A 47,599-nucleotide genomic window follows, 5' to 3' on the forward strand; every position below is an offset into this window, starting at 1 on the left:
GAGGGGGCGTTTGCCGCCAGCGGCCTTACCGCGCCGAACTGCCTGCTGAACATCATGCCGATCAGCTCGGTCAGCACGCCGTCCTTGGTGCGGAAAATATTCTGGAACGACCCGGCAGAAACATCTGCTTCCTTTAAAATTTCTGCCACCTTGGTGTTCGTGTAGCCTTTTTCCAGAAAAAGCCGGACACAGGCGGTCAGTATCCGCCGTTTTGCTTCTTTGCTGTCGTATCTGCGCGCCATTGGAAATCATCCTTTTCTATAATTAGTTTCTAACCCAATTATATATTGATTTGAAAATTGTGTCAAGTAAACTTTTAAGGGCGTATTTTGGGCAATTTACCAGTTTTCAAAAAATTGACGCATCTCATGGGGATGCGTGACTGCAAGAGCAAGTCGGAAATAGAGAAAGAGAAATGCCCACTTGCTCGAGAACTTCTCAGGGGAGTGGCCATCTGCGCCGACCCGAAGCTGGCTTCCAGCGTAGCGTTGATCACCGACGGACGCTTCTCCGGCGCAAGCCGCGGCCCGGTCATCGGCCATGTCAGCCCGGAGGCTGCGGTGGGCGGCCCCATCGCACTGGTAGAGCAGGACGATCTGATCCAAATCGACGTGCATAACCGCAAGCTGGCCATTGTGGGCGTGAAGGGCGAGCCCAAGACCCCCGAAGAGATGGACGCCATCCTCGCCGAACGCCGCACCAACTGGAAGCCCAAAGCACCCAAGTATACCAAGGGTCTGCTGAAGCTCTACTCTCAGCACGCCGTCAGCCCCATGAAGGGTGCATACATGGAGTAAACCGCTCCACATAAATAACAAAATGTAAACTGCCCGGCGGGTTTTGCCGGACGGCTTGGATAAGTGTAACCAAAAATCACGAAACGGAGGAATTTTCTATGACAGCAGTTGCAACGCCCGATGCGGCACGGCTGGTTTTTGCGTCTGCGTGACCCGGTCACGGAAAAGCGGGCGGCGTATGGGGTATACTGATATTGTCAGTAAAACACAACACCCATTCAGGAGGGAAAAAATATGGCAGTCATCAACATTACCAAGGAAAACTTTGCACAGGAAGTGCTCCACAGCGAAAAGCCGGTTCTGCTGGACTTCTGGGCCAGCTGGTGCGGCCCCTGCCGGATGCTGAGCCCCGTGGTGGACGAAGTAGCCGAGGAGCGCACCGATGTAAAGGTGGGCAAGGTGAACGTGGACGAGCAGCCGGATCTGGCGGCGCAGTTCGGGGTGATGAGCATCCCCACCCTGCTGGTATTCGAGCAGGGCAAGCTGGTGCGTCAAGCCGTGGGCGCCCGCCCCAAGGCCGGTGTGCTGGAGCTGCTGGGCTAAATTATTGTTTTGAAAAAGGGTACAGCGGAGCGCCTGCGGGCGTTCTGCTGTACCCTTTTTTACGGAAATGGCGATATCAATTCAAAAAAATCATCCACGCTTCTACAAATGGAACCACAAAACCAAAGCAAAAGAAAAACAAAAGATCCAGCACGACCTTCATCCATCTGGCAGAGCGTGTACCGAAGGACATGGCATGGATGATGAAAAGGTTGATCTCACCCCAGCGGCGATAATAGCCTGTCTGTTCAAAGCTGTTCCAGATCTCCAGTGATAAAAATTCAATGCCAGCACACAACGGGAAAATGACGAGAGAATGCATCCAGCCGTCTGCCCGAAAAGAACCATCGCCAAGACCATACCAGTGCACCGCAATGGTACCGGGGCAAGCCAAAACACCCCACAAGGCAAGCGCAATGCTCAGCCCAAGCAGGGCGGTGCGCACGGAATGCCAATCTACGGCGTGCTGTCGGCGCAGCATGGTAAAGAAATCTTCCAATTGGACGGTCGGTGCGGCATCGGCTTCTTCTGGGGCGCGGCAGTGCATAAGGTCGGCAAGGGTCAGCCCCAGAGCATCTGCCAGCGGTTCCAGTGTGTTGATATCCGGCAGACCGATGCCCCGTTCCCAGCGGCTGACAGCCTTGTCGGTAACGTGCAGCTGTTCAGCCAGTTCTGCCTGTGTCATCCCCTGCGCTTTGCGCATCCGGCTCAGATAATTTCCGAAGGTTCTGGCATCCATTTTATCAACTCCCTTGGAAAAAGCATAGCATAAGGCCGCACAAAACGCAATCGACGCTCTGTTTACCCGGACAAAAAGTGTTTGGATAGCTTGAATGTAAACAGCAAAGCGCCCACCCTATGGTTCGAGCAGAACCACGGGGCGGGCGCTTATTTTATATGGAGTTCAGAAGAAAAATGCGGGATTCAGCTTACAGCTGGGGGCCTGCGGAGACCAGAGCCTTGCCGTGCTCGTTGCCCTCGTACTTAGCGAAGTTCTTCACGAAGCGGCCAGCCAGATCCTTTGCCTTCTCTTCCCACTGAGCGGCATCTGCGTAGGTGTCGCGGGGATCGAGGATGGCGGGATCGACACCGGGCAGAGCGGTGGGAACCTCAAAGTCGAAGTAGGGGATCTTCTTGGTGGGAGCCTCGTTGATGGCACCGCTCAGGATGGCGTCGATGATGCCGCGGGTATCCTTGATGGAGATGCGCTTGCCGGTGCCGTTCCAGCCGGTGTTGACCAGGTAAGCCTTTGCGCCGCTGGCCTTCATCTTCTTGACCAGCTCCTCAGCGTACTTGGTGGGGTGCAGCTCCAGGAAAGCCTGACCGAAGCAAGCGGAGAAGGTGGGGGTGGGCTCGGTGATGCCGCGCTCGGTGCCTGCCAGCTTTGCGGTAAAGCCGGACAGGAAGTAGTACTGGGTCTGCTCCGGGGTCAGGATGGAGACCGGGGGCAGAACGCCGAAGGCGTCAGCAGACAGGAAGATCACGTTCTTTGCTGCGGGAGCAGAAGAAACGGGACGCACGATGTTCTGGATGTGGTTGATGGGGTAGGACACACGGGTGTTCTCGGTGACAGACTTGTCAGCGAAGTCGATGTGACCCTCGGCATCCAGAGTGACGTTCTCCAGCAGAGCGTTGCGCTTGATGGCGTTGTAGATATCGGGCTCGGACTCCTTATCCAGGTTGATGACCTTAGCGTAGCAGCCGCCCTCGAAGTTGAACACGCCGTTGTCGTCCCAGCCGTGCTCGTCATCGCCGATCAGCAGACGCTTGGGATCGGTGGACAGGGTGGTCTTGCCGGTGCCGGACAGGCCGAAGAAGATGGCGGTGTTCTCGCCGTTCTTGTCGGTGTTGGCAGAGCAGTGCATGGAAGCAATGCCCTTCAGCGGCAGGAAGTAGTTCATCATGGAGAACATGCCCTTCTTCATCTCGCCGCCGTACCAAGTGTTGACGATGACCTGCTCCTTGCTGGTGATGTTGAACAGCACAGCAGTCTCGGAGTTCAGGCCCAGCTCCTTGTAGTTCTCGACCTTAGCCTTGGAAGCGTTGTAAACAACGAAATCAGGCTCGAAGTTCTCCAGTTCCTCAGCGGTGGGACGGATGAACATATTGGTAACGAAGTGTGCCTGCCAGGCCACTTCCACGATGAAACGCACTGCCATGCGGGTATCCTTGTTGGCGCCGCAGAAAGCATCCACGACGTACAGGCGCTTGTTGGACAGCTCCTTCTGAGCGATCTCCTTGACAGCCTTCCAAGCCTCCTGAGAAGCGGGGTGGTTGTCGTTCTTGTACTCATCGCTGGTCCACCACACGGTGTCCTTGGAGTTCTCGTCCATCACGATGAACTTGTCCTTGGGAGAACGGCCGGTGTAGATGCCGGTCATCACGTTCACAGCACCCAGCTCGCTGACCTGACCCTTCTCGTAGCCTTCCAGCTCGGGATTGGTCTCCTCTGCGAACAGCTGCTCGTAGGAGGGGTTGTGCACGACTTCAGTCGTGCCGGTAATGCCATACTTGGTAAGATCCAACTTTGCCATATTTGCGTACCTCTACTTTCGTTTGATCCTTACATAACTCTGTGTAGGAGATGCAGCGCCATTTATGGTACGGACACCGCATAAGGGGGAGACAGCACAGAACGATGCAGTGCAAATTCTCCTGTCTATCATTATACACAAAAGCTTTCCAAAAGCAATAAATGGAAGGTTCTGTTTGCAAAAAAGAAACAAATTTCATAAACAGGCTTTCCCACATTAAGTAATTTCACGAAGCCCGGCAGGGATGCAGACTGTGAAAAATAAGGCGGGAAGGGAGAAAACCGACATTTTGATAAAAGTTTGACAAACCGGGATGCAAGGTGGGACCCCCGACCCCGGTGGGGCAAAAAACACAGCAGACAACTCTTTGGTGCAAGACCGAGAAAATGTAAATGAGCACAAAAAAATAATATGATAGTTGAAAAAATAAAGCAGTGTGGTACAATAAATCTAGAGAGGACTCTCCGAGAAACAGAAACCAACATGCCGAAAGAGAGGAAGTGCTTTTCTATGAAAAAGATCGCCCCGATCCTGCTGGCCATGGTTTTGGCCCTGACCCTTCGCCTGGTAGGCTTTGCGGATGCAGAAAGCTATGACGATGATCCATTGGAAGAAACGGCGGCTTCCACGTCCGAGGAGGCCTTGGAGGAGGCAGAGCCGGTTCCTGCCAGGAGCAGTGAGTGCGACGCTTGTGGGAAAATGTCTCGCGTAACCCCAAAAAAAGACACGTTTGAGACCGGACCGGAGGAAGTAAAATGCATCCATTATCCCCACGGGACGGACGAAGTCTATTATCAGCATACTACGTATTACCAGGTCTGCGGTTCCTGCGGATACAAGTCCGGCACATGGACTGTGGACGAGGGAGAGTCGCTCCGGTACTGCCACGGGTGGTCGGCGACAAAGCACTGAGTTCCGGGGAGAGCGATTTTTGTACGGCTAAATGGAGAGGCCCCTGTAGCAGGGTGCCGCTGACCGTTTCAAGAACTTGTGAGAAACAGTAGCCCAGAGCCCTGAAAACAGCTTTGGGCTGCTGTTTTTGCCCTTTTTGGCAATATTTTGGCCAGAAGAAACGTTTTAGTGGTAAAGGGACCTTACTTATGCTATACTGGTTCTGTATATAGATGATACTTTTCCCCCTTTGCCGGGGGCTGACATAAGGGAAACTGCCATGAAAACCATCTACATTCTGCTCACCCGCTCCGGCACGCTGCTGTCCAAACTGGTCTATGCCGCCACCGGTTCCAGCTATACCCACGCCTCCATGGCCTTTGATGCAGAGCTGAGTTGCCTGTATAGCTCCACCCGCAAAAACGGCTACACCATGTTCCCTGCAGGCCCCAGCAAAGAATACCTGAACAAGGGCGTTTTCCGTCTGCGGGACGACGCCCCTTGTGCGCTGTATGCGCTGGAGGTGTCCGATGAGGCCTATTTCCGCGCCCTGCACCGCGCCGAGGAGTTCATGCGCCACAGCGAGGAGTACAGCTTCAACACGCTGGGGCTGATTTTGTGCGGGCTGCATATCCGCTGGCAGCGCCGCCACCATTATTTCTGCTCCCAGTTCGTCAGCGAGGTGCTGGAACAAAGCGGTGCACTGGCGCTGCCCAAGGACAGCACCTTGATGCACCCCAACGACTACGCCCTGCTGCCCCAGCTGAAGTGCCTGTACAAGGGGCGCTTAGCCGACCTGCCCCAGCGCAAAGCGATGGATCTGGGCGAGACACCCTCGATGGTCAGCATCTATACCGGCCTGCTGGTGGAGCTGCTGCAGCGCCGGGCGCAAAGTCTTTTTGAGTAAAGCTTTTGGGCATAAACCTGAAATTTCGGCTTTTTTGAGCACTGCTCTTGCATTTTGCAGCCAATTGTGGTAATATTATTCGGCGGTATTGTTTTGCCGCAGAATATGCGCTCGTAGCTCAGCCGGTAGAGCATCTGACTTTTAATCAGAGGGCCAGGGATTCGAGTTCCCTCGAGCGCACCAAAATCCCACGAAGAATCGCAAGATTCCTCGTGGGATTTTCCTTTTATACGCCATTTGCACGGTCTCTGCACGGTTTTTGCACGGTCCGCATTTTTCGTGTCAGATAGAGTAAGTCTGTGAATTGCTCTGCAATTCGTGCTATTTTTTGCAATTCAGGTCAGCAGAGCCAGGCGAAGCTGCGCTTTTACGGCGGGGTCTGCGTCCTTCAGAAGCTCCAACAGTGCCGACACGGAGATGGTCGGTTCTGCTTCAACCGGGGCAGCCTGCACAGGTGTTGCTCCCGGCTTGTAGAAGCCTTCCTCGAACTTTTTACCCAGCTTTTTACGGGAATCCTGCTGGATGTGTGCATAGGTGTTGACCAGAAGATTAGCGCTGGCATGGCCCGTTGTGCCCTGTACCGCTTTCACATCGCCGCCGGAGATCATCAGCTGGTAGGTGGCACTGGAATGCCGCAGACCGTGAAACACAATGCGAGTGAACTCCGGGTGCTCGTCCTGCCACTTGATGAACTTCTTGCGGATGAGGATCGGCTCCACCGCCAGACCATTGGGCAAGCGCAGGAGCATCCCGCTGTTGCGGTAGCGTTCCGGCTCAACGGCTTCGTCCATTTCCAAACGCTTTAGCCAGTGTTTCAGTTCTTCTTTCAACACTGTCGTCATGAAGATGGTTCGGTTGGAAGATGCTGTTTTGGTCTTTTTGAGCACCAGCGTTGTGGTACTGCCCTCACGCTTATCCTCAAATTCCTGCAAAATACAGTCCTTGCCCGTTTTTGCCAGCGATGCCTTTTGGACACGCTGCATACACTTGTTGATGCGGAACGTGCCTGTGCCGTCTGCTCCCTCAAAATCAAGATCTTCCGGAGTCAGGCCAGCGACTTCGCCCTCTCGCAATGCACCCACCAGCGTAAGATGGACTGCCAGATGCAGAATCGGGTCCTCCATGCTGGCAAGTGCGGCCCACATCTCGTCCGCGCCCCAGATGGCGCGCTCCTGAATCGATTTCTTGGGGCTGTCCACCGGAACGGGGCTTTTGACGAGGATGCCCCACTCCACCGCATACTGGAACGCTGTCCGCAGCAGGCGGTGTACCTCGTGGATGGTCGTGCCGGAGAGAAACCGCTGCTGTTGTTTTTCCGAAAGCACCTGCTTTTTGCCCTCATAATACTGGCCGCAGGGCGTTTTGCTGAGGGTAGAATACAGGTCTTCCAGATGGTAAGGCTTGAGCTTTTGCATCTGCATATCGCCGATGTACGGAATAATGAGGTTCTGGACGGTTCCCAGATTGGATTGATAGGTCTGCGGTGCCCACTTGTGCTTGTTGCACTGTTTGGGAAGCCACTCCATCAAAAACTCTTTGACGGTGATGGTGGACGGAATCAGAAACGTTCCGTTTGCAAGTTCGTGTTCGATTTGTTTTTTACGATTTGTTGCCTCCTCTTTCGTGGAAAAACTTTCCCATTTGTTGCAGTTTTTACCCTGCTCGTCTTGGTAAGTATAGCGGACACCATAGGAGCTGCCGCGTTTCGTAATATATGCCATACGTTATCTCCTTTTTCAAGCTGCCCGGAGCCACGCATCGAAGCTGTCTTTCGGGATGCGGATGCTTCCGCCGACCCGAAGAACACGGAATTCGGTGGTGCTGTTGCACAGATTGTAAGCAGAGCGCAGGCTGATGGACAGCATCTGCGCAATTTCCTCCACCGTGTACACCAGTGTTGTGGCTTTCAGGCTGTCAGTCGGAGACTTGACGGCATTGGTTTGAGTGACCACTTCCATTGTATCGTTATTCGTAATGGTCTGCAAGATATTTTTCGTATAATTTAAAGATTTCACAGTTTCGGTCATTGCTGTCCTCCTTTTGTTAGGTACATATTCATTTAGTGAATCAGCCGATCAACGATTTCATGGATTCCAACTTTTTCTGTGCGTTCTCTTTGCGAAGACTTGCCCCGATGCAGGAAATTGGAACGCACATTTCCAGAATGCGGTCATAAATGCGGGCGTGAGCAGTATCCTGTGGATGCCGTATCTCGTTCAGCGGCAGGTTGGTGGTGACGATCAGCGGTTTTTGGCTGCGGTATCGGCTAGGGCTTAATTGAGCGTCCAGCAAAAACTTTGGAAATGGCAGATACCGGGGCAGTGGAGTACAAACGGTCAAATCATCAAGCAAGCCAATCACCCTCCCTGTCTCTGCGATTCCAGCATTTTCAGGTGCTTCGAGCGGATAAATTCCAGATAGCGCTGCAGATTGTCAGAATACTTTTCAATTTGCTTCCAGTTTTCCGGCCCTGTCAGAAGATCTGGGTACTCTCGAAACGTGAGTTCCCAATTCTCGATAAAGGCGTCATAAGCACCTTCAATCGCAGCGATGTGGATGGAATGATCCGCAGATGCTTCAACAGATTTTTTCAGGGCTTTTGATCACTTTCGGTCAGTGCCCTTTTGTGCCCTTGCATTTTTTGGGAAATGCCGATCAGAAATCGACTTCCGTCATCATCAAAAGATTTGACCTTCACGGAAGGGCTTTTTGTAGAGGAAGCAAGCTGCTTATCTCGCTTACTTTTCGGCTTGCGAAGTTCTGCAACGATTTCCGACCGCTGTTCCTTCGGAGCCTTAGCGATAGCGCAGATCTCACGGTCAGCAGCTTTGATTTTCCCATTTAGAATTTCCTCCCGGGCACCGGGTGCCGCATCATCAGCAGCCTCCACGCCGTTCATGTACTTTTCGGCCCGCTGCACATAACCCTCGCTGGTGCCGGTCTCGTTTGCAATCCTCTGCCGGGTAATATGGCTACCGGATTTATTTTGGCAGGGATCATTTTGATCCGTGGCATCTTTCTTAGTAGATGTGTACTGATTGCCGCGGTTTTGCGAGATCTGCTTTTCCGCTTCGTATCGCTTTCCGATCAGATACTTTCTGCGCTCCGGTGTCAGGTTGCGCCGCCCAAACTGATGATTGCAAATCCAGATTAAAGCTTCCTGACGGCTGGAAAACTCCATTTCTTTGATCTCATATTCGATAAACGAATGCTTCCGCAGGATGTTGTAGCGGTTATGCCCGTCCAGAATGGTTTTGTTCCACACAATGATCGGGTCTGTGAGCTTTCCGTCTCGAATCATGTTCATTTCAAGCTGCTGGAGCTCCTCAAAACTCAGCGGCAAAATTTGAGCGGAAAACTCGGGGTCTATTTTGAGACTGCTTAGTTTCAGCATATTATTCGCCTCCTTTGACAACAGTGTACCGGTTTCCGCAGCAAAAGTTTATGGACTCGTAGTCCAAGTTACCCACCCTCTTAGTCCATGTGTTGTATACAATGATGCGAAATAAAAAATCCGAGCCAATTCTACGATGCCATGGCATCGTATGAATCAGATCGGAGACTTGAAAGCGTTCGCAGAAAGATGCGAGGGAGTATGGAGTCAAAAATATGAAGCGTTTTGCCCCAGTTAGTACTTCAATATTACTATTTTTGGGAAATCGGCACAACCATATAACCGTCTTTGATGAAACTATTTTTGTTTCATCGATGACATTGTACCCGCAAGCAGGGCAGACGTATATACATCTGCTATTTTTGCGTTGCAAAATGCTTGTTGGAAAATCCCAAACCCTTTCAAATCTGCACCGTCCCAGCGCAGGCTGCGCGATGGAATCGCTGAATAGCACAAAGGCATGTTGGAGTCCAGATGTAAAGAAAAAACGGCAAAGCAGATAAAATCCACTTTACCGTTTTAGAAGGTATTCTATTATGCTGCGATTGCATTGGCGTTGACCTGTTCAATGGTCTTGCGAATGCCAAGCCAGATGCTCAAATCTGTAAAGACCTCTACGATGCTTCCCTGGTCTGTAAAAGGTGGTTCCTGCAAAACAGAGAGGTCCTTCATCGTGCCATTGTGTACGATGTACTCGACAATCTGGTTGACAAAGTAAATCTGTCGGCTGTCGAGGTTAGCACCATCCAGATATTGCGAAAATGCAGCTTTCGCCGCAGCCATATCAAGACCAACGATTTCCCGCACGAATTCTCCCAAAGGCTTTGTGCCATATTCGGCTTCATAGTCCTCTTTTGTGCCAACCTCACTCCAAAGAATTTTTTCGAGTTCTTTGACATCTTCGGCAGTGAGCGGGATGTTGCCTTTCAGCTTGGCGATGGCTGCATTATCCTGATGCTGCCGTACATAGTACTCAGCTTTTGCCTTGTAATTTTTCAGATCATCGTTTTCCAGCTCGGCTTCTTTCCATTCCGTTGAAAGAATTTCATCGGAGAAATCCGTATCATACCGCACATGCTCGATGGGAATGTATTTGATGAGGTTGCGCAGTTCCTTTCGGATATGCTCAAACTCGTTCACATCGGCAGTTTTGATATAATCTGTCTGGATGAGTTTTTCGAGCAACGCGCGTTTTTGATCAATCTCTGGAATATTGGACACGCTCGCAACCGCTTTCGCTTTTTTCAGCAGCTCGTTGCGGCCATGAGTGTACGGCTTCCCGGCAAGATATGCCAACTCGATGCCATACAGCAATGCATCAAAACGAAGTGCTTTCGGGTCATCCGGCTCCGGTTCAATCAAGGGCGCAAGTTCCTCCCGGGCAATCAAGGTGTCTGCATACGTTAGAGCATTGTAACTGTTCTTGTCTGCGTACAACTCGACATACTTCAAATGCTGTTTGACTGCAAAATTGTCACGATTCAGCTTTTGCACCTGACTGACCATGTGCTCCACCAGTGAAGTCCGGAACGCTTTCAGTTCTTCCGTTTGGAACTGCATATCCTGCAATTTATACGCGATTTCAAACTGCAAACCGAAAATCGCACCCTGAACGGCAATCATATTCGGGGTAGCATTTCCTTTGTTCATGCGGAAAAATTCAAAATTCCCGCAGAAGTCAAAAATGTAGAACTTCTTTTTATCCTCACCATCCAGAAGCCCCGGACACAGGCGGGTGCCGCGTCCGATCATCTGCCAGAACTTTGCCTTGCTCAGAACCTTTTTGAAAAAGACCAGATTCAATACTTCCGGCACATCGATGCCGGTGTCCAGCATATCCACCGAGATAGCAATCTGCGGCAATTTCTTCGGGTCAGAAAATTCGTCAATGGCACTCTGCGCATAACTAAGCCGATTGTCGATCACCCTGGCATAGCCGTTCATGTGCGGATATTCCTGATTGAACACTTTGAGGATTTCTTCTGCGTGGTCGTGGCTCTTGGCAAAAATAATCGTTTTTCCGATTTTGCTGCCGTAGTCGATTTTCAAGGCGTTTTGCATAACGACATTCAAGACCTGCCGAATGGTGTCCTTGTTGAACAGCCAGCTGTTCAGAGCAGATGCATCAATGCTGGCCGGCAGGTTGCCGTTTTCATCCTCAAAAGTGTTTTCGTAGGCTTCCCGTTCTTCGTCCGAAAGTTCATCGTAGGTGATGCCGTTCTTCATAAACTTGACTTCGCTCTCTACCGAGAGGAAATCAACCAGAAATCCATCCTTGACGGCCTGCGCCAGCTCATAACCATAGGTGGGCACGCCGTTTTCGAGGTCAAAGATCTCGTAGGTGTTTTTGTCGATCTCATCCTTGGGTGTGGCGGTCAGGCCAACCAGCGGCGCATCAAAATAGTGGAAGATGTCGCGGTATTTATTGTAGATGGAGCGGTGCGCTTCATCGCAGATAATTAAATCGAAATGACCACAGGTGAACAACTTGCCCTCTGCATCGTGAACGGAATCAATGCAGTTCATCATGGTCTGATAGGTTGAGAACACGCAGTGTGCCGTAAAGTTGTCTTTGTCCTCGCAGAGATTCGTTACGGAAAGCTCCGGAAGGAGGTTGACAAAGCTGCGCTTTGCCTGCGTCACAAGACTGTTGCGGTCAGCCAGAAACAGCACGTTCTTGACCCAGCCATGCTGCAATAATACATCCACCAGTGCAATGACGGTACGGGTCTTGCCGGAGCCTGTTGCCATAACAAGCAGAGCCTTGCGGCGGTTCTTGCGGCCAAAGCTGTCACAAACCGCCTTGATGGCACCCTCCTGATAGTACCGTCCGGCAATGTTTTTGTTTACATCCACATTGGCAAGGCTGGTGCGCATTGCTTGCAGATTGAACCATTTTTCAAGGTCGCGCTTGGAGTAAATGGAAGCGACCTTGCGCTCGGGATAGATATTGTCCACAATGCGGGTATCGAAACCGTTGGTCAGGAATACCACCGGGCGGCGACCAAACTGCTTTTCGAGAATATCTGCATACAGCTTTGCCTGCTGACGGCCTACTGCAACATCCTTACAGGTGCGCTTTGCTTCGATCACAGCCAGCGCACGGCCATCATCGCCGTACAGGACATAATCTGCATAGCCGGTGCCGCTCTTGTTGGGCATCCCGGGCAGAGGGACCTCGTTGACCCAGTTTTTGCCCTCGACCCACCCGGCATCGGTGAGCATGGAGTCGATATATAGTTTTCGGGTCTTGTACTCCGAAAGTTCCAGCGGTTTGGGCACATAGGTGGGCTGCTGCGTTTCGCGGCGGGCGGTCAGCTGCGCTTTGAGCTCAGCGTTTTCTTTGATAAGTGCATCCAAGTCCACATCCGGCAGGGTGGGCTGTGCAACGGGTGCAGCAGGCTGCTGTGTGAGCAGGGAAGCGTCAAATTTCTTTCCCTGATAGCTTGTTCCATAGCAGTACGCTACGAAATCAAGGAACAGAAACAGGTTTTCGAGGCAAAGTTCCGCCTGTTCCCGGCTGATGCTGCGGCTTCCGTGGGCGGCATCATTGCCGCGCTTGCGGATAAAATCCATCCGCCGCCACAAATCATCGTCTACAATGTCGTGAAATTCTTCGGTGCTCATCAGGCTGATGAGCTTATCGTCCCACGGCTTGACGAGGGAGCTGTCTACCGAATACATCCATTTGACTGCAAACTCCATGGCACGGCGGCAGTCCAGCACAGCGGTGGCCGCATCAATGGGCAGAATCCTCTCCGCAGCGATCGCGGCATCCGCAAAGCCGGAAAATTGCGGGTCATCCTTCAGAAAGTCAAAGTTGGTCAATTCTCACACCTCCCGACTTCTATTTTGAACGATTTTCAGCTAAAATGCAAGTGCTTTGCGCAAAAAGTTCTGCGAACAATTTTGATTTGTCTACCTCGGCTACAAAGTCGGCAAACTGGTTTTGGCATTCGATTGACGGAAATGGAAATTTAATTGAAGAAAGTTGACTTTTACTCAAGATACCTTTAAGTGCCATGTTGATGGTTTTATGAATGGCAGGTTTTGATAGAATCATTAGCCAATAAAGATATAAAACATTATCGCAAGTTGGGGTAATCGCATTGATTTGCTGATTGAATGCAACTCTTCGATTAGTTACCGCAACATTTCCAATGCAGTTAAGACTTCCTGCAATGCACGTCATAAGTAAGCTGCCTGATTCGACAAAACGACATTTCCGGAAACCAACTTCTGATAAGTACTCTTGAGCCGGAGTAAGGAATGTTGATGGAGTGTTAATATTATCTGACTTTATCCATTCAATAAATGTCCCGTAATTTTCTGGCTCTGCGCGAGATGGCGTATTTCCAGTTATTATTTCACACCGTTGCCCAAGTTCAACAGCTGGCCAATTAAAAGGATTGGTTACGGGGTCCCCAAACATCTCCACAAATCGAGCTTTGATAAGCTCGTCCAACTTGGTGAGCTGCTCCTGACGATTTGAAATTATAGCCTCTATTCTTTTTAATGTGGAAACAATCTCTCGCTGTTCCGTTTTATCATGCAAATTAAATTCCTCGGTCTTGTAATCCCGGAAATAGATATGCGGAATGGTTGCACCTGAAAAATATTTTTCGAGGTGCATATATTTGACAACATAATATAGATATTCAGATTCAATGCAGTTCTTTGGTATAAGATACTGCATCGTGCCAATGACAGAGGATTTTTCGGGAAGAAGCATCGTTCTCCCAATGCCCGCGCCGTCCTTCACAACAGCAACAGTTTGATGTTCCTGCTGATAGGTTTCCATGCTTCCAATACGACCTGATGCACCGTATACCGGATACTTTCCATTTTTATCAACGATGTCCTTTTGCATCAAGCTGGATGTCCCACGTTCGCAAACATCTTCAAGTTTGACTCGCATTGTTCTCTCCCACAAATTAGAATTTTGATACCTACAATTCTTTAACACCTAACTGGTATTATAAAGTGTTACGATAAAATCCGCAATGCCTTGATTTTACTACAGTTTTGGCAAGTGAGCTTTCCCTTAGACTTTCCCTTATGTTATATCCTTTTCCCTTGTGTTACGACACCTCATAAGGGCAAAAACAAGGGAAGCAAAATCCGGTAACAGCTAATAACATTATATAAATCACATAATCGGCTGGAACTGGTCAAGATGCTTCTACAACTGAAACAGATAAGAGAAAGGACTTTGCAATATGAATATCGTTCATGCAGAATATAATAAATATCACAACATCATAGACATCAATTATTACAATGGCTACATACTTCGGATTGACTGTGGCAAGGCAGAAGATGGATTGATTACTACTCCTAACTCTCAACGAATGTTGGATGCACTGGCGATTGACAATCCACTAGAATATGCCCGTTTGTATCTTGATTCAGAAATGCAAGATTGGGTGAATGCGATGAATATGGAATGGTATAGCACTTGATAAAAGAACATAAAAATGAGAAGAAATCTGTCAAAAGTATTTCTATAAAATACGATATTTCTTTAGCCCTTCCATAAATAATGAAATAGAGCCGATAACTCACAATCGAAATAACGAGTGATTCATCGGCTCTATATTTTATGGTTATGGATATCATGAGTATCGCTTTATATGCAATTGCTATTTTGTTAATTCCCAATATTTATGACCCATAAAGAAGATTGTTAATTCGTTTTGATCTACTTCTATCTCAAAATTCACGCTATTATCTCTCTGTTCCACAAAAATCATATTTGAGGAAGATATGCTATATAATGCATTGCCACAGGTAATACCCAATTCGGGCATATCTTTGTTTACAACAAGTCCTCCATTTTCTTGAAAGGTAAACACTTCCTCTGCATTTGCATTCTTCCATGTACCAATAATATTTTTTTTATTCTGAATGTGCTTTATTTTTCCAACACATACAACGATAAGTATAGCTACACTTACAATTAAAGCAATGCCTACAACACTCTTTGCCAATTTCTTTTTATTCAATTTCTATTATCTCCATTTTTAGTTTCTTTAAGATTGAATGATTCCATATTGCTTAATTCAGTATCTCCATGAATTTCTAACATTGATACGCTTCTCACAGGAAATAGAATAGGAGAGATTCATTCATAAATAATTAAATCATTCATACTTACCTGAATTTGTAATGTTTTTCCATATTTTCTCATAATTATCTACTATAGTTTTTTCTGAGGTCAAAAATGCAAACATAGATATACTTGAATAGAGAGTTTCCGCCGAATCAAAAACCACACAACTTTCATCATGAGTTAGATTTCTCTTTGAATATATTTCCGATACAGGCATAAATGAATTTTCTTCCTCTTTGGTGTATTTATACCCATCAATACATCCTAGATTTTTTAAAAATATTAAATAAGTATCTTCGGTCTTCAGATATTGCCATCCGTTAGTGTAAAATTCTTCACCTCTAACAAATGATACAGGTTCTATAATGTAAATACAGTCACCTACTGAAAGATTAGCAGAATTATCCTTATAGATTTCCTCTATTTTTACCATTGTTTTTGTTGATCGTAAACTCATTTCACGAGAATTTGTTACAGTTATACGAGCTATTAAAGAAGAATCTTTTTCCATATCATCCAATGAGTAATTACTTTCATTGTTAAAGTAAGAAGTTTTCTGCCCTCCTGTATAGAAAATTTCCATAGCTGTATTTTCTGATAAAGCAATATCAGGATCATGAACCCCTGTAGTTGTTTTTATCCCAGTCTTTCCATAGAATAAGGCTGTCACCATACAAATGATTACAACACAGATAGTTAATACAAATTTCTTCATTACATCAACTCCTTAATTTTACCAAATTCCATGCATATCTTCTCATCCGCTAATATTTCAATATCTTCTTTATTATGGCTTGTCAGTATAGTAATGGTATCATTCTTTTTTTCTTCCAATATACGTTCACGAAATAAATCAATGCTATGCTGATCCAATGCGTTAGTTGGCTCATCCAAAAGCAAAATTTTTGGATGTTCCATCAGTGCTTGACAAAGAGCTAGTTTTTGACGCATTCCTAATGAATATTTATTTACTTTTTTCTTTGATTTGGGATCAAGACCAAAGTATATCATTATTTCATATATTTCTTCATCTGATACAATTCCTTTTATATTGGAAAGCATTTTCAAATTTTCAAATCCTGAATACATACTCCAAAAAGAAATATTTTCAATAACAGCTCCTAAATCTGGTAAAACATCCATATCTTTATGTAATGCCTTGTGATTATATTTTATGTATCCTTTGTCTGTATTTATAAAACCTGCAATGGCTCTGAGTAGCATTGTTTTACCTGAACCATTTTTACCATATATTCCATATATTTTACCAGATTCAAATGTATAACTGATATCATCAAGCACTTTTTCACCTTTAATTGACTTTGAAATAGATTTTACATATAAATTCATGGATATCATTCACCTCACAATATTTGTTTTTTTTCGCAAAGAAATTTACCTATCCACACCAAAACAGCGGATGATATAACTGAAATGAGACAGCTTGACTTAAAATTCAATAAATCTATATTGCTTGTAGTCCATTCGTAATTTTCTTCGACATAATATATAATAAGCTTGTTATGCCAATTAAATAAAGGAATATGTAGCAAGGAATAATGCCAAATTTTCCATATAACATTTCCCATTGAAAAATAAAATCCACACACCATTACTGGAATAAAAAATACAATAAATGCAACGATGTATCCTATAATTGAATCTTTCCAAAATGAAAACAAATAACTAATCATTTGCAAATGAAAAATCTCTATCAATAGCATAAAAATAACTTTGAAATCTTCTAAGCCATTAGAGGTATGCTCTACAAAAAGAAAAAACAAATAATCGGAAACAACTACAATACAGTCACGTAATATCATTTTTATTAATATATCCTTATAAATTATGTGTTTTTTCCCATAACGAGGAAGTAGAATTACCATGTTATCATTTGCATCATTAAATAAGTCCATTGTAAGATAACAAATCTCAAGGATAAACAAAATCGCAAAAAATGATAAAGATATAAGGTCAAACGAATGATCTATTAGTATTCCCCCAAAATATATTTGTGAACGTACTCCTTCTGTTATTGTAACCAGACTATTATGAAACCCCAAGTACACATTAGCATAAAAATATCTAATTACAAATGTTATAAGTGATACTAGTAAGCATTTTCCAACATTAACATTCAAAATTTTTTTCTTATATAACTTCATAATTTTTTATTTTTCTCTGTATAATGCCAATACTTAATCCAAAAATAAGCAATATCAGAACAATTTCTCCTATTATATTTCCATGAACATTAGGCATAATATAACCTTGTATAGAGAATTCATTTAGCCCAAAGACAGAAACAATCAAATTAAAAACAATATAGAATATAAACAAAGCACCAGGTATCTTTGCGAAATATAGAACTTTCATTTTGTTATAATATGAAAGAGCATAAGCTAAGATAGCTAATCCCGAGCCAAAAATTCCGTAATTAAAAATGTATATTAGATTATATAAAGTTGGATGTTGCAATCTCACCATATCAAGAAAATTGTCAGCGTTATATGATACCAAACCTATAGCGTAATCAGGTTCTCCCCAAGCACTGTCATATCCATGTATTGGATATGTCAAGTGGCATAATAATAAATTTATGAGCATTGGTATTGTTATTGTCAAAAAGGTTACAATCAGAATGCCAAATAATTTTCCTGCTAAATATTTCTTTTTCCCGATTCTTTGAATAAGTAGGATTGAACTATTGCTTTTTTCTTCTCTTATTAAGGAAAGTGATGCAATAATTGTTGCATAAACAGGCAATAACAGATACATTATATATGGAATATATGCCGCTTCAGTGCCCTGTAATACGAAATTTTCATTTGCTGAACGAATAAATTGATAACTTTTTCCTATATCATTTTTTACACATAAAATATACGAAGCAATATTTAAAATCATTAGAGCAATAAAAACAACTTTATATTCTGCACGATCAATACAATGTTTGATTTCTATAAGAACCATTTTTTTCATAATCTTTACCAAAAGGGCATAAACCCACGAAGAGGTTTATGCCCATCCCTTCTGTTATCTAAAATCTACATTTCCACTTACAAATGCAGTTGATAATTGAGATTGATAATTTTCCATTCCCATACCGACCTGTGTGTTAGTAGAATTATAACCGCTCTTGGTAAAGATTAAATTACAAGATCCTGTTCCAACACCCTGCTTATACTTATTAGATATTTTACTCTTGCTGTTATTGACAGCCCAGAAATTTGCGTAAGAGGTATTGGTAATTGCTGTTACCTCATTTGTGATGTAATCATCGGATGTTGTTTTTGCATGCATAGAGGTAAAGTTATTAGTCTTATTCAGTTTAAGTGCATAAGCGGTGTAAGATGCCGCCTGAGAACATGCTGCTGAAGAAAGAAATACACATCCTGCACAAAACAAACCAATACCTACTTTTGCAATCTTCTGTTTTAAACTTTTTAACATCATAGTCAATTCCTCCCAATCTTATTTTTTTAACTGCGTTGGTACTTTTGGTTCATACAACAAACCACGGCACAATGAATTTGCATTACTTCGAGCAATAGCAGTCACTGCCTGAAGTACGAGACGGGCACTTTTCTGGGGTGCCTTGTTTACTTGCTTATTGTCCATCGTTTTCACCCCCCCCCTCCTTAATTGTCTGACAATTACAGACAACTTTATTTGTTTACCATGGTATGTGCTTAATATAACAGAGTATTTAATTTTTTCAATCCCTCTATGCACGAATGGTAGCCCAACATGCACGAACTGTTCTACATATAGGTATAAAACCGAAAAGATGGCAGATAGGTTAAGCACCTACCTGCCATCTTTAATCTATATATTTCAGAAATAATGATTAATTATTGTCAGTCTCATATATAGATTTATAACGCTCTCGATCAACTGGAATAATCTCATTATCATTAGCATCTTTATATGTAATAAACTCATCGTATTCTGTAACTGATTTTTCCTCTGAGACAGAATTAATAGAATACATATTCGAATCGTTACACATTACATTTGAATTTGGACCAGAAATTAGTAACGAACCATCCTCTTGTGCATATGCCAAAAAGATATAAATGGAATTTTCGGAAGGCAGTGAATCATTCTCAAACAGATAAATAGCATCTTGTTTTTCTGAAATTCCGCCTTGTTTAACAATAGGAATAGGTTTATCTGTAATAAGTTCACCTTTTATATTTTCGAGAACCTGAATAGTATAATTAGTGTAAGGCGAACCGACCTCCTTAGGATTTCCTTTTTCATCTTCAGTCGTTATAACATTTCGATACTCGGTTCCATCGCAACTGACAACCTTTGCTACAAATACGTAATCACAGATACCAACAGCTTCGCGAATGTTATCAGTATCATATACAAAAGATGCGTGCATCTGGTGGATTGGCAAGTTAGATACATTTGTATTCAGTTGACTTGCATTATTTTTGGATGCACATCCTGTAAAAAACATTCCTACGATAAGAACAATAGACAAAATACCATAGATACTTGATTTTTTCATAGCGTTCTCCCTCCCCTAATAATTATTATATGCGGCATCATATGAATCTTTATCATTTTGAGATAATGCCTGCGTACTAGTATGTCCCGTAATTGCTGCATCCATAACATCTGTTGAAGTACTGTGATCCAACCCTAATGCATGTCCCAATTCATGTGTCGCTACATTCTGTTTTTTACTATTACTATAACCGCTCATATAATAGGTATTGAGTTCAATTTTACCACTAGAATATGTCATGCCTGCCCATCCATTCGAAGCATTGACATCGCTTACGTATACATCTTCTACAACAAAAGCACTGTCTTTTCTGATTACTCCAGATTTATATGCATTCCATGTGGCAGCCCCAGTGTTAATATAACTCATGTAAGTGCTGTTTCCGTCATAGTCTAGATGTTTGCCAGAATCAACAAGATCCCATGTTTGTACATAAGCTTGTGCAAATGCCGTAATAGGAAATAGCATTGCTATAGCCATTAAAGTTATAATGCTATACAATAAATGATTTTTAAAACAGATTTTTTAAAATGCATACTCCTTCACTCCTTTTCAATCATGTAACAACGGTTATCTTCAATTATTCTTAAAGGTTATCTTTATGAAAATTGAAACGCAACACATACTAGTACACATTATATATCCTGTTAATATTCCTAAAGTACGACATCTTATCATCTCCACTCCATATTATAGATTCTCAGAATACTTAAGATGTAGTAGTATACCTTGAATATAACAAAATCTTTATACTTTTCAATACCTCTATGCATGAATGGTAGCTCACTATGCACAAACGGTAGCATATAGAGTAAAGTTTTTGTCAGTTGAATAAAAGAAAAAAAGAGAGTACCAACATCTCTGTTATAATGGATTTGACGAGAATCTAAAATACAGACGATGGAGGCACTCTCATGAAAAACATTATAGCATATTCAATGGAAAAGCTGTACAAAGATTTGGAAGAAGCAGATGAACTTTTTCTCTCATCCGGGATGAAGGACATGGAATTGTACGAGAAGCAGCTTGCGGAGGCTGCAAGAAAGGCTGCAGCAGAGCACATGGCAGCCCTTTACAGCGACATGGATCGTATGCTGTGTGAGGATATTTCCAGAGCTGAAAAATATACCATCCAGAGGCATGATGAACGCCAGCTGCTGACTACAGTGGGACCGGTTTGCTTTACCCACACGCTGTTCCGAAGCTGTAAGGATGGAACCTGCCATTATCTTCTGGATGAATGGATGGAACTGGATGCCCATGAAAGACTGAGCAGCCGTGCGGAAGCTGAGGTGCTGGCCGAAGCGGTAAAGACCAGCTATGCCAGTGCTGCCAGGGTACTGGGAGAAGATTCGTTGATCAGCAAGACTGCCGTCATGGATAAGGTACACGGAATCCAGACAGAACTGCCCTTCCCGAAGCCGGAGAAGAAAAAGTGTGTGGAATACCTTTATGTTGAGGCAGACGAGGATCACATTCACAAGCAGGAGAAAAACGGAACAGAGAAGAAGGGCAGCATGATCGGGAAGCTGTTGTATCTGTATGAAGGACAGGAAAAGAAAGACGGGCGGAAGGAACTGAAGAATGTCTTCTACCTGGGAGGTCTTTGCAGCGGAGGAGAAGCAAACAGACATCTGTTTGAACGGATGCAGGAATACATCGACACGAACTACGAGAGCCGGTATCTGAATGCGGTGTATATCAGTGGAGATGGAGGAGCATGGATCAAAGCAGGGGCGGAATATATTGAAAAGGGAGTTCCGGTACTGGATAAGTTCCACATGATGAAATATATCAACAAGGCGGCCAACCAGATGCTGGATGAGGCAGGGGAAGCCAAAGGACGGCTGTGGAAGGCCCTGTATAAGGGCAAGAAGAAAAAGTTTGTAAAGACTATAAAAGCTATCCGGAAATGTGCGCCGAACGAAAAAGCAGTGAATGACTGTGAGGAATACCTGCTGAACAACTGGGATAGCGCAGTGAGAAGAATGCAGGATAAGAATGTCTATGGATGCAGTGCAGAAGGTCATGTGAGTCATATGTATTCCGACCGGATGAGTTCCCGTCCGATGGGTTGGAGCGAAGCCGGAGCGGATGCGATGTGTCAGCTGAGATGCTATGTGAAGGATTACGGAGAAGAAAAGATCCTGGAACTGGTAAAGTACCGGCGGAGCCATAAGCAGGAAGAAGCAACGGGAACCGAGGAGATATCAGTGCGTCCAAACAGGGGATACATGAGGAGTCTGTTACTCCACAGTCATGACAATGACAGGGTATACATCGAAAAGCTGCAGGCAACCATCCCGAGTATAGACATCCGGAAAAAGCTTGCAATCCGGGAGCGTCTGGGAGGTATTTGACAAAACACTGTGGGAGAAGTAGACTATGAGAAAACGATCTGGGCAAGTTCATAGCAGGGAATCTTCTGCGACTCTCCAACTGACAGTAAGTTTACTCTATCAACGGTAGCATATTATGTTGTGTACCTACTTTATTGATGATAAAATATGACGGAGAATGATTAAAGGAAGTGGTAGCTATGCTATATATTGACTCAATATGGGAATATATTGTTAATTTCTTAGAACTGGCATTGTTTATAATATTTATCCATAAAAAATTGCGTATTCGAGCAAATTATAAACATCAAGCAGTTTTGATGTTTCTTTTCGTATCATTTCAGTTTGCTGTGTTATGCACGCTGAATAAAATGGGAATATCATCCTACAGCACTTTGATGTCATCTTGTGTTTTGGACATTGGATATGCAGTATTGTTCTATCGTGATAGTATAATTCGCCGTATCTTTTGGGGCTTTTCGTATTCCATCATTTGCTTAGTTGCAGAACAGATTTCGTTCTTTATTCCCGTTACTCTTTTTAAAGGAGCGTCTCTGGAGCTATTATTAGGTGGAACATTACGGAAGCCATATACCATGTTATATTTGGCAATGATAGCTGTTTTTGTCTTGTTATTTCATTCTATTGGAAACAAAGACATATCTCTTTCACCGTTCCAAAAAGTTGCATATATTTTCATCGCAATTTCTGGACTTGCAATCGGGCACTACATATTAAGGCTGACTTTGGAATCTGTTGATAAATTTGGTGATTCATCCTTTTCAGCTAGGCTATCATTGGTTGACTTGTTTTTTATTATTTTATTTTTAGTATTGATGCTATACATATACCAGCTAGGTTATTCAAAAGAAGAAAACATACGATTACTGGAAGAACAAAAGATTTATGAGCTGGAAAGGACTGAGTTCAATAGCTTATCTGAGACAACTGAACGATTACGAAAAATGGAACATGATATGCAGATTTATGTGGATGCAATCAACGTATTAGCAAAAGACAAGAAATGGGATGAACTTATAGCATATACAGAGCAATACCATAACACTCTTGCAACTACGCAAAGTGCCATAGCAACGGGAAATATTGCTATTGACTGCATACTTACCGCAAAACTTGATTATGCTGAAAAACACGGAATTAAGACAGAATATTCTATTATGGCTCCTGAAAATTTTCCGCTTGATTCTGTTGAGCTTTCATCCATACTTGGAAATATATGGAATAATTCCATTGAAGCAGGAGAAAGACTTATAATCTCTGATCCAACCGAGCATCCATACATTTATTTTTATATTAAACCTTACCAGAATATGATACTGATTCACATTGAAAATAATTATGATGGTGTGATAAAAGGTAGCATTGATGGAGACATTTTGAGTGTTAAACAAGGAAAAGAACATGGACTTGGGATAAGACGAGTAAAAGAGCTTGTAGAAAAGGCAGATGGCGTATTGCAGATTACATCTGATAACAAAATTTTTTCCGTACATATTATGATACCGGATAAGGAGAATAACAAACTACTATGAAAATGAAAATAACCATACTTGAAGATTCTGTGATCGAATCAGAACGGCTGAAAAATGGAATAAGAAAATACGGGCAGCAATATGATTGGGATATTGAAATTGACGAATACGAATCGGGCGAAGAATATTTTTCAAAAAATTCTGAAGGCACAACTATACAGGCTTCAGCATTTTTCCTTGACATACAAATGGGGCAAATGAATGGAATTGAGGTTGCTAAACGCCTTCGTGAATCTGGTTATCAAGGTATTATTGTATTTTTAACAGCTTTTAGAGAATATGTATTCCGAGGATATGAAGTCAGAGCTTTAAACTACTTGCTAAAACCCGTCAAGGAAAATACTCTTTTTCTGTGTTTGGATGAAATCGCGAAGGAGTTATCTAATAATACCTACATATACCGAAACAAGCAGGAAATTGTAAGTATTCCCTATGCAGATATATTGACATTTTCGAGCAGATTACATTATGTGGATATATTGACCGTAGACGGCAAATGCTATGAACAAATGTCTACCCTAAATAAGATTATTGTCCATTTGCCAAGTGAATTTATCCGAACCCATCGTTCTTATATTGTAAATATGGCACATATCTATCGTATTACATCAGGAACGATTGAATTGTCAAATCATCTAACTACACAAATCGCACGTTCTTATTCCAAAGACGTGATAAGTGCTTTTGCCAAATATACAACAAGATTTGATACAAGCGGGGATTTTGAATGATTACGAAGTGGGCTACATCTATTGCTAATAAGTTAGCAGAACTATCCGGGGAGGATGTTTCTGCGGATCAATTAGAAATATACATATATGGCTTAGAATGTTTTTTGAATACTTTTATAACCATAGTGTTATTGTTCGTATGGGGAGTTTTATCACATACACTCGGCTATACCCTAATTTGGGTAATTACCTTTTCATTGTTACGACATTATACCGGAGGTGCCCATGCTCCAACGCAGTTAACATGTATCTTAGGCAGCTTTTTTCTCGGTTGTCTTGATAAGTGGGCTATAATCTATTTAAAGCCAACTGTACTAGGATATTTGATACTTGTCCTTATGTGTATATTATTTGCACCTATAAGTAACCATAAAATATGTTTAACCACCAAACAAAAATGGATACATAAACTTATTTCTGTGATAATTGTTAGCATTGGATTTCTGCTGTTTTATAAAATTGGAAACACGAAGATGAATACCACATTGTTTTATTCCTTTTTCTGCGTAATCATTCTTATGATAGTCGAAACAATTAAAAATCTAATGAGACACTTTAAATAGCAGGATGACTTTTCATAAATATTCAAAAAAGATAAAGAATTTGATGGTCTTTATCTTTTTTGAATTTAATTAGATTATCTAGCTCCTCTGTCTGATGGCGAACGATAGTTAAAATCTCTGTCCTGTTCCCGTTTCTGAACTTCTGCCTGTTTTTCTGCCAGCTTTCGATGGATTGAGTTTTCTCCATACTTGGAGTTCCATTCCTTGTTTGCTTTGACATAGGATTCATACTCGGACTTGCCTTGTTTATAGACTTGCAGGAACGCATCTACCGTTGGATATTTGTAATCCTGCACGATATGGGATAATCCCTGCTTCATAATCTTAATCGTTTCTGCGTATTTGTTAGACTGTGCCTGCAATTCCTTTCGTTTCTTTCCTTGGAATAATCCTGTACAGTTCTTCAAATCCTCGTCAATAAGGTCTTTTTTCACTTCCTGCGTATGAATGGCTCTGTTTTGTCGTTTAAGTTTCTCCATAATCTCTTCAAGTCGCATCTCATAATCGTGTGCCAGCTCAGACATTCTTGGTCTTGGCGGAATAACGGTCTTTTCTGCGGTAGTAGTAGCAGGTGCTTTGAATGGTTGGGTCACAGCAGGAATTGTCTGATTGTCTGTCTGTGTAACGGATGGAGCTGGTTGTTTCTCTTGTTTTTCATTTCTTCGCTCCATAAGGTCGGAGATTCTGGCTTTCTGTTGTTCCTGTTTCTGTATCAGCAACTTTATGAGTTCTTTTAACAGCTCGATTGCCCGAAAGATAATCATAAACAAAAGCTCCGGATGATTGCCATACTTGTGAATGGATTCCTTAATCGGAGTTGAAATCTGTTCCTGCTTTACCTTTAAGATTTCCTTTCGCTCCATCCCCGATACCAAAGCGTGATCCACAGTACGATTCCAGTCCTGTATGACCTTATTATTGAGTGTAATCTTATCTGCCTTTGGATTGTTCTTACCGATTTTCTTAGTGGCAAGATAGACATCCCCACGCTTGAATGCAGACAGCTTTTCTTTCTCATCTTTGACAAGTCCGTTGATGACATCGGTATAAAATACCTTGACCTCATCTAAGAAATGTTCCTGCTTAAAGCGAGCGTCCTTGATGGTAAACATCTGTCTTTCGTAGACCTCACCTTTCTTGATCACCTTACACCTTTTACGGATAGTTCCATTCTCGTCTAGGATTTCTTTCTTGGTACGAACATGATTACCTTTCTCATCATAGAACATATTTCTGGTGGCAATCTTTTCTATCGGTTCGTCAAGATAATTTCGTTCTGCAAAGATAAGATGGATATGATAATTCGTCTTTCGTTTGTTATGATGGAGTGCTGCAATACAATCAACACCATACCGACTTTTGAATTTATCCGTCATATATTTTAATAGTCCGTCTGGCGGATAATCCACAAAGGATTCCGGCAGGGCAATGATAAATTCTCTTGCTTCGATACATTTTCCCTCTGTACCGCTTTTCTTAAATTCTGCCTGATTGCACTTGGCAAGTTCTGTCCAAAATTTTCGGTCTGTGGTTTCATATACCGCATAGAGATTTTCCTGTTTTTTGTCACTGGAGATATAATAGATTCTTCCACGAACATTATGGAGCTTTGACATCTGCACAAATGAATTTCTTGGCATAGCGATTTCCTCCTTTCCCAGTTTTGATTTTGGAAAAGAGGACAGATAAGATAGATGAGATGTGAGTAGTAAACTTTCCCTGTGAGCGAGTGCATAGGCACTCGTCTTGCGAACACATCCGCCTTGTGGCGGCTAAGCCTCGCAGAGCGAAATACACAGAGTACAAAACGAAGTTTTGTGCGATGGGTGTATTTCGCTCTCAAACGCCGAGGGCTTGCTTATGAAGTTCACTTTTAGCTGTAACTGTTCCCTCAGCACCTAATTTTGTGCCTTTAATGGCACACTTTTTATGTGCCGTATCCGGCACTCCCTTTTCTTAACAGAAATGCTAGAAGATTGCTATGAAAATCAGCGAAACAATAGACGAATCCGTTAGCACTTTTGCCTTAACAATAGCATTGTTCTATTATTCAGACTTTTTAGCAAAAACCGTAGAAACAGTAGAAGTCTGCTATTAAAATCGAAAAAACAATAGCACGATTCGTTAGCATTTTTGCCCTGACAATAGCATTGTGTTACTTCGCTTACTTTTAAACTGTGTCTGGCAAGGAAGTGGTAGTAAAAGTTCCTATTAAATTTCATTTTTAATAGTGCATTGTTTTATTACATTTTGATTTTAATAGAGCTTTTTACTATTAACTCTTTGAAAATGTACCCCATAGATTGGACACTCAAAATCATAGTAGCGTACACTTTTTGTCATAGGTCGGACAGCTTTTTTCATAGCTACACTTGGTATGACTTCTCACAGCACTTTTTGTAAGTTGGGTGGACTTGTCCTACCAGTCGGCTTCACTTGGGTGGATGGTTGCACCCACTTCATTTTCTGGCTTGGGTGGACTATTCATAACACCTTTTGCATCTTGGGTGGACTTGTCCTACCAACAAGCTATAACTGGGTGGACGATTGCACCCATTCACATCCATCTTGTCCTCATTTTCCAAAAGTTCTGGTTGTATCTGAGGACTTGTCCGTGATATAATCTATTTGCGTGTAGGTATATCATGGCTTTTAGTCAGATACATACCAGAGGGATGGTCTTAGGACTGTCCCTTATTCATTTTTCATTGTTCCCTTGACCGCTTTTACTGCGTGTCTGTCTCGTAAATCCTTCCCCTCATTGAGAATCAGAAACTCGTCTAATCGTTCCCTGCGGATTAAGATTTTTCTTCCCACTCTAAGGATAGGCAGCTTTTCCCATTCCACAAGATTTCTAAGAGTGTTTCTTCCGATACCTGTATAGTCGGCAGCTTCTTCAATGGAGAGAGCAAACTTTAATTCTGTCATTCGATCACCTCATTCCTGCGTAGGATTACAAGTCTTGTATATCAGAGGATGTTCCTTTTTGAAGAAAGGATTAGCCTTTTTTAAAACTTGCGTTACGCAATTCTGATTAAAGTATATATCTTTTATAACGCTATGTCAAGCCTTACGAAATTCTATCATCTTTTATAGAATTGCGTATTGCAATATATCGTGTTATGTGGTATAGTAATGACATACCGAAAAAGGAGGTTCGCAAGTATGTTAAAAGATAAAGAATTGCGAAAGACAATCGGTAGCAGAGCAAAAAGCCGTAGACAGGAGTTAGGATTGAACCAGCCTTATGTCGCTGAAAAAATGGGCGTGACAGCCTCAACCATTCAGAGATACGAAGCAGGAACGATTGATAACACCAAGAAAATGACCTTAGAAGGTCTGGCAGATGCACTTCATGTATCTGTGGAATGGCTGAAAGGTGAGACGGACGAATACGAAACAGACATTACGGATAAAAGAGAATTACAGATTCGTGATGTGATGACTTCCATTCTGAATAAGCTCCCTTATGATATGGAACAGTCCGAAAGTGATTTTTCCAAAGACCTGCTACTACTGATGTTACGGGAATACGAGCTGTTCGTGGATTCGTTCCAGTTCGCTTGTAAGAATTTCAAAGGAAATACAGATAACAAAATGCTCGCCCAGACAATGGGGTTTGAATCCAATAAGGAATACAATGAGATTATGTTCCTTAGAGAAATCACCCACACCGTCAACGCATTGAACGATATGGGCGATATTGTAAGACTGTATTCTAAGAATCCTGAGACAGCGAAAAATCGACTAGCCAATCTTTTATCAGAAAAAGATCCCGATTCGGTATAGATAGGCAGACGGAGCTATGATATACTTACACGCAAGAAGCATTTCACCAGTTCCGATTGCCGATATCGAAAGGAGAAACGATTATGGCAAAAGGTTCTGTAAGGAAGAAAGGCAAGAAATGGTACTACCGCTTTTATGTGGAGGATGCAAGTGGTAACTTGGTTCAGAAAGAATTTGCAGGTACGGAGAGCAAATCAGAGACAGAGAAAATGTTACGCAAGGCTATGGAGGATTATGACGCAAAGAAATTTCTAGCCAAAGCGGACAACCTCACACTCGGACAGATGCTAGATGTATGGGCAGAGGAAGATTTGAAAACGGGTTCACTTAGCAACGGTACAGTCGGTAACTATTTACAGGCAGTAAACAGGATTAAACAACACCCAATCGGAAACAGAAAACTAAAGACAGTCACTTCGGAGCATTTGCAGAAGTTTATGGATTTACTTGCATTTGGCGGTGAGGAAGGAAATTTTAAGTCAAAGGGTTACACCATCGACTATATCCGTTCTTTCCACGCAGTCCTGCAACAGTCCTTCCGATTTGCAGTCTTTCCAAAGCAGTACATCACATTCAATCCAATGCAGTATGTGGTAATGCGTAGGAAAGCCGAGGAAGATGTGGATTTGTTTTCTGATAATGATGAGGATGCAGAGGTTATCAACCCGATTACACCAGAGCAGTATCAAACGCTTATGGAGTATCTGGAAGAAAGAAACAAGCCTGCTGTCCTGCCGGTACAGATAGCGTACTACACAGGTCTTAGACTTGGAGAGGTATGCGGACTGTCTTGGAGTGACATTAACTTTGAGGAACAGTATCTGACAGTACGAAGAAGTGTCCGTTACAACGGAGCAAGGCACAAGACCGAGATTGGTCCGACAAAGCGAAAGAAAGTCCGTATCGTGGATTTCTGTGATACGCTCGCTGACATCTTAAAGAAAGCGAAAAAGGAACAGAGAAAGCAGGTATTCAGTTACGGAGAACTCTATCAGAGGAACTACTACAGGGAAGTTAAGGAAAAGAATCGTATCTACTATGAGCTTTATCATTTGGATGGCACAGAGGACATTCCGCTTGATTACAACGAGATTGACCTTGTATGTATCAGACCGGACGGAGCATACGAAGCCCCTGCAACGGTTGAGACAGCTTTAAGGACAGCAAGGAAACGATTGTCGGAGCTTGATGATAATTTCCACTTCCACACCCTGCGACACACTTATACCACAAACCTGCTCTCAAATGGAGCAGCACCAAAGGATGTACAGGAATTACTTGGACACTCGGATGTAAGTACCACTATGAATGTCTATGCACACGCTAACCGAGAAGGTAAGCGAAACTCAGCCCGACTACTTGATAAGGTGGTTGGAGAATAAAATCGAATAAGAAAAACTTTCCCTTGTAGATACCTCATAAGGGCAAAAACAAGGGAAAAGGATACATATAGAGTGGCAAGGCATACCGCCAAGTCGCATAAAATAAGGAAAGTTGAGATTTTAGTTATACAAATTTTAAGTTGCCTTTTCAGGCGATAAACTTCTGGTGGGAGGTCTTGACGTTGTTCTGATTCACGATTGCATACTGCATGGTGGTGCCGATCTGCGAATGACCGAGGATTTTCTGCACCTGCTCAATGGGCATTCCCTTGTCGATGGCACGGGTAGCCATGGTACGGCGGAACTTATGCGGGTGGATCTTGTCCAGATTCAGCTCGCGGCCCAACTCTCGCAGACGGATCTCCACGCCGCTGATCTTCAAGCGGTCAAACGGGGCATCCAGCGTTACAAACAGCGCCGGGTTTGCATCGGTGCGGGAGCGCAGATAGTCCTGTAAATGCAGCTTTGCCTTGGCATCAAAATAGACCCGGCGCTCTTTGTCGCCTTTGCCGAACACTACACACTCGCGGGCTTCAAAGTCGATTTCTGAAATGTTCAGATTCACCAGCTCTCCCACACGAATGCCAGTGGAATACAACAAATCAATCATAGCAAGGTCGCGCGCACACTTGCAGTTATCCCGCAGGCGTTCAATAGCTTCGTCCGAGATGGTTTCCTTCACGGGCTGTTTGGTCTTGATTTTATGGATGCGGCGCATGGGGCTTTTGAGGATGTAGTCCTCTTCTTCCAGCCACGAGAAAAAGCTGGAAATATTCCGGCGCACATTGTCGATGGTCACTTTGCCGCAGTTGTTGATCTTCTGATATTCCACCAGATACCGCCGGATCTCTTCGGTGGTCATCTTGCGCAGGGGCGTGTCCACGGTTTGCAGCAGCCGTTCCACCGTGACCCGGTAATACTGGATGGTGCGCTCAGAGCAGCCCTCGATTTTCTTGGCATCAAGGAACAGCTTCAGATATTCCTCGTTGGAGATCTGCTCTTTCTGCGCTTCGGATTCAGAAAACGTCTGCAACAGCACCTCTTGCAGCTTTTTCATCTGCGCAACATTCAGGTACTCTGCCATCTCGTTGATAATCTTCACGATTTTGTCTTCCATATTGGCGCACTCCTTTTCTGGTGTACCAACATCCTGCTCCGGCAAAGTGCCTGTTGTTGCTTATTATCAGCCAAAATACTGTTGTATCAGGCTGTCAAAGAGTAATTGTGTCTGGTCAAGGGCTTTCTGCACTTCAACTTTTGATTTGTCTACCTCGACCACAAAGTCAGCAAACTGGTTTTGGAGGGGCAGAGGGGGAATTAAGACAGGTAACGCTCTGAGCTGGCGCATATTGATACTTGCAATACCTGTTGTCTGTTTGGCGCAACCCAAAAAGTAACGCTTTGCTTTTTGATGTTGCAAATATTCAGCAAAGTAAGCGGGCAAAAGTTCACTCTTATCAAGTCGCACACGGAAAATGTGATTTTGATGAATGGAATCTTTTAATGGATTTTTGATAATAGCACCACGGCCTACTTTGTCAGGGTCACCACCTTCAGTCATTAAAATATCATCTGGCATCAAACGATACTGCTCAATTTCCTGCTTGGTTGCCAAAATTGTTTTAACCGTAGTCCAGTCGATATATCCGCTTTTTACATTTGAAACTGCCATATATGGCACTTCGATTAATTCAGTTTCCGTTGTTTTACGCCCTTTCGTGATTCCTGAAACAATATCCGCAAGGCTTTCCAGTGACTTTTCAGGCCATTCGAGGGAGTTTAGTAACATATCACCAAACATCTCCACAAATCGAGCTTTGATAAGTTCATCCAGCTTGGTGAGCTGCTGCTTTCTGAAATCAATGCTAGACGATACCCGATTAAGCATATTTACAATTTCAAGCTGATTATCGTATTCGTGAAGCTGAATTTTTATAGTAGATAGAGTGGCTTTGTTCAGCGTAGCACCCATAACTGCTTTATTGGTTCCCTTACTCCAATCCTTTGCGCGAAGCAAGTAGTATAAGTATTCCGGCGAAATCTTTTCTACTCCTTTATCAATAAAGGCCATAATAGCTTCGTTGGAGTACATCTCTTTTTCTGTTATTGCCACCTTGCCCAAAGACAGCTTAAAGCTCATTATGACCGTATTGGCGGGAATCTTTTTGATGCCACTTTCTGCAACAGCTGAATCCGAAAGCGTCTCTTTTGTATTTGATATATATTTTCCTGAGTTAGTCAGATCCGCAATAGAAATCCAGTTGTTTTCTGATTTTTTCCAATAGCTTGAGTTATCTCTGGATGGGGTTTTGCCCATCTGGAGAGTAAAAAGTTCCGACAGGGCGTATTCCATAAACTCTCTCCCACAAATTAGAATTGTTTCATTTCAAAAGTTCTTCCAAAGCGTCCATCTCTGCGTCAATCTTCTTTTGCAAATCACGCAGCTGTGCCATAATTTCCTGTGTGGAAGGATACTCCACCGGCACATACTCGGTCTTTTTATACTTGTTGATGGACAAATCATAGTCGTTGCCCGCAATCTCCTCTTTCGGCACAAAGAAGCTCTGTTCCGTGCGCTCACGGGTGGCTTCAGCCTCCCGGTTGTGGAAACGAGCGATAATATCGGGGATGTCGTTTTCCGTGGTTGGACTGCGCTTATCATCCAGAGAGAAGCCGTCGGCTTTCATATCGTAGAACCAGACGTTATCGGTGCCGCCGTGGCCGGTCTTGGTGAAAATCAGGATGGCAGTAGAAACGCCCGCATAGGGCTTGAACACGCCGGAGGGCATGGAAATTACGGCTTCCAGACGGTTGTTCTCGATGATCTCCCTGCGAATCGCCTTGTGTGCAGTGGAAGAGCCGAACAGAACGCCATCCGGGACGATGCAGGCACAGCGTCCGCCGACCTTCAGCATCCGCAGGAACAGAGCGAGGAACAGCAGCTCGGTCTTTTTGGTCTTGCAGAGCTTGAGCAGGTCGGTGGAAACAATGTCGTAGTCCAGACTGCCCTTGAATGGGGGATTTGCCAGAATCAGGCTGTATTTGTCCTTGTCGGGGTTCTGGTCGCTCAGGCTGTCGCGGTACTCGATGAACGGGTTGTCCACGCCGTGGGTCATCATGTTCATAGCACCGATGCGCAGCATGGTGCGGTCCATATCGAAGCCGTGGAACATGTGGTTCATGTAGTGGTCTTTGTTTTTGCGGTCAAAGAACACTTCCTGCTTGCGGTTTTCGCGCAGATATTCGCCAGCGGCTACAAGGAAGCCCGCCGTGCCGCAGGCCGGGTCGCAAATCACATCGTCAGCACGGGGCTGCATCAGGTCAACCATCATGCGGATAATGTGGCGCGGCGTGCGGAATTGGCCGTTGACACCTGCCGTTGCCAGCTTGGAAAGCAGGTATTCGTAGATGTCGCCGCGAATGTCAATGTTGGAAAGCTGCGCCGCCTGCTCATACATTCCGTCCATGGCAGTCACGATTTTATCCAGCATCAGCGGCGTGGGCACTTTGAAAATGGCATCACCCATGTACTTGGCGTAGGCACTGTCCTTGTCGCCGTGCAGATTCTTGATGAAGGGGAACACCATCTCCTGCATGGTGGAGTACATTTTGCCTGCCGGGAAATCGTGGAAAACGCTCCATTTGAGCTGTACACCGTCCACAGTGCGCTCCCCGACCTGTACCTCGCCCGCAAAGATGCTCTTGTAGGGCAGACCCAGCATAGCGGCTTCTTTGGCGTGGGTGTTGTCGCTTTCATCGAGGTCGTGAATGAACATCAGATAGGTCATCTGCTCGATCACATCCAAGGGATTCGTCAGGCCGCCTGTCCAGAAAATTTCCCACAGGCTGTCAATTTTGCTTTTCAGTTCTCCGGTTACCATGTATGTTCCTCCTGCGTGTCGAGAAAATAAGCCCGACAAACAATAATTTGTTATACTGCTATTATACCGTTTCTTCGGGATCGGTTCAATCTGCAAAAGGAGGAAGCTCGGAGTTTTCTACATTGCACACATTATGCGCCCATCAAGGTGGAAAACATGATCCTTGGCGGCGGCATCCTGCGCAGCGGCGGCAGGACAAAAATCATTCTGGTCATCGACTGTCTGGGAACATGGTGCGTTGGCATTCCCTTGTGTCTGCTGGCTGCCTATGGGCTGCGGTGGGGCATCGTGGGCGTATATGCCCTGCTCAACGCAGAGGAAGCGTTCCGGCTGGTCTTGTCCCTTGTGATGTTCCGCAGACGCAGCTGGATGGTCAGCCTGTCTGAGAAACAAAGCGTACCCTGAAGAGCGCAAAACGCCCGCTCACCGTGGAGATTTGGACACGGTGGGCGGGCGTTTTATGCTTATTTTCCGAGTACAACGGAGAGCCTGATCTCCTTTTCCGTCTCGCTCAGGTCAAGAGCGCCGCCATCGGCGACGGTCACGCGCAGCTCATAGAGCGTACCGGCGGTAAGTTCCGTTACAGCCTCGCCGTCCTCGTCTGTGATCGACCACAGTGCAGGATCGACCTTTGCCAGCTTGCCGTCCACGCCATAGGCGTAGAGGGTCAGACCGGAGGTGCTGCCGGACAGGTTGTTCATACGGAAAGCTACCGTGGTGTTGGGATGTACGTTGCGGACGGTCACAGTGTTGCGCCAGCTTGCAACGGTGCCTTCGCCGCCGTTCTGCGCAAACCGCTCCTGCGAAAGGACGTTTCTTGCCGCCTGATCAAGCTCGACCTTGCGGTAGGGCATTTCGGGCAGATAAACAAACCGGTCCTGCAGACGAAGCAGTTCCAGATAGCCCGTCGGGCAGTAGAGCGCGTTGCCGCTGTTGCCGGCATACATACCAATGGCCATGTTGTTGTAGCCGTATTTGTTGGAAACATCCATCGTGAAAACCGTCTCGCCGGTTTCAAAGTCCAGAATGATGTACTGCCACATCCCGGTGGTCACATCCTGCACATAGCCGTAGATATAGCCCGTTGCGGTGGAAAGCTTCATGATGGAGGTGTCGCTCAGGTCGTTCCGGCACCAGACGCTCTTCATTTCGTAGCCGTTTGCGGTCTTTACGGTGTCCACACGCTCGATGCCGGGGGCGATCATGATGTTGCCCTTCATGAGCCAGTTCTGGTCGTAAATATTGGCGTAGCTCTGGATGGAGGAGTCGTTGTTGGGGTCCGCCAGACCTGCATTGCCCGCGCCAAACCAGTTGCAGACGATGGTGCTGACGGTGCCATTGCCGTCGTCATAGACGATGGCAGAGTTCTCAACGGCTACCTGATAGCCCTCGGGCAGGTCATCCAGCACCGGGGTGCTTGCCACGACCTCGCCGGTCTTCATATCGAGTGCAAGAAGGTTTACAGTGTCCTGATTATCCGTGAACAGCACAAGGTTCGGTGTCAGCGTGGGCGAGCAACCGCCGCCCCATGCAAGACCGCCGCCGGTGGTCTTATCGCCTTCGCCGCTCACCTTTGCACCCGCGCTCTCATAGGGCGTGCACCACACAACGTCTACGCCTTCTTCTGCACGCAGAAGATAGCAGTTTTGGTTGGTCAGGACCACCGCACCGTCCTTGGAGGCGGCGATGCCGTTTTCAGCGCCCTCGCCGGGGGTCAGTTCGTGGACAAAAACAGCCTTTGAAAGGTCTGTCTGCTCGCCGTTCAGGATCGCATCAATGGCCGAGCGGGCAATATAGCCGATGACGCCCTGCTGCTGGCGCTGCGGATAAATGCGGAAGCCTCCCGTTGCAAACCAGAGGTTTCCGTCATAGTCAAAGACCACGGACAGAAGATTCTGCGTCAGTTCTTTTCCAAGTGCGGCCTCGGCAGCAGCTTTGATATCAATGTCCAGCACCTTTTCAAATTCCGGCAGAACATTGCCGTTTTCATCCGTTGCGCGGAGCATCAGCACATGGTTGTTGCTCGTGGGGCAGACGATGCGGTTGGATTCGTCAAGGAAGGTATAGGAGCTCTGGATAACGTAACCGCCGCCGTCATGCTGTTTGGGGGAGAAATAGCCGAGCGTCTTTGTCTCTTCGGCGTTCAGGTCTCGGATGGCGATGCCGCCCAGCAGCGGCACAACGGCATGGCCGTAGCTGTCAAAATAGATAGCGGGAGAAGCATTTGCATTCGTCGTCTCATAGGAAACGTTGATCTCCGGATAGATGGCAAGCGGCAGGATTTCATCCGTCGAGTCGGTGTTGTAGCCATCGTGATGAATGTTTGCATCGCTCTTGGCCATGTAAGGGTTTTCCTCTACCTGCTTGGGGTTCAGAGCCTTTACCGGCAGCGCCGCAGAGGCTTGTTCCGCTGAAGAGGGCTGTACCGCAGCGGACGGGGCAGCGGGCTGCGAAGCGGCAGCACTGTCTGCCGGCGTCTGTGTTCCGCCGCAGGCAGCCATGGAAAGGCACAATGCTGCGGTCAGCGACAGGCTCAGCGCAGAATGGACGATGTTTCTCTTTTTCATAAACCGTTCTCCTTGTTGTGTTCGTTGCGGTCAGACCAGTGCTGCTCCGCCTGATTTTTTTCCATCCAGCCAGATGCGGAATCCCTGCCGCAAGGCGGCTTCGGTCACCGGCTCCAGCAGAAAATAGTCTGCACGCAACCGGAAGGCATGGAGCGAAAAATCCAGATCGCTGCACCAGATAATGCGTGTCTGTGGACAAAGCGCGCGCAGATGCTCTACTGCGTTCAATCCGTCGACCCCCGGCAGGGCGATCACGGCATTTGTCAGCGGCTCGTTGCGTGCAGCCTCAAAAAAGCTTTCCTGATCGTGGTAACAGTCCATTTTCGGGAACAAGCAATGTTCGGCGCAGAACCGCGAGATCTGCTCTGCCAGAAAAGCTTCCTGCGCCCTGCTGCTTGTCAGCACGGCAATTCGGTACACAGCGTGCCTCCTTTCTCTTGCGCCGTCGTTGGCGTTCTCTGCTTTCAGTATACGGACAGGCATGGTCTTTTCAAGCCATTTAGCACGAAAGCCCCTTTTCCGTCACGAAATCCCGGTTTCTGCTGCGACAGAACCGGGCAACTGTGCTATAATCAGGATGAAAGAGTTTATAAAGGAGGTTGGAAGCTGTAAAACGGCTTCCTGATACAGCATGAGGATCGCAATCGTCGATGACCTTGATACCGAGCGCACACTGCTGAAGGAGCGCTTGGTGCGGCAGCTGAGTCAGCGCGGCGCAGATGCAGAAATTTTAGAGTTTGACAGCGGGGAAGCCTTTCTGGCGGCAGAAAAAGAGCAGCGCTTTACCGCCGCATTTTTGGATATTTACATGGATGGTTTAAGCGGCATGGACGCGGCAAAGGAACTTCGGAAAACAGACGCAGACTGTCTTCTGGTTTTTACCACCACCTCGACAGACCATGCACTCGAGGGGTTTCAGGTACGGGCATTTCATTATCTGGTCAAGCCCTTTTCAGAGGCCGAGTTGTCCGGTCTGTTGGATGAAATGCTCGCAAAACTCCCCCGCCCGGAGCCGGTTTTGACGGTGAAGGTGGATGGCAGCGACATCCGTTTGCGCTATCGTGATATCATATCCGCCGAGCATTTCGCCCACATGATCAACATCCGCACCACTGCCGGCAAAACGCTTGCTACGCGCCAGAGCTTCAAAGCGTTCACCGAGCCGCTCAAAAAAGATCCGCGCTTTTTTGTCTGCGGACGTGGCGCGATCATCAATATGGAAAATGCTGCCGATTTTCAGGCTGCCGCCTTCTGTATGACGGACGGCAGCCGCGTCTATGTCAGTCAGGAGCTTTTGAAAGCCGCCCGGCAGGCCTTTATGGAATTTCTGCTGCAAAGGGGGCGTGCGGATTGAAGGACGTTCTGCGCCCGGTTCTGGAACTTACGGTCGTGTTTCCCGGTTTGCTGCTTGCGTATTTTCCGGTAGGTTCCTATCTGAAGCTGTCGCCCGCAAAGCTTGCAGCAGGGGCGGTGCCGCTGCTGCTCGGGCTTTGCCTTGGCGGCGGGCTGCTTTGCTATCATTTTGGCATTTCAACGGCGTTCTCCGTGCTGCTTATTACGCTTACAGCAATTTTTTTGTATCGCAGAACGCTGCGGATCTCTCTCTGGAAATCCGGGACCATCGCGCTTGCGGTCTGCGCGGTATTTGCGTGCCTGAACAGCCTGTCCCGGGCCGTCGGCACGGCAATCGTGATCCGGATGCAGCTGCCGCCGGACAAGCCGTGGTTCTGCTTTGGCGCCTGCATCTTTTATAATGCGGTCTGCTGGCTGATCACTGCCGCAGCCTATTATCCCGCCACCCACGCAGTACGCGCGATGGTGGAGGATGACAATTTTGCGCAGACGTGGTATGTGTTCTGGGTGCTTCCGATGGTGTTCATCCTGCTAAACCTTTTTATGGTCCCGCGCTACCAGATAACACTTCAGACAGGGCGGGTCTTGCAGGTCTACATCGTTATGAGCATCGCGCTTTTGTTTTTGATGTTCATGTTCAATGCGATCTTTCTGCTGATGGCAAACAGCCTTAACCGGAATGCGAGATTGCAGCAGGAAAATCAGTTTCTTTCCATGCAGCAGCAGCGCTATGAAAGCCTGAAAGCCGCCATTGAAGAAGCCCGGCAGGCGCGGCACGATATGCGCCACCAGCTGAATCAGATCTCCGCACTGGCCGAGGCAGGAGATCTGGATAACCTGAAGGCTTACCTTGCAAAAACGGTCTCCCGGATCCCGGATCTGGATATGAATTTCTGCGAAAACCGTGCAGCGGACAGTGTTGTCGGCTATTATTGTGCCCTTGCAAAGCGTGAGGGTGTTCCCTTTTGTGCCAAACTCGACTTACCACAGGTGCTTCCTGTGGACGAGATCGATCTGTGTCTGGTGCTGTCTAATCTTCTGGAAAACGCATTCGAAGCCAGCCTGCGCACCGCACCCGCCCGGCGCAAGATTGCGATCACCGCGTATGTCCATGCCGAGCGGCTTCTTCTGGTCGAAGTGGAAAACGCATTTGACAGCGCAGTTCACGAAAAAAGCGGGGTGTTCCGCTCTTCCAAGCGAAGGGAAAACGGGATCGGCATCCAGTCTGTCCGCCATATTGCAGAAAAGACCGGCGGTGCAAGCACGTTTACCCATCAGAATGGCGTTTTCTCTGCCAAGGTCATGCTTTGTGGAGAAAAGCAGCCGCCAGAGACCGCAGACAGCACCACGGAGTTGTACGGAAAGTGTGGAAAGTAATGCGGAAAGTGCGGAAACTTGCCATATAAAAAAGCAGAAACTTCTTTCCCCAAATGGCAACCTCTATGCTAAAAGTGGCAAGTGACATATACAAAACGCCATTATACAGAACTGCCCACTCCCTGAGAACTTCTCAGACGAGTGGGCATTCTTCTTTCCGTGTATCAAATTTACCTTCGTGGTCACTCAAACCGCCACCAAGTCATGGATCAAAAATCATCATTTTTCATTTGTCCCAGAGTAAGTGCACGGTTTCTGCACACTTTTGCACACCGGCGGGAAAGCCGTATTTTTCCTTGCATTGTCTGCATTCTGTGCATCGTGGCGGAACTTGTCGGGGCAAAGCCCCTCCATCTTGCTGCGCAAGACCGCTCCGTCGCTTAAAAGCCCCACTGGGGCTTTCATTGCTGCGCTGCGCTTGCAAACGCGAATTTTCTTACCTCCCCCGCGATACACCGTTCAAAAAAGGCCGCCGCACAAAACACTGTGCGGTGGCCTTAAAATTTGAACGCGTATTGCTATAAAAACGCTTACTTGCCCAGCATCTCGTGGGCGGTCTTGCAGATGGTAGCAGCGTCCAGACCGAACTTCTTCAGCAGATCCCATGCGGGGCCGGAGCAGCCGAACACGTCCTGCACGCCCACGCGGCGCACGGGAGTGGGCAGCTTCTCGCTGAGGACAGCGCAGACAGCCTCGCCCAGACCGCCGATGACGTTGTGCTCCTCGGCAGTGATGACCTTGCCGCACTCCTTGGCAGCCTTGAGGACGATCTCCTCGTCCAGAGGCTTGATGGTGTGGATGTTGATGACCCGGGCGTGGATGCCCTCGGCAGCCAGCTGCTCGGCAGCCATGCGGGCTTCGTTGACCATCAGACCGGTGGCGATGATGGCAATATCGTTGCCCTCGGTCAGCTGCTCGCCCTTGCCCAGTTCAAAGTGGTAGTTGGCCTCATCGTGGAACACCGGCACAGCCAGACGGCCGAAGCGCAGGTAGACGGGGCCTTCCATGGCGTAGGCGGCGCGCACAGCGGCGCGTGCCTCGATATCGTCGGCGGGGCAGATGACGGTCATGCCGGGGATGCTGCGCATCAGAGCAAAGTCCTCGCAGCACTGGTGGGAAGCGCCGTCCTCGCCCACAGAGATGCCGCCGTGGGTGGCGCCGATCTTCACGTTCAGGTGGGGGTAGCCCACAGAGTTGCGCACCTGCTCGAAGGCGCGGCCGGCTGCGAACATGGCAAAGCTGGAAACAAAGGGCACATAGCCCATAGCGGCCAGACCTGCGGCCACGCCTACCATGTTGCTCTCGGCGATGCCGCAGTCAAAGTGACGGTCCGGGTATGCCTTCTGGAATATACCGGTCTTGGTAGCGGCGGCCAGATCAGCGTCCAGCACCACCAGATCATCGTGGCCTTCCGCAGCCAGCTCCTTCAGGGTGTTGCCGTAGCTGTCGCGGGTCGCGATCTTTTTCACGTCTGCCATCTCAGTTCTCCTCCTGTTCCAGCGCGGCATAGGCGGCGTTCAGCTCGTTCATGGCCACCTGATACTCTTCATCGTTGGGGCCCTTGCCGTGCCATGCAACGGAATTGGTCATATAGGAAACGCCGGTGCCCTTGACCGTATCCAGAATGATGCAGGTGGGCTTTTCGGTCTCGGCGTGGAAAGCCTGCACGGCGCTCTCGATCTGGTCAAAGTCATGGCCGTTGATGGTGACCACGTTGAAGTTGAAGGCGCGCAGCTTATCTTCCAGCGGGGCGCTGTTCATGACGGTCTCGGTGGTGCCGTCGATCTGCAGATGGTTGCGGTCCAGCATCACGCACAGGTTAGAAAGGCCGTAGTGGGCGGCAAACATAAAGGCCTCCCAGCATTCGCCCTCTTCCACCTCGCCATCGCCCAGAATGGCGTAAACGTTCACGGCAGAGCCGGCGTGCTTTGCGCCCAGCGCCATGCCGCAGGCGGCAGAAATGCCCTGACCCAGACTGCCGGTGGACATATCCACGCCGGGCACGCTGTTCATGTTGGGGTGACCCTGCAGGCGGCTGCCGATCTTGCGCAGGGTCTTGAGCTCCTCCACCGGGAAGAAGCCCCGCTCTGCCAGCGCGGCGTACAGCGCCGGGGCGGCATGACCCTTGGACAGCACCAGACGGTCGCGGTTCGCCATCTTGGGCTGGGCAGGGTCGATGTTCAATTCCTTAAAGTACAGATAAGACAGCACGTCTGCGATGCTCAGACTGCCGCCCGGATGACCACAGCCTGCACTGTGGGTCCCTTCGATCACGCCCATGCGGATGTGGCAGGCGTGCTTTTTCAGGGTAAGTTTTTCAGCATTTGTCATGATGGTCCTCCCGTATGAACCTCAGAATTCATGCGCTCAAAAAAGCCTCTCGTCAGCGCCCCGGCGTCAAGATTGCCGCAGCGCGCTTTTTTTCAATTTTATATTATCCATTCTGCGCAAAAAGGTCAAGCTTCTTCCAGCAAAATGTACAGCCCCGGGGAAATTTTTTTGCGAATAGACCGATTTTTGTCTATTTTGCAGACATCCCGCCCCGCTTGACAGGGGCAAAATGGTTTGTTATACTTTTGACCATCGTTCCGGCAGGAAGCCGGACACGGGCGGGCAGCAGCCTGCCGCTTTCCCCAGCAAGCAATATTTTTTTGAAACAGACGCCACGAAGGGGTCTGCCTTTGGCATGGAATGCCGGGGCAGGCTCCTTTTTATTTTGCGGCTGAAAATGGAGGGACCCTTATGAAAACCAAAAACGCTTCGCCTGTGCGGCAGCTGGTGCCGGCTGCCCTGTTTTTAGCGCTGGCCTTTGTGCTGCCCCTGCTCACCGGACAGGTACCCAAGGTGGGCAATATGCTCTGCCCGATGCACTTTCCGGTGCTGCTGTGCGGCTTTATGCTGGGCGGCCCGTGGGGGCTGGCTGTGGGCTTTGCCGCCCCGCTGCTGCGCTCGGTGCTGTTCGGCATGCCCCCCATGTTCCCGGTAGCCATCTCCATGGCCTTTGAGCTGGCCACCTACGGGCTGGTGTCCGGGCTGCTGTGGCGCAGGGCAAAGCACAGCCTGCCCGCGCTCTACGCCGTGCTGCTGACCGCTATGGTGTCCGGGCGCATCGTCTGGGGCATCGTGCGCTTTGTGCTGGCCGGGCTGACCGGCGGCAGCTTCCCCTTCAGCGCATTTTTGTCCGGGGCGCTGTTTACCGCCGTGCCGGGCATCGTAGCGCAGCTGGTGTTCATCCCGCTGCTGCTCACCGCCCTGCAAAAGGCCGGCTTTGCGGACTGACCTCTGCGCGCACCCTTTGTGCAAATAAACGATACTTCAACCGGTTTTTAAGGCACTTTTTCCAAAAGAAACGGAAAACCGGAAAAATTGTGCCGTTTTGTGGCTTTCTGTTGGCAAATGTGATAAACTTGGACTAGATGTGGGCGTGTGCCGCTGTGCACTGCCCACAAGGAGTAAATGAAGAAGAGAGGTCGTTTATCGTGAAGATCATTCGTACAAAGGACTACGCTGATATGTCCCGCAAGGCAGCAAACATCATTTCTGCGCAGGTCATCATGAAGCCGGACTGTGTGCTGGGTCTGGCTACCGGCGGCACCCCCGTTGGCATCTATGAGAAGCTGGTGGAGCGCTACAACGAGGGAGATCTGGATTTTTCTGAGGTCACCTCCGTCAATCTGGACGAGTACCGCGGCCTGCCCAAGGAGCACCCGGAAAGCTACTGGAGCTTTATGCACCGCAACCTGTTCGACCATGTGAACATCGACCCCGCCCACATCAACCTGCCGGACGGCACCAACATGGACGCCGAAGCCGAGTGCAAGCGCTACGACGAGGTCATCCGCAGCGTGGGCGGCGTGGATCTGCAGCTGCTGGGCATCGGTCATGACGGTCACATCGGCTTCAACGAGCCCCACGATGCCTTTGATCTGGGCACCCACTGCGTGGACTTGGCCCAGGAAACCATCGAGGCCAACAAGCGCTTCTTTGACGGCAACGTGGATCTGGTGCCCAAGCAGGCTTATACCATGGGCATCCGCACCATCATGCAGGCACGCAAGGTGCTGATGGTGGTCAACGGCGCAGGCAAGGCCGAGATCGTCAAAAAGGCCTTCTTCGGCCCTGTCACCCCCGAGGTGCCCGCAAGCATCCTGCAGCTGCACCCGGACTTCATTCTGGTTGGCGATGAAGAGGCTCTGAGCCTGATCTGATCCTCCAAGCTTCTGAGCCGCTGCACGGCTGCCGCCGTGCAGCGGCTTTTTGTTGTCCTCTCTTTACATTCCGCCGAAAAAGCGGTATTCTTTTTCCAGAACAAACTTTCCCGGGAGGAGACCATGGATATCCGCCAGCTGCACTACTTTTTGACCCTGTGCGAAGAAATGAATTATACCCGCGCCGCACAGCGGCTGTTCCTGTCGCGGCAGGCGCTGCGCCAGAGCATCTCTGCGCTGGAAGCCGAAATGTGCGGGCCGCTGTTCATCAGCGCCCACCACAAGCTGGCGCTCACAGACCGGGGCATGAGCCTGCAGCGCCATGCCGCCCCGGTGGTGGAGCAGTTCCAGCAGATGCAGGCCGCGCTGCGGGCAGAGATCCAGTCTGCCCAGCCGGTGCGCATCGGCATCAGCGTGGCGCTGGTGCCGGACTATCTGCCCGGGCTGGAGACCCAGCTGGACAAGTTCCGGCAGCAGTACCCCCATGTGGAGATGCGGTTCCGCCTGCTGGACAACGACGCCGTGGCCGATGGAGTGGAGCAGGGCGAGCTGGACGCGGGTCTGGTCATCGACCTTGGCTGCGCCGCACCGGTGCTGGCGCGCACCACTCTGCGGGCAGACCCCGCCTGTCTGCTGGTGCCACGGGGACACCCCTTCTGGGAAAAGGAGCGCATCCCGCTGGCAGAGCTGCGCGGGCAGCGGGTGCTGCTGCCCAGCCTGCGGCAGGATCTGTTCAGCCCGCTGTGGGCGGCCTGTGCCCGGGCGGGCTTTGCCCCCAATGCCGAGATCGGCCCCAGCTTTTATCAGGCCTACTATCTGGTGCAGGAGCAGCTGTGCACCTGCCTGACCCGCTACGAGCCCGGCGCGCGCCGGGAGCTGGACCGGGTGCGGGACGTGCTGCTGGAGGATATGCCCCCGCTGTGCGTGTCGCTGGTGCAGCGGCGGGACACCAGCTCTGCCTACATCGACCTGCTGCGCAGTTACCTGTTAGAGGTTCTGGGCAGCACCGCCAGCCTGCCGCCCCGCCGGGGTCGCCCGGCAAAGCCCTTCTATACCGCACCGGTGCTTTCCAGCGCCGCCGCCAAGGCTGCTCCGGAGCATCCCGCCCCGGGCACCCAGCTGCCCTTTGCGGGCGGCAACAACTTCCGGGAGCTGGGCGGTTACCGCGCCGACGAGGGCAAGACCGTAAAGTGGGGGCAGATCTACCGGGGCTTCCCCACCGGGCGGCTGACCACCGAAGCTGACCGCGCCCGGCTGGACGGGCTGGGGCTGCGGCTCATCCTTGACCTGCGCAGCGGCGTAGAAGCCGCAAAGCTGCCGGACTATGTGCCGGACGGCGCACGGCTGGTGCAGATCTGCGGCCTACGGGATGCCACCGGGCAGGAGATCGATTTTTCGCCCAACGACATCCAGCGGCTGGTGCAGAGCGCCCCCGCCGGGACGAACCTCACCCAGCTGATATACCGGCAGATGCTCACCGGCAACAAGGCCTTCAAGGAGCTGTTCCGGGCGCTGGAAGCCGGCGAGACGCCCATCCTGTTCCACTGCACGGCGGGCAAGGACCGCACCGGCGTAGCCGCCATGCTGATTCTGCTGGCGCTGGGCGCTTCGGACGAGACCATCTGCGCGGATTACGCCCGCACCAACCTCTGCCGCGCCGCCGAGATCGAAAAGGCCATGGCTGACCATGCGGCGGAGATCGCCGCCGACCCGGCGCAGCGGATGCGCTGGCAGTCCTCCGCCGGAGTAGACCCGGAGACTGCGCCCTTTGTGCTGCGCACCATCCGGCAGGACTACGGCAGCGCCGAGAGCTATCTGGAAGCCGAATACGGCCTGACCCCCGCCCGCCTGATGCGGCTGCGGCGGATGTATCTGGAATAAGATGATTTTAAATTTCGGGATAGCGGAGCGTCTGCGGACGCTCCGCTATCCCATTTTCACGGGGAGGGGTCGTGACGGCAAACGGCAGCTGCCGCGCTGGTTTCCTGCGGAAACAGCCGCGCGGCGGGGGAAGCCTTCATGCGGAAAATTGATTTCCATGGTAAACATCGATTCCCTCTTGAAAAAAAGCCTGTTGTCCGATACACTGAATATAACGAATCTTATAAGAAGGAATGAAGCTGACCATGGCTGCAAAAACGCCTGCCCAGTGGAAAACACTGTTTGAAAACGTACCCTTCCACCGCGAAAACTACTATACCGGCCCCCTTGGGCCGGACTACACCCCCGGCGGCACCTGTCTGCGGCTGTGGGCACCCACCGCCGAAGCGGTCACCGTGACCTTATACCACAAGGGAGACGGCGGCGCCGTGCTGGGCACAGAGCCCCTTGTGCGCGGGGCGCATGGGGTGTGGAGCGTCTGGCTGCCCGGAGAGCAGCACGGCCGCTATTACACCTTTGCCGTCACCGTGGACGGCATCACCCGCGAGACCGGCGACCCCTACGCCCGAGCGGCGGGGGTAAACGGCGTCCGCAGCATGATCGTAGACCTTGCCCGCACCGCGCCCTCCGGGTGGGAGCGGGATGTGCGTCCCACTATCCCCCCGGCACAGCGCGCCGTGTGGGAGGTGAGCGTGCGGGACTTCTCGCAGGATGCCGCCAGCGGGGTGCGCCCGGCGTGGCGGGGCAAATATATGGCCTTTACCCAGCAGGGCACTACCCTGCACGGCGATGGCATCCACCCCACCTGCCTGAACTACCTCAAGCGGTTGGGGGTAAAATACGTCCAGCTGATGCCCATTTTTGATTTTGGCAGTGTGGACGAGGCAAAACCTTTGCTGCGGCAATATAACTGGGGCTACGACCCCACCAACTTCAACGTGCCGGAGGGCAGCTACTCCACCGACCCCACCCGGGGCGAGGTGCGCATCCGGGAGTGCCGGGAGATGATCGCTGCCCTCCATGCGGCGGGCATCGGGGTGGTGATGGACGTGGTGTATAACCACACCTACCGCACCGAGAATCCCTTCAACAGCACCGTGCCGTACTACTTTTTCCGGCAGAACCCGGACGGCAGCTTTTCCAACGGCAGCGGCTGCGGCAACGAGTTTGCCAGCGAGCGCCCCATGGCGCGGCGCTACCTCATCGACTCCATCCTTTACTGGGCAAAGGAGTACCACATCGACGGCTTCCGGTTCGACCTGATGGGCTTGTACGACGCCGAGAGCATCAACGCGGTGCGCGCCGCACTGGATGCCCTGCCCGGCGGGCGGGACATCCTGCTGTACGGTGAGCCGTGGCAGGGCGGTGCCAGCCAGCTGCACCGGTACGAGGCCAACAAGGCGAACCTTGCCATGCTCAACGAGCGGGTGGGCATCTTCTGCGATGACACCAGGGACGCCATCAAGGGCGGCTGCTTCGATGCCCGGGAGCCGGGCTATGTGGAGGGCAAGCCCGGCAGCTTCTGGGATATCGGTGCAGCGGTGGCGGCATGGTGCCGCAGCGACCGTCTGCCGCCCCACGCGCCCAGCCAGATCGTGAGCTATGTTTCCGCCCACGACAACTTTACCCTGTGGGACAAGCTGCTCTGCGTCCGGTACGAAAAGCCGGAGTTCACCGCCCGGGACACCGTGGCGCTGGCACAGAACCGGCTGGCGGCGGGCATCTACCTGACCAGCTTCGGCCTGCCCTTCATGCAGGCAGGTGAGGAGTTCGCCCGCACCAAAAAGGGCGTGAGCAACAGCTATCGCTCCTCCCCCACCCTGAACCGTCTGGACTGGAACCGCGCCGAGAAGTACCACGCCCTCGTGGACTACTACCGGGGGCTTCTGGCGCTGCGGGCAGCCTTTCCCCGGCTGGGCAGCACCGACCGTCACGCCCCGGAGGCTTTGCAGTTCTTTGCACTGGAGCAGCCGCTGGTGGGCTGGATGCTGCCCGCCGTCTGGGGAGACGGCGCGGCATGGAGCGCCCTGTGTGTCTTTTATAACCCCACCGAAACCGCCTGCACCGTTCCCCTGCCCGCCGGGCAGTGGAAGCTGCTGAGTGACGGCACTTCTTCCAGCCTGTGGCGCGGCCCAAGCCGCATTTTCACCGGCAATGCCCCCCTTGCGCCGTACAGCGCAACTATTTTTGGTGCGGTGTGAATAAAGAACGAACTCCCTCAGTCAAAACCTGACGGTTTTGCCAGCTCCCTCGGAGAGGGAGCCATTGGCATAGC

At 48.4% G+C, this 47,599-nt stretch carries 45 protein-coding genes, 1 tRNA gene and 1 pseudogene; 20 read left to right on the top strand and 27 right to left on the bottom strand.

The genetic code is table 11. The annotated features are described in order from the left end of the window. Nucleotides 1–242 (bottom strand): TetR/AcrR family transcriptional regulator (locus tag WMO44_RS09620; RefSeq protein ID WP_349152453.1); only part of this gene is annotated, 242 nt, incomplete at its 3' end. A gap of 132 nt (nucleotides 243–374) precedes the next feature. On the opposite strand from WMO44_RS09620, the gene WMO44_RS09625 reads away from it, so the two are divergent. Then, a complete protein-coding gene (locus tag WMO44_RS09625; protein WP_435387730.1) occupies nucleotides 375–797 on the top strand; it encodes a hypothetical protein in 423 nt (140 codons plus the stop codon). Between the two features lie 234 nt (nucleotides 798–1,031). Beyond that, nucleotides 1,032–1,340: a thioredoxin gene (gene trxA, locus WMO44_RS09630; RefSeq protein WP_005921611.1), complete on the top strand. Its 309-nt coding sequence runs from the start codon at nucleotides 1,032–1,034 to the stop codon at nucleotides 1,338–1,340. A gap of 76 nt (nucleotides 1,341–1,416) precedes the next feature. Here trxA and WMO44_RS09635 read toward each other — a convergent pair whose 3' ends face one another. Both WMO44_RS09635 and pckA read right to left on the bottom strand, forming a co-directional pair. After that, nucleotides 1,417–2,079: a helix-turn-helix domain-containing protein gene (locus tag WMO44_RS09635; protein ID WP_349152454.1), complete on the bottom strand. Its 663-nt coding sequence runs from the start codon at nucleotides 2,077–2,079 to the stop codon at nucleotides 1,417–1,419. 190 nt (nucleotides 2,080–2,269) lie between these two features. Then, nucleotides 2,270–3,874: a phosphoenolpyruvate carboxykinase (ATP) gene (gene pckA / locus WMO44_RS09640; RefSeq protein WP_005921605.1), complete on the bottom strand. Its 1,605-nt coding sequence runs from the start codon at nucleotides 3,872–3,874 to the stop codon at nucleotides 2,270–2,272. A 411-nt stretch (nucleotides 3,875–4,285) separates the two neighbouring features. On the opposite strand from pckA, the gene WMO44_RS09645 reads away from it, so the two are divergent. From WMO44_RS09645 to WMO44_RS09655, 3 genes are all read left to right on the top strand, one after another. Beyond that, nucleotides 4,286–4,786, top strand: coding sequence for a hypothetical protein (locus WMO44_RS09645; protein ID WP_349152455.1), 501 nt, complete (start codon nucleotides 4,286–4,288; stop codon nucleotides 4,784–4,786). 259 nt (nucleotides 4,787–5,045) lie between these two features. Then, nucleotides 5,046–5,672 (top strand): hypothetical protein, encoded by a 627-nt coding sequence (locus WMO44_RS09650; RefSeq protein ID WP_349152456.1) that lies wholly within the window; start codon nucleotides 5,046–5,048, stop codon nucleotides 5,670–5,672. Between the two features lie 107 nt (nucleotides 5,673–5,779). Next, nucleotides 5,780–5,855: transfer RNA gene (locus WMO44_RS09655), tRNA-Lys, on the top strand. 152 nt (nucleotides 5,856–6,007) lie between these two features. Here the strand turns inward: WMO44_RS09655 and WMO44_RS09660 are convergent. The 6 genes and pseudogenes from WMO44_RS09660 to WMO44_RS09685 all read right to left on the bottom strand — a co-directional run bounded on the left by WMO44_RS09660 (nucleotide 6,008) and on the right by WMO44_RS09685 (nucleotide 13,984). Beyond that, the gene (locus WMO44_RS09660; RefSeq protein ID WP_349152457.1) at nucleotides 6,008–7,393 is read right to left on the bottom strand and encodes a site-specific integrase; all 1,386 of its coding nucleotides are present in this window, start codon (nucleotides 7,391–7,393) and stop codon (nucleotides 6,008–6,010) included. Between the two features lie 15 nt (nucleotides 7,394–7,408). After that, nucleotides 7,409–7,699, bottom strand: a complete 291-nt coding sequence (locus WMO44_RS09665; RefSeq protein ID WP_349152458.1) for a helix-turn-helix domain-containing protein — start codon at nucleotides 7,697–7,699, stop codon at nucleotides 7,409–7,411. 40 nt (nucleotides 7,700–7,739) lie between these two features. Further along, nucleotides 7,740–7,940, bottom strand: a pseudogene (locus WMO44_RS09670) (ATP-binding protein); the annotation flags it as partial. Between the two features lie 322 nt (nucleotides 7,941–8,262). Continuing rightward, complete coding sequence (locus WMO44_RS09675) at nucleotides 8,263–9,066, bottom strand: ParB N-terminal domain-containing protein (protein WP_349152459.1); 804 nt, start codon at nucleotides 9,064–9,066, stop codon at nucleotides 8,263–8,265. Nucleotides 9,067–9,600: 534 nt separating this feature from the next. After that, nucleotides 9,601–12,894 carry a DEAD/DEAH box helicase family protein gene (locus WMO44_RS09680; RefSeq protein ID WP_349152460.1) on the bottom strand — a complete coding sequence of 1,098 codons (3,294 nt, stop codon included), beginning with the start codon at nucleotides 12,892–12,894 and terminating at the stop codon, nucleotides 9,601–9,603. 19 nt (nucleotides 12,895–12,913) lie between these two features. After that, on the bottom strand, nucleotides 12,914–13,984 hold the full coding sequence (locus WMO44_RS09685; RefSeq protein ID WP_349152461.1) for a restriction endonuclease subunit S: 1,071 nt from the start codon (nucleotides 13,982–13,984) through the stop codon (nucleotides 12,914–12,916). Nucleotides 13,985–14,285: 301 nt separating this feature from the next. Here WMO44_RS09685 and WMO44_RS09690 point away from each other — a divergent pair, with 301 nt between their 5' ends. Beyond that, complete coding sequence (locus tag WMO44_RS09690; protein WP_008397019.1) at nucleotides 14,286–14,528, top strand: DUF6061 family protein; 243 nt, start codon at nucleotides 14,286–14,288, stop codon at nucleotides 14,526–14,528. Between the two features lie 180 nt (nucleotides 14,529–14,708). On the opposite strand, the gene WMO44_RS09695 is transcribed toward WMO44_RS09690, so the two are convergent. From WMO44_RS09695 to WMO44_RS09735, 9 genes are all read right to left on the bottom strand, one after another. After that, complete coding sequence (locus WMO44_RS09695) at nucleotides 14,709–15,071, bottom strand: hypothetical protein (RefSeq protein ID WP_008397018.1); 363 nt, start codon at nucleotides 15,069–15,071, stop codon at nucleotides 14,709–14,711. 138 nt (nucleotides 15,072–15,209) lie between these two features. Next, nucleotides 15,210–15,893 carry a hypothetical protein gene (locus WMO44_RS09700; protein ID WP_008397017.1) on the bottom strand — a complete coding sequence of 228 codons (684 nt, stop codon included), beginning with the start codon at nucleotides 15,891–15,893 and terminating at the stop codon, nucleotides 15,210–15,212. After that, a complete protein-coding gene (locus WMO44_RS09705) occupies nucleotides 15,893–16,528 on the bottom strand; it encodes an ABC transporter ATP-binding protein (protein WP_015559483.1) in 636 nt (211 codons plus the stop codon). The genes WMO44_RS09700 and WMO44_RS09705 overlap by 1 nt, the downstream gene beginning before the upstream one ends. A gap of 14 nt (nucleotides 16,529–16,542) precedes the next feature. Next, nucleotides 16,543–17,343, bottom strand: coding sequence for a hypothetical protein (locus WMO44_RS09710; RefSeq protein WP_008397014.1), 801 nt, complete (start codon nucleotides 17,341–17,343; stop codon nucleotides 16,543–16,545). Next, on the bottom strand, nucleotides 17,330–18,160 hold the full coding sequence (locus WMO44_RS09715; RefSeq protein WP_008397012.1) for an ABC transporter permease subunit: 831 nt from the start codon (nucleotides 18,158–18,160) through the stop codon (nucleotides 17,330–17,332). The genes WMO44_RS09710 and WMO44_RS09715 overlap by 14 nt, the downstream gene beginning before the upstream one ends. Nucleotides 18,161–18,214: 54 nt before the next feature. Next, nucleotides 18,215–18,634 (bottom strand): hypothetical protein, encoded by a 420-nt coding sequence (locus tag WMO44_RS09720; RefSeq protein ID WP_349152462.1) that lies wholly within the window; start codon nucleotides 18,632–18,634, stop codon nucleotides 18,215–18,217. Nucleotides 18,635–18,652: 18 nt separating this feature from the next. Beyond that, a complete protein-coding gene (locus tag WMO44_RS09725) occupies nucleotides 18,653–18,799 on the bottom strand; it encodes a cyclic lactone autoinducer peptide (protein WP_015568874.1) in 147 nt (48 codons plus the stop codon). Between the two features lie 229 nt (nucleotides 18,800–19,028). Then, a complete protein-coding gene (locus WMO44_RS09730; protein ID WP_008397007.1) occupies nucleotides 19,029–19,700 on the bottom strand; it encodes a hypothetical protein in 672 nt (223 codons plus the stop codon). Between the two features lie 15 nt (nucleotides 19,701–19,715). Next, entirely contained in the window at nucleotides 19,716–20,180 is a 465-nt protein-coding gene (locus WMO44_RS09735; RefSeq protein ID WP_055280565.1) for a matrixin family metalloprotease, read from the bottom strand. A gap of 434 nt (nucleotides 20,181–20,614) precedes the next feature. Between WMO44_RS09735 and WMO44_RS09740 the strand changes: the two genes are divergently transcribed. The 4 genes from WMO44_RS09740 to WMO44_RS09755 all read left to right on the top strand — a co-directional run bounded on the left by WMO44_RS09740 (nucleotide 20,615) and on the right by WMO44_RS09755 (nucleotide 24,886). Beyond that, the gene (locus tag WMO44_RS09740) at nucleotides 20,615–22,060 is read left to right on the top strand and encodes an ISLre2 family transposase (protein ID WP_118547655.1); all 1,446 of its coding nucleotides are present in this window, start codon (nucleotides 20,615–20,617) and stop codon (nucleotides 22,058–22,060) included. A 179-nt stretch (nucleotides 22,061–22,239) separates the two neighbouring features. Further along, nucleotides 22,240–23,592, top strand: a complete 1,353-nt coding sequence (locus tag WMO44_RS09745) for a GHKL domain-containing protein (RefSeq protein ID WP_349152463.1) — start codon at nucleotides 22,240–22,242, stop codon at nucleotides 23,590–23,592. Further along, nucleotides 23,589–24,323, top strand: a complete 735-nt coding sequence (locus tag WMO44_RS09750) for a LytR/AlgR family response regulator transcription factor (protein WP_015559482.1) — start codon at nucleotides 23,589–23,591, stop codon at nucleotides 24,321–24,323. The genes WMO44_RS09745 and WMO44_RS09750 overlap by 4 nt, the downstream gene beginning before the upstream one ends. Further along, nucleotides 24,320–24,886, top strand: coding sequence for an accessory gene regulator B family protein (locus WMO44_RS09755; RefSeq protein ID WP_008397001.1), 567 nt, complete (start codon nucleotides 24,320–24,322; stop codon nucleotides 24,884–24,886). The genes WMO44_RS09750 and WMO44_RS09755 overlap by 4 nt, the downstream gene beginning before the upstream one ends. 74 nt (nucleotides 24,887–24,960) lie before the next feature. On the opposite strand, the gene WMO44_RS09760 is transcribed toward WMO44_RS09755, so the two are convergent. Continuing rightward, the gene (locus tag WMO44_RS09760) at nucleotides 24,961–26,526 is read right to left on the bottom strand and encodes a MobA/MobL family protein (protein ID WP_015559481.1); all 1,566 of its coding nucleotides are present in this window, start codon (nucleotides 26,524–26,526) and stop codon (nucleotides 24,961–24,963) included. A 1,054-nt stretch (nucleotides 26,527–27,580) separates the two neighbouring features. Then, nucleotides 27,581–27,814 (bottom strand): helix-turn-helix domain-containing protein, encoded by a 234-nt coding sequence (locus WMO44_RS09765; RefSeq protein WP_008396997.1) that lies wholly within the window; start codon nucleotides 27,812–27,814, stop codon nucleotides 27,581–27,583. 237 nt (nucleotides 27,815–28,051) lie between these two features. Between WMO44_RS09765 and WMO44_RS09770 the strand changes: the two genes are divergently transcribed. Both WMO44_RS09770 and WMO44_RS09775 read left to right on the top strand, forming a co-directional pair. Beyond that, nucleotides 28,052–28,675, top strand: a complete 624-nt coding sequence (locus WMO44_RS09770; protein WP_008396996.1) for a helix-turn-helix domain-containing protein — start codon at nucleotides 28,052–28,054, stop codon at nucleotides 28,673–28,675. A gap of 83 nt (nucleotides 28,676–28,758) precedes the next feature. Next, nucleotides 28,759–30,057, top strand: a complete 1,299-nt coding sequence (locus tag WMO44_RS09775; RefSeq protein WP_008396995.1) for a tyrosine-type recombinase/integrase — start codon at nucleotides 28,759–28,761, stop codon at nucleotides 30,055–30,057. A gap of 148 nt (nucleotides 30,058–30,205) precedes the next feature. Here WMO44_RS09775 and xerA read toward each other — a convergent pair whose 3' ends face one another. The 3 genes from xerA to WMO44_RS09790 all read right to left on the bottom strand — a co-directional run bounded on the left by xerA (nucleotide 30,206) and on the right by WMO44_RS09790 (nucleotide 33,938). Then, nucleotides 30,206–31,174, bottom strand: a complete 969-nt coding sequence (gene xerA, locus WMO44_RS09780; RefSeq protein ID WP_118658036.1) for a site-specific tyrosine recombinase/integron integrase — start codon at nucleotides 31,172–31,174, stop codon at nucleotides 30,206–30,208. A gap of 66 nt (nucleotides 31,175–31,240) precedes the next feature. Continuing rightward, a complete protein-coding gene (locus WMO44_RS09785; RefSeq protein ID WP_349152464.1) occupies nucleotides 31,241–32,410 on the bottom strand; it encodes a restriction endonuclease subunit S in 1,170 nt (389 codons plus the stop codon). Nucleotides 32,411–32,438: 28 nt separating this feature from the next. Then, a complete protein-coding gene (locus tag WMO44_RS09790; protein ID WP_349152465.1) occupies nucleotides 32,439–33,938 on the bottom strand; it encodes a class I SAM-dependent DNA methyltransferase in 1,500 nt (499 codons plus the stop codon). A 147-nt stretch (nucleotides 33,939–34,085) separates the two neighbouring features. On the opposite strand from WMO44_RS09790, the gene WMO44_RS09795 reads away from it, so the two are divergent. Then, nucleotides 34,086–34,343, top strand: coding sequence for a hypothetical protein (locus WMO44_RS09795; RefSeq protein ID WP_349152466.1), 258 nt, complete (start codon nucleotides 34,086–34,088; stop codon nucleotides 34,341–34,343). A gap of 59 nt (nucleotides 34,344–34,402) precedes the next feature. On the opposite strand, the gene WMO44_RS09800 is transcribed toward WMO44_RS09795, so the two are convergent. Continuing rightward, on the bottom strand, nucleotides 34,403–36,505 hold the full coding sequence (locus tag WMO44_RS09800; protein ID WP_349152467.1) for a PQQ-binding-like beta-propeller repeat protein: 2,103 nt from the start codon (nucleotides 36,503–36,505) through the stop codon (nucleotides 34,403–34,405). A 30-nt stretch (nucleotides 36,506–36,535) separates the two neighbouring features. Continuing rightward, a complete protein-coding gene (locus WMO44_RS09805; RefSeq protein ID WP_223452820.1) occupies nucleotides 36,536–36,925 on the bottom strand; it encodes a response regulator in 390 nt (129 codons plus the stop codon). A gap of 211 nt (nucleotides 36,926–37,136) precedes the next feature. Here WMO44_RS09805 and WMO44_RS09810 point away from each other — a divergent pair, with 211 nt between their 5' ends. Both WMO44_RS09810 and WMO44_RS09815 read left to right on the top strand, forming a co-directional pair. Then, complete coding sequence (locus WMO44_RS09810; protein ID WP_349152468.1) at nucleotides 37,137–37,859, top strand: LytR/AlgR family response regulator transcription factor; 723 nt, start codon at nucleotides 37,137–37,139, stop codon at nucleotides 37,857–37,859. Beyond that, nucleotides 37,856–39,235, top strand: a complete 1,380-nt coding sequence (locus WMO44_RS09815) for a sensor histidine kinase (RefSeq protein ID WP_349152469.1) — start codon at nucleotides 37,856–37,858, stop codon at nucleotides 39,233–39,235. Before WMO44_RS09810 ends, WMO44_RS09815 begins: the two co-directional genes overlap by 4 nt. A 530-nt stretch (nucleotides 39,236–39,765) precedes the next feature. On the opposite strand, the gene WMO44_RS09820 is transcribed toward WMO44_RS09815, so the two are convergent. Both WMO44_RS09820 and WMO44_RS09825 read right to left on the bottom strand, forming a co-directional pair. Beyond that, on the bottom strand, nucleotides 39,766–40,713 hold the full coding sequence (locus tag WMO44_RS09820; protein ID WP_349152470.1) for a transketolase family protein: 948 nt from the start codon (nucleotides 40,711–40,713) through the stop codon (nucleotides 39,766–39,768). 1 nt (nucleotide 40,714) lies between these two features. After that, a complete protein-coding gene (locus tag WMO44_RS09825) occupies nucleotides 40,715–41,566 on the bottom strand; it encodes a transketolase (RefSeq protein ID WP_055186180.1) in 852 nt (283 codons plus the stop codon). A 14-nt stretch (nucleotides 41,567–41,580) separates the two neighbouring features. Between WMO44_RS09825 and WMO44_RS09830 the strand changes: the two genes are divergently transcribed. The 5 genes from WMO44_RS09830 (at nucleotide 41,581) to pulA (ending at nucleotide 47,525) form a co-directional block, all read left to right on the top strand. After that, nucleotides 41,581–41,961 (top strand): hypothetical protein, encoded by a 381-nt coding sequence (locus WMO44_RS09830; protein WP_349152471.1) that lies wholly within the window; start codon nucleotides 41,581–41,583, stop codon nucleotides 41,959–41,961. A 16-nt stretch (nucleotides 41,962–41,977) separates the two neighbouring features. Beyond that, entirely contained in the window at nucleotides 41,978–42,514 is a 537-nt protein-coding gene (locus tag WMO44_RS09835) for an ECF transporter S component (protein WP_349152472.1), read from the top strand. 200 nt (nucleotides 42,515–42,714) lie between these two features. Next, on the top strand, nucleotides 42,715–43,443 hold the full coding sequence (nagB, locus tag WMO44_RS09840; protein WP_349152473.1) for a glucosamine-6-phosphate deaminase: 729 nt from the start codon (nucleotides 42,715–42,717) through the stop codon (nucleotides 43,441–43,443). Nucleotides 43,444–43,566: 123 nt separating this feature from the next. Then, nucleotides 43,567–45,324 (top strand): tyrosine-protein phosphatase, encoded by a 1,758-nt coding sequence (locus WMO44_RS09845; RefSeq protein WP_349152474.1) that lies wholly within the window; start codon nucleotides 43,567–43,569, stop codon nucleotides 45,322–45,324. 233 nt (nucleotides 45,325–45,557) lie between these two features. Beyond that, nucleotides 45,558–47,525 carry a type I pullulanase gene (gene pulA / locus WMO44_RS09850; protein WP_349152475.1) on the top strand — a complete coding sequence of 656 codons (1,968 nt, stop codon included), beginning with the start codon at nucleotides 45,558–45,560 and terminating at the stop codon, nucleotides 47,523–47,525. The last annotated feature ends 74 nt before the right edge of the window (nucleotides 47,526–47,599 follow it).

Source organism: Faecalibacterium tardum (assembly GCF_040096515.1).
Lineage (GTDB): Bacteria > Bacillota > Clostridia > Oscillospirales > Ruminococcaceae > Faecalibacterium > Faecalibacterium tardum.

Bases quoted from the DNA above. Each gene is read 5' to 3' on its own strand.
- xerA (WP_118658036.1), bottom strand. From the start codon at position 31,174: ATGGAAGACAAAATCGTGAAGATTATCAACGAGATGGCAGAGTACCTG.
- WMO44_RS09750 (WP_015559482.1), top strand. From the start codon at position 23,589: ATGAAAATGAAAATAACCATACTTGAAGATTCTGTGATCGAATCAGAA.
- pulA (WP_349152475.1), top strand. From the start codon at position 45,558: ATGAAGCTGACCATGGCTGCAAAAACGCCTGCCCAGTGGAAAACACTG.
- WMO44_RS09745 (WP_349152463.1), top strand. From the start codon at position 22,240: ATGCTATATATTGACTCAATATGGGAATATATTGTTAATTTCTTAGAA.
- WMO44_RS09645 (WP_349152455.1), top strand. From the start codon at position 4,286: ATGATAGTTGAAAAAATAAAGCAGTGTGGTACAATAAATCTAGAGAGG.
- WMO44_RS09800 (WP_349152467.1), bottom strand. From the start codon at position 36,505: ATGAAAAAGAGAAACATCGTCCATTCTGCGCTGAGCCTGTCGCTGACC.
- WMO44_RS09785 (WP_349152464.1), bottom strand. From the start codon at position 32,410: ATGGAATACGCCCTGTCGGAACTTTTTACTCTCCAGATGGGCAAAACC.
- WMO44_RS09845 (WP_349152474.1), top strand. From the start codon at position 43,567: ATGGATATCCGCCAGCTGCACTACTTTTTGACCCTGTGCGAAGAAATG.
- WMO44_RS09705 (WP_015559483.1), bottom strand. From the start codon at position 16,528: ATGAATTTATATGTAAAATCTATTTCAAAGTCAATTAAAGGTGAAAAA.
- WMO44_RS09700 (WP_008397017.1), bottom strand. From the start codon at position 15,893: ATGAAGAAATTTGTATTAACTATCTGTGTTGTAATCATTTGTATGGTG.
- WMO44_RS09720 (WP_349152462.1), bottom strand. From the start codon at position 18,634: ATGATGTTAAAAAGTTTAAAACAGAAGATTGCAAAAGTAGGTATTGGT.
- WMO44_RS09810 (WP_349152468.1), top strand. From the start codon at position 37,137: ATGAGGATCGCAATCGTCGATGACCTTGATACCGAGCGCACACTGCTG.
- WMO44_RS09665 (WP_349152458.1), bottom strand. From the start codon at position 7,699: ATGACCGAAACTGTGAAATCTTTAAATTATACGAAAAATATCTTGCAG.
- WMO44_RS09830 (WP_349152471.1), top strand. From the start codon at position 41,581: ATGAACCTCAGAATTCATGCGCTCAAAAAAGCCTCTCGTCAGCGCCCC.
- WMO44_RS09775 (WP_008396995.1), top strand. From the start codon at position 28,759: ATGGCAAAAGGTTCTGTAAGGAAGAAAGGCAAGAAATGGTACTACCGC.
- WMO44_RS09635 (WP_349152454.1), bottom strand. From the start codon at position 2,079: ATGGATGCCAGAACCTTCGGAAATTATCTGAGCCGGATGCGCAAAGCG.
- WMO44_RS09715 (WP_008397012.1), bottom strand. From the start codon at position 18,160: ATGAAAAAAATGGTTCTTATAGAAATCAAACATTGTATTGATCGTGCA.
- WMO44_RS09690 (WP_008397019.1), top strand. From the start codon at position 14,286: ATGAATATCGTTCATGCAGAATATAATAAATATCACAACATCATAGAC.
- WMO44_RS09735 (WP_055280565.1), bottom strand. From the start codon at position 20,180: ATGGCTATAGCAATGCTATTTCCTATTACGGCATTTGCACAAGCTTAT.
- WMO44_RS09660 (WP_349152457.1), bottom strand. From the start codon at position 7,393: ATGGCATATATTACGAAACGCGGCAGCTCCTATGGTGTCCGCTATACT.
- pckA (WP_005921605.1), bottom strand. From the start codon at position 3,874: ATGGCAAAGTTGGATCTTACCAAGTATGGCATTACCGGCACGACTGAA.
- WMO44_RS09825 (WP_055186180.1), bottom strand. From the start codon at position 41,566: ATGACAAATGCTGAAAAACTTACCCTGAAAAAGCACGCCTGCCACATC.
- trxA (WP_005921611.1), top strand. From the start codon at position 1,032: ATGGCAGTCATCAACATTACCAAGGAAAACTTTGCACAGGAAGTGCTC.
- WMO44_RS09835 (WP_349152472.1), top strand. From the start codon at position 41,978: ATGAAAACCAAAAACGCTTCGCCTGTGCGGCAGCTGGTGCCGGCTGCC.
- WMO44_RS09675 (WP_349152459.1), bottom strand. From the start codon at position 9,066: ATGCTGAAACTAAGCAGTCTCAAAATAGACCCCGAGTTTTCCGCTCAA.
- WMO44_RS09685 (WP_349152461.1), bottom strand. From the start codon at position 13,984: ATGCGAGTCAAACTTGAAGATGTTTGCGAACGTGGGACATCCAGCTTG.
- WMO44_RS09740 (WP_118547655.1), top strand. From the start codon at position 20,615: ATGAAAAACATTATAGCATATTCAATGGAAAAGCTGTACAAAGATTTG.
- WMO44_RS09650 (WP_349152456.1), top strand. From the start codon at position 5,046: ATGAAAACCATCTACATTCTGCTCACCCGCTCCGGCACGCTGCTGTCC.
- WMO44_RS09730 (WP_008397007.1), bottom strand. From the start codon at position 19,700: ATGAAAAAATCAAGTATCTATGGTATTTTGTCTATTGTTCTTATCGTA.
- WMO44_RS09760 (WP_015559481.1), bottom strand. From the start codon at position 26,526: ATGCCAAGAAATTCATTTGTGCAGATGTCAAAGCTCCATAATGTTCGT.
- WMO44_RS09710 (WP_008397014.1), bottom strand. From the start codon at position 17,343: ATGAAGTTATATAAGAAAAAAATTTTGAATGTTAATGTTGGAAAATGC.
- WMO44_RS09790 (WP_349152465.1), bottom strand. From the start codon at position 33,938: ATGGTAACCGGAGAACTGAAAAGCAAAATTGACAGCCTGTGGGAAATT.
- WMO44_RS09725 (WP_015568874.1), bottom strand. From the start codon at position 18,799: ATGGACAATAAGCAAGTAAACAAGGCACCCCAGAAAAGTGCCCGTCTC.
- WMO44_RS09755 (WP_008397001.1), top strand. From the start codon at position 24,320: ATGATTACGAAGTGGGCTACATCTATTGCTAATAAGTTAGCAGAACTA.
- WMO44_RS09625 (WP_435387730.1), top strand. From the start codon at position 375: ATGCGTGACTGCAAGAGCAAGTCGGAAATAGAGAAAGAGAAATGCCCA.
- WMO44_RS09770 (WP_008396996.1), top strand. From the start codon at position 28,052: ATGTTAAAAGATAAAGAATTGCGAAAGACAATCGGTAGCAGAGCAAAA.
- WMO44_RS09765 (WP_008396997.1), bottom strand. From the start codon at position 27,814: ATGACAGAATTAAAGTTTGCTCTCTCCATTGAAGAAGCTGCCGACTAT.
- WMO44_RS09820 (WP_349152470.1), bottom strand. From the start codon at position 40,713: ATGGCAGACGTGAAAAAGATCGCGACCCGCGACAGCTACGGCAACACC.